General features: G+C 65.2%; 40 protein-coding genes and 1 other RNA gene (2 of these 41 cut by a window edge). 18 read left to right on the top strand and 23 right to left on the bottom strand.

The window, feature by feature from the left end:
* The 3 genes in view from AC56LN_RS02725 to AC56LN_RS02715 are tightly spaced (each overlapping or abutting the next) and all read left to right on the top strand, a layout consistent with a single transcriptional unit that may run on beyond the window.
* A protein-coding gene (locus AC56LN_RS02725) for a c-type cytochrome (RefSeq protein ID WP_499569827.1) crosses the window boundary here: on the top strand, window positions 1-95 show its end. It extends 1,204 nt beyond the left edge of the window; only the last 95 of its 1,299 coding nucleotides appear in the window; its start codon lies off the left edge, out of view; it ends in the stop codon at window positions 93-95.
* On the top strand, window positions 92-571 hold the full coding sequence (locus AC56LN_RS02720) for a (2Fe-2S)-binding protein (RefSeq protein ID WP_499569826.1): 480 nt from the start codon (window positions 92-94) through the stop codon (window positions 569-571). The genes AC56LN_RS02725 and AC56LN_RS02720 overlap by 4 nt, the downstream gene beginning before the upstream one ends.
* Window positions 568-2,754, top strand: coding sequence for a xanthine dehydrogenase family protein molybdopterin-binding subunit (locus AC56LN_RS02715; RefSeq protein WP_499569825.1), 2,187 nt, complete (start codon window positions 568-570; stop codon window positions 2,752-2,754). Before AC56LN_RS02720 ends, AC56LN_RS02715 begins: the two co-directional genes overlap by 4 nt.
* Here the strand turns inward: AC56LN_RS02715 and AC56LN_RS02710 are convergent.
* The 5 genes from AC56LN_RS02710 to AC56LN_RS02690 form a co-directional block, all read right to left on the bottom strand.
* Window positions 2,751-3,566, bottom strand: a complete 816-nt coding sequence (locus AC56LN_RS02710) for a sulfite exporter TauE/SafE family protein (protein ID WP_499570771.1) — start codon at window positions 3,564-3,566, stop codon at window positions 2,751-2,753. The two genes, AC56LN_RS02715 and AC56LN_RS02710, sit on opposite strands and share 4 nt — an antisense overlap.
* On the bottom strand, window positions 3,566-4,039 hold the full coding sequence (locus AC56LN_RS02705; protein ID WP_499569824.1) for an EVE domain-containing protein: 474 nt from the start codon (window positions 4,037-4,039) through the stop codon (window positions 3,566-3,568). Before AC56LN_RS02705 ends, AC56LN_RS02710 begins: the two co-directional genes overlap by 1 nt.
* An 88-nt stretch (window positions 4,040-4,127) precedes the next feature.
* Window positions 4,128-4,309, bottom strand: a non-coding RNA gene (gene ssrS, locus AC56LN_RS02700) — 6S RNA.
* Window positions 4,310-4,355: 46 nt separating this feature from the next.
* Window positions 4,356-4,667: a cell division protein ZapA gene (locus AC56LN_RS02695; protein WP_482899960.1), complete on the bottom strand. Its 312-nt coding sequence runs from the start codon at window positions 4,665-4,667 to the stop codon at window positions 4,356-4,358.
* Window positions 4,664-4,963 (bottom strand): hypothetical protein, encoded by a 300-nt coding sequence (locus AC56LN_RS02690; protein WP_499569823.1) that lies wholly within the window; start codon window positions 4,961-4,963, stop codon window positions 4,664-4,666. The genes AC56LN_RS02695 and AC56LN_RS02690 overlap by 4 nt, the downstream gene beginning before the upstream one ends.
* Before the next feature lie 364 nt (window positions 4,964-5,327).
* On the opposite strand from AC56LN_RS02690, the gene groES reads away from it, so the two are divergent.
* Entirely contained in the window at window positions 5,328-5,618 is a 291-nt protein-coding gene (groES, locus tag AC56LN_RS02685; protein WP_183555885.1) for a co-chaperone GroES, read from the top strand.
* A gap of 39 nt (window positions 5,619-5,657) precedes the next feature.
* The gene (gene groL, locus AC56LN_RS02680; RefSeq protein WP_183555886.1) at window positions 5,658-7,304 is read left to right on the top strand and encodes a chaperonin GroEL; all 1,647 of its coding nucleotides are present in this window, start codon (window positions 5,658-5,660) and stop codon (window positions 7,302-7,304) included.
* A 122-nt stretch (window positions 7,305-7,426) separates the two neighbouring features.
* On the opposite strand, the gene AC56LN_RS02675 is transcribed toward groL, so the two are convergent.
* Window positions 7,427-8,683 carry a PEP-CTERM sorting domain-containing protein gene (locus tag AC56LN_RS02675; RefSeq protein WP_499569821.1) on the bottom strand — a complete coding sequence of 419 codons (1,257 nt, stop codon included), beginning with the start codon at window positions 8,681-8,683 and terminating at the stop codon, window positions 7,427-7,429.
* 214 nt (window positions 8,684-8,897) lie between these two features.
* On the opposite strand from AC56LN_RS02675, the gene AC56LN_RS02670 reads away from it, so the two are divergent.
* The gene (locus tag AC56LN_RS02670; RefSeq protein WP_499569820.1) at window positions 8,898-9,371 is read left to right on the top strand and encodes a hypothetical protein; all 474 of its coding nucleotides are present in this window, start codon (window positions 8,898-8,900) and stop codon (window positions 9,369-9,371) included.
* A 3-nt stretch (window positions 9,372-9,374) separates the two neighbouring features.
* Here AC56LN_RS02670 and AC56LN_RS02665 read toward each other — a convergent pair whose 3' ends face one another.
* Together AC56LN_RS02665 and AC56LN_RS02660 are read right to left on the bottom strand one after the other, a co-directional pair.
* Window positions 9,375-11,222 (bottom strand): glucokinase, encoded by a 1,848-nt coding sequence (locus tag AC56LN_RS02665; protein WP_499569819.1) that lies wholly within the window; start codon window positions 11,220-11,222, stop codon window positions 9,375-9,377.
* Window positions 11,222-12,862, bottom strand: a complete 1,641-nt coding sequence (locus AC56LN_RS02660) for an alpha-glucosidase (protein WP_499569818.1) — start codon at window positions 12,860-12,862, stop codon at window positions 11,222-11,224. The genes AC56LN_RS02665 and AC56LN_RS02660 overlap by 1 nt, the downstream gene beginning before the upstream one ends.
* A gap of 280 nt (window positions 12,863-13,142) precedes the next feature.
* On the opposite strand from AC56LN_RS02660, the gene AC56LN_RS02655 reads away from it, so the two are divergent.
* The gene (locus AC56LN_RS02655; RefSeq protein WP_499569817.1) at window positions 13,143-14,726 is read left to right on the top strand and encodes a POT-type proton-dependent oligopeptide transporter; all 1,584 of its coding nucleotides are present in this window, start codon (window positions 13,143-13,145) and stop codon (window positions 14,724-14,726) included.
* Between the two features lie 7 nt (window positions 14,727-14,733).
* Entirely contained in the window at window positions 14,734-17,451 is a 2,718-nt protein-coding gene (locus tag AC56LN_RS02650) for an alpha-1,6-glucosidase domain-containing protein (RefSeq protein ID WP_499569815.1), read from the top strand.
* Between the two features lie 143 nt (window positions 17,452-17,594).
* On the opposite strand, the gene AC56LN_RS02645 is transcribed toward AC56LN_RS02650, so the two are convergent.
* The 9 genes from AC56LN_RS02645 to AC56LN_RS02605 all read right to left on the bottom strand — a co-directional run bounded on the left by AC56LN_RS02645 (window position 17,595) and on the right by AC56LN_RS02605 (window position 36,367).
* Window positions 17,595-19,907 (bottom strand): sensor domain-containing diguanylate cyclase, encoded by a 2,313-nt coding sequence (locus tag AC56LN_RS02645; protein WP_499569814.1) that lies wholly within the window; start codon window positions 19,905-19,907, stop codon window positions 17,595-17,597.
* A 279-nt stretch (window positions 19,908-20,186) separates the two neighbouring features.
* The gene (locus AC56LN_RS02640) at window positions 20,187-22,052 is read right to left on the bottom strand and encodes a glucokinase (protein WP_499569813.1); all 1,866 of its coding nucleotides are present in this window, start codon (window positions 22,050-22,052) and stop codon (window positions 20,187-20,189) included.
* Between the two features lie 45 nt (window positions 22,053-22,097).
* Window positions 22,098-23,117, bottom strand: a complete 1,020-nt coding sequence (locus tag AC56LN_RS02635) for an alpha/beta fold hydrolase (protein WP_499569812.1) — start codon at window positions 23,115-23,117, stop codon at window positions 22,098-22,100.
* A gap of 59 nt (window positions 23,118-23,176) precedes the next feature.
* Window positions 23,177-24,856 carry an alpha-amylase family glycosyl hydrolase gene (locus AC56LN_RS02630; RefSeq protein WP_499569811.1) on the bottom strand — a complete coding sequence of 560 codons (1,680 nt, stop codon included), beginning with the start codon at window positions 24,854-24,856 and terminating at the stop codon, window positions 23,177-23,179.
* Between the two features lie 25 nt (window positions 24,857-24,881).
* Window positions 24,882-26,513, bottom strand: a complete 1,632-nt coding sequence (locus AC56LN_RS02625; protein ID WP_499569810.1) for an alpha-D-glucose phosphate-specific phosphoglucomutase — start codon at window positions 26,511-26,513, stop codon at window positions 24,882-24,884.
* Window positions 26,514-26,639: 126 nt separating this feature from the next.
* Window positions 26,640-27,977, bottom strand: a complete 1,338-nt coding sequence (locus AC56LN_RS02620) for an MFS transporter (protein WP_499569809.1) — start codon at window positions 27,975-27,977, stop codon at window positions 26,640-26,642.
* Window positions 27,978-28,295: 318 nt separating this feature from the next.
* Window positions 28,296-30,140, bottom strand: a complete 1,845-nt coding sequence (locus tag AC56LN_RS02615) for a DEAD/DEAH box helicase (protein WP_499569808.1) — start codon at window positions 30,138-30,140, stop codon at window positions 28,296-28,298.
* Window positions 30,141-30,340: 200 nt separating this feature from the next.
* Entirely contained in the window at window positions 30,341-33,004 is a 2,664-nt protein-coding gene (locus AC56LN_RS02610; protein WP_499569807.1) for a TonB-dependent receptor, read from the bottom strand.
* 450 nt (window positions 33,005-33,454) lie between these two features.
* The gene (locus AC56LN_RS02605) at window positions 33,455-36,367 is read right to left on the bottom strand and encodes a TonB-dependent receptor (RefSeq protein WP_499569806.1); all 2,913 of its coding nucleotides are present in this window, start codon (window positions 36,365-36,367) and stop codon (window positions 33,455-33,457) included.
* 387 nt (window positions 36,368-36,754) lie between these two features.
* Here AC56LN_RS02605 and AC56LN_RS02600 point away from each other — a divergent pair, with 387 nt between their 5' ends.
* Entirely contained in the window at window positions 36,755-38,623 is a 1,869-nt protein-coding gene (locus AC56LN_RS02600) for a glycoside hydrolase family 13 protein (RefSeq protein ID WP_499569805.1), read from the top strand.
* On the top strand, window positions 38,620-41,532 hold the full coding sequence (locus AC56LN_RS02595) for an alpha-L-rhamnosidase-related protein (RefSeq protein ID WP_499569804.1): 2,913 nt from the start codon (window positions 38,620-38,622) through the stop codon (window positions 41,530-41,532). The genes AC56LN_RS02600 and AC56LN_RS02595 overlap by 4 nt, the downstream gene beginning before the upstream one ends.
* 6 nt (window positions 41,533-41,538) lie before the next feature.
* On the opposite strand, the gene AC56LN_RS02590 is transcribed toward AC56LN_RS02595, so the two are convergent.
* The 4 genes from AC56LN_RS02590 to AC56LN_RS02575 form a co-directional block, all read right to left on the bottom strand.
* Window positions 41,539-42,513 (bottom strand): diacylglycerol/lipid kinase family protein, encoded by a 975-nt coding sequence (locus AC56LN_RS02590; RefSeq protein ID WP_499569803.1) that lies wholly within the window; start codon window positions 42,511-42,513, stop codon window positions 41,539-41,541.
* 81 nt (window positions 42,514-42,594) lie between these two features.
* Window positions 42,595-43,131, bottom strand: coding sequence for a GNAT family N-acetyltransferase (locus AC56LN_RS02585; protein ID WP_499569802.1), 537 nt, complete (start codon window positions 43,129-43,131; stop codon window positions 42,595-42,597).
* Window positions 43,131-43,670: a GNAT family N-acetyltransferase gene (locus AC56LN_RS02580; RefSeq protein WP_499569801.1), complete on the bottom strand. Its 540-nt coding sequence runs from the start codon at window positions 43,668-43,670 to the stop codon at window positions 43,131-43,133. Before AC56LN_RS02580 ends, AC56LN_RS02585 begins: the two co-directional genes overlap by 1 nt.
* A gap of 82 nt (window positions 43,671-43,752) precedes the next feature.
* Entirely contained in the window at window positions 43,753-45,030 is a 1,278-nt protein-coding gene (locus AC56LN_RS02575) for an amidohydrolase family protein (protein ID WP_499569800.1), read from the bottom strand.
* 174 nt (window positions 45,031-45,204) lie between these two features.
* On the opposite strand from AC56LN_RS02575, the gene AC56LN_RS02570 reads away from it, so the two are divergent.
* The 4 genes from AC56LN_RS02570 (at window position 45,205) to AC56LN_RS02555 (ending at window position 51,933) form a co-directional block, all read left to right on the top strand.
* Window positions 45,205-45,969 (top strand): phasin family protein, encoded by a 765-nt coding sequence (locus tag AC56LN_RS02570; RefSeq protein ID WP_499569799.1) that lies wholly within the window; start codon window positions 45,205-45,207, stop codon window positions 45,967-45,969.
* 138 nt (window positions 45,970-46,107) lie between these two features.
* The gene (locus tag AC56LN_RS02565; protein WP_499569798.1) at window positions 46,108-47,898 is read left to right on the top strand and encodes an ABC transporter ATP-binding protein; all 1,791 of its coding nucleotides are present in this window, start codon (window positions 46,108-46,110) and stop codon (window positions 47,896-47,898) included.
* A gap of 76 nt (window positions 47,899-47,974) precedes the next feature.
* Window positions 47,975-49,732, top strand: a complete 1,758-nt coding sequence (locus AC56LN_RS02560; RefSeq protein ID WP_499570770.1) for an ABC transporter ATP-binding protein — start codon at window positions 47,975-47,977, stop codon at window positions 49,730-49,732.
* Between the two features lie 137 nt (window positions 49,733-49,869).
* Window positions 49,870-51,933 carry a GGDEF domain-containing protein gene (locus tag AC56LN_RS02555; protein ID WP_499569797.1) on the top strand — a complete coding sequence of 688 codons (2,064 nt, stop codon included), beginning with the start codon at window positions 49,870-49,872 and terminating at the stop codon, window positions 51,931-51,933.
* On the opposite strand, the gene AC56LN_RS02550 is transcribed toward AC56LN_RS02555, so the two are convergent.
* The gene (locus AC56LN_RS02550; RefSeq protein ID WP_499569796.1) at window positions 51,930-52,250 is read right to left on the bottom strand and encodes a hypothetical protein; all 321 of its coding nucleotides are present in this window, start codon (window positions 52,248-52,250) and stop codon (window positions 51,930-51,932) included. The two genes, AC56LN_RS02555 and AC56LN_RS02550, sit on opposite strands and share 4 nt — an antisense overlap.
* Before the next feature lie 69 nt (window positions 52,251-52,319).
* Window positions 52,320-53,054 carry a hypothetical protein gene (locus tag AC56LN_RS02545; protein ID WP_499569795.1) on the bottom strand — a complete coding sequence of 245 codons (735 nt, stop codon included), beginning with the start codon at window positions 53,052-53,054 and terminating at the stop codon, window positions 52,320-52,322.
* 205 nt (window positions 53,055-53,259) lie between these two features.
* Between AC56LN_RS02545 and AC56LN_RS02540 the strand changes: the two genes are divergently transcribed.
* From AC56LN_RS02540 to AC56LN_RS02525, 4 genes are all read left to right on the top strand, one after another.
* Window positions 53,260-54,309, top strand: a complete 1,050-nt coding sequence (locus tag AC56LN_RS02540) for a hypothetical protein (RefSeq protein ID WP_499569794.1) — start codon at window positions 53,260-53,262, stop codon at window positions 54,307-54,309.
* A gap of 56 nt (window positions 54,310-54,365) precedes the next feature.
* On the top strand, window positions 54,366-55,544 hold the full coding sequence (locus AC56LN_RS02535) for a sensor histidine kinase (protein ID WP_499569793.1): 1,179 nt from the start codon (window positions 54,366-54,368) through the stop codon (window positions 55,542-55,544).
* A gap of 78 nt (window positions 55,545-55,622) precedes the next feature.
* Entirely contained in the window at window positions 55,623-57,068 is a 1,446-nt protein-coding gene (locus AC56LN_RS02530; RefSeq protein ID WP_499569792.1) for a serine hydrolase domain-containing protein, read from the top strand.
* Between the two features lie 139 nt (window positions 57,069-57,207).
* A protein-coding gene (locus AC56LN_RS02525; protein WP_499569791.1) for a M1 family metallopeptidase crosses the window boundary here: on the top strand, window positions 57,208-57,671 show its start. 1,912 nt of this gene lie beyond the right edge of the window; 464 of the gene's 2,376 nt are visible here — the first part of the coding sequence; its start codon is at window positions 57,208-57,210; the stop codon falls past the right edge of the window.

The raw sequence follows: 57,671 nt of genomic DNA, 5'->3' as shown, positions 1-57,671 counted from the left end.
CCGGCGCCCTGTCGGCCTACCTGCGCAAATATGGCGCGAACCAACCCGTGTGGCCCGATCTGGACAAGGCCGTGCGCAAAGCGAGCAAAGAATGACGACCTACCGCCTGCAGGTAAACGGCAAGGTGCATGCCGTCGACCAGGATGCCGACACCCCGCTGTTGTACGTGCTGCGCAACGACCTGGAACTCAATGGCGCGAAGTTCGGCTGCGGCCTTGGCCAGTGCGGTTCGTGCACCGTGCTGCTGGACGGGAAGCCGGCGATGTCGTGTATGGTGCCGGTGTCCGTCGTCGGCCAGCGGCCGGTGCGCACCGTCGAAGGGCTGGGCAATGCCACCACGCCGGGCGTGCTGCAGCAAGCGTTCATCGACGAGCAGGCCGCCCAGTGCGGCTACTGCATCGCCGGCATGCTGATGCAGGCCACGGCGCTGCTCGAACGCACGCCCGCGCCGACCGACGCCCAGATCCGCGCCCACATGTCGCCGAGCCTGTGCCGCTGCGGCACGCACATGCGCATCCTGCGCGCGGTGCGGCGCGCCGCCAATGCGCTGGCAGCGAAGGGCAAGCAATGACGATCGATACCGGCCGCCGTGCCTTTCTCGCTGGCGGCGGCGCCCTGACGCTGTCGTTCGCACTGCCGGCAACCGCCTTTGCCGCCCCCGGCGAGCTGCCCAAGAGCCTGGACAAGTCGCCCTGGCTCGACGCCTGGATCCGGATCGAAGCCAATGAACGCATCACGGTATTTACCGGCAAGGCCGAACTGGGTCAGGGCATCAAGACCGCGCTCTTGCAGGTAGTGGCCGACGAACTGCGCCTGGCGCCTGGCCGGCTGCAGCTCGTGACCGCCGACACGGCGCGCACGCCGGACGAAGGCATCACCGCCGGCAGCAACTCGATGAAGGACAGCGGCACGGCGCTGCGCCATGCGGCCGGCCAGGTGCGCATGCGCCTGGGTGAACTGGCCGCAACGCGGCTTGGCGCGCCTGTGGGCAGCCTGATACTGAAGGATGGCGCGTTCAGCGCGGGCGGCCGGCGCGTCACGTTCGGCCAGCTGGTGACGGGCCAGGAACTGCACCTGCGCGCCACGCCGACGCCGGCGCCACCTCCGCCAGGCCCGCGCACGGCCATCGGCAAGTCGGTGCCACGCGTCGACATCCCGGCCAAGGTCACGGGCGGCGCGGCCTACGTGCAAGACCTGCGGCTGCCGCAGATGGTGCATGCGCGCATCGTGCGACCACCGTCGCAGGCCGCGCGGCTGATCGCCGTCGATGTCGCCGCGATCGAACGCCTGCCGGGGGTGCTCAAGGTGGTGCGGGACGGACGCTTTCTCGCCGTGATCGCCGAGGGCGAGTACCGCGCCGTGAAGGCGGCAACGGCGCTGGCGCGGGCCACGCGCTGGGAGACACCGGCGTCGCTGCCGGTGCATCCCGACATGAATGCCTTCATCCGCGCCCAGCCCGCCGAGGCGCTGCCGATCCTGGCGCGCGGCACCGCCGGATCGGCCGGCCACAAGTTCGCCGCGCGCTATACGCGCCCGTTCCAGCTGCACGCGTCAATTGGCCCCTCGTGCGCCGTGGCGCAGCTGGTCGATGGCCGCTACACGGTCTGGACCCATGCGCAGGGTGTTTATCCGCTGCGCACGGCCCTGGCCGAACTGATCGCCGTCAACGAAGACACGATCCGCTGCATCCACGTCGAGGGGTCCGGCTGCTATGGTCACAACGGCGCCGACGACGTCGCGGCCGACGCCATCCTGCTCGCACGCGCCCTGCCCGGCCGGCCCGTGCGCGTGCAGTGGATGCGCGAAGAAGAACATGCGTGGGAGCCGTTCGGCGCGGCGATGGTGGTGCAGGTGGCCGCCACGCTCGACAGCACCGGCCGCATCACCGACTGGCAGCACGACGTCTTCACGCCGCCGCACAACACGCGCCCCGGCAAGGCCGGCAACCTGCTGGCGGCCACGCACCTGGCGCGCCCGTTTGCGCCACCGGTCGCCAAGCCGGCACCGCAACCCGAAGGCAGCGGCGACCGCAATGCGATTCCGTATTACGTGCTGCCCAATGCGCGCGTGGTGCACCACTTCCAGCCAAAGCCGGTCCTGCGCTCATCGGCACTGCGCGGCCTGGGCGCCTACTGCAATGTGTTTGCCATCGAAAGCTTCATGGACGAACTGGCGCGCGCCGCGAACAGCGACCCGGTGGCGTTCCGGCTGCGGCACCTGGACGATCCACGCGCGCTCGACGTGGTCAAGCTGGCGGCAGCAAAGTTTGGCTGGGATGGCTACCGGCGCCCGGCCCGGCGCGGACGTGGCTTCGCATTTGCGCGCTATAAAAACCTGGCGTCGTACTGCGCCATTGCGGTGGAAGTCGAGGTGGCGCGTGAGACGGGCCTGGTGCGCATCACGCGCGCGGTGAGCGCCGTCGATTGCGGCGAGATCGTCAGCCCGGACGGCGTGCGCAACCAGATCGAGGGCGGCATCATCCAGTCGGCCAGCTGGACCTTGCTGGAACAGGTGCGCTTCGACGAATCGCGCGTGCTGACGGTGGACTGGGCGTCGTATCCGATCCTGCGCTTTGCCCAGGCGCCGGAACAGATCGACGTGCACCTGATCGACCGCCCTGGCCAGCCGTTCCTGGGCACCGGCGAAGCGGCGCAGGGTCCGGCCGCGGCAGCCATCGCGAATGCGGTGTTCGACGCCTGCGGCCTGCGCATGCGCGACCTGCCGCTGGACCGCGCGCGGGTGCGCAAGGCCTAGTTGAAGGCTTTCCAGAACATGTAGGCGGCCAGCGCACACAGGATGACGCTGAAGCTGCGCTGCAGCTGCCGTACCGGCAGCTTGTGCGCGGTGCGCGCGCCCAGCGGCGCCATCGACACGCTGGCCAGCACGATGATTGCCAGCGCCGGCAGGTAGATGAAGCCGAGCGACCAGGGCGGCAAACCGGGTTCGCCCCAGCCGAAATAGATGTTCGACAGGGTGCCCATCAGCGCCACCGGAAAGCCGATCGCCGCACTGGTGGCCACGGCATTATGGATGCGCACATTACAGCGCGTCATGAACGGCACCGAGACGAAGGCGCCGCCCGCGCCCACGAGCCCGGCCAGGATGCCGATCACGCTGCCCGCTGCGAACATGCCCGGTTTGCCGGGCAGTTCGCGCGCCGCCGCCGGTTTTTTCCCGATCAGCATCTGGATCGCCGAGAACGCCACGAAGCAGCCGAAAAAGAAGGCCAGCACCGAGGTGTTCATCTGCTTGCCGATCCAGGGCCCGACCCAGGCGCCGATCAGGATGCCGGGCGTGAACAGGCGCACGACCGGCCACAGCACGGCGCCGTGCTTGTGATGCGCGCGCACCGACGACAACGAAGTAAAGAAGATGGTGCCCAGTGAGGTGGCGATCGCCATGTGCACGACGAGTTCTTCGGGAAAGCCGCGCGCCGTGAAGATCATCGTGATGAACGGCACCAGGATCATGCCGCCGCCGACGACAAGCATGCCGGCCACGAAGCCGCCAAACGCACCCATTCCCAGCAGGGCCAGGATCAGCAGCGGATCGAATGCGGGCGCCATCATGGCGCGCCCTTGCCGCGCACGAGCGCGACGATGGCCGTGTACTGGGCTTTCGTGACCGGCGAAATCGATAGCCGGCTGCCCTTCTGCAGCAGCACCATGTCGTCCAGCGCGGCGACCGTGCGCAGTTCGGCCAGCGGCACGAAGCGGCCCGCTTCAACCGCCTTGACATCGACCGAGACCCAGCGCGGCGTTTCCGGCGTGGCCTTCGGGTCGTGGTAATGGCTGGTGGTGTCGAACTGCGATGCGTCCGGGTATGGGCCGCTGACGATGTCGGCGATGCCGGCCACGCCGGGCAGCTTGCCGCCCGAGTGGTAGAACAGCACGCCGTCGCCGACGGCCATCGCATCGCGCATGAAGTTGCGCGCCTGGTAGTTGCGCACGCCAAGCCAGGCCACGGTGGCGCCGGGGGCGGCCAGGACGTCGTCGAAACTGACTTCGTCGGGCTCGGATTTCATCAACCAGTAGCGCATCGCGCTGTTCTCCCTGCCAGCACACGATGCACCGGACGCACACGTAAAAAAAAGCGGCTGCGTACCGAGTGCGCAACCGCTTGTATGTCTAGCCCCCGCCTGTGCCGTTTTTGCCGGCATCCTGAACCACAACGGTTCAAGGCGGTCACGGTCAGATCAATTTCGGGTTCGTCGGACTAGCGACGCTCACACCCATCGAACTTGTTCCACGACCTATGCGTAAGAATGGTTCAAGGAATATATGGCAAATCTCGAACACCGCAGGGTAGGAAGGAGTTTACTCCTTTGACCAGTCCTGTCAAACGGATTCGGCCTTTCAGGCCAGATTTTCCTGGTCAGCCAGAACGCGGTCGAGCACCGTGTGCATCGACTCGAGTTTTTGCTTGACCTCGAGGATCGACATGTCCGACAGCGGCCCTTGCGGCGATTTCACCGACAGGAATTCGGCGGCCACGCTCAGTGCTGCCATGACAGCGATGCGGTCGGTACCCTTGACCTTGCCCGAATCGCGCAACTGGCACATCTTGCTGTCGAGGTAGCTCACGGCTTCGCGCAGCGTGCGCTGTTCGCCGTCGCGGCAGGACAGGCGGTACGACTGGCCCATGATATGTACGTCGAGATAAATCATGCTGTCCCCTCACGGCGGGCGTGGGCAAGATGCGGCGGCACCGGCGCATTGGCATCGAGTGGCGCGTCTGCGGCAGGTTCGTCCGCGGCGTCCGATTCGTCTGGTGGCTTGGGCAGCTCGTCCAGCAGCGCTTCGACGCGGCGCTGCGCTTCGATCAGGCGCTCCTTGAACGCCACGTTCTCGGCGCTGAGCAGCGTATTGGCCTGGCGCAGCAGGTAGTTCTCGGCACGCAACGACTGGGTCAGTTGCGCAAGCCGGTCGATTTTGTCTGAGAGGTCTTGGAATTCGGAAATCATCCGACACTATAGGATCGAGTTGCTTTTTCCGTCAACCGGTGCGTATTGCCGTGCGGCAGTAGTAGCGCGCTGGCGTGCGGCACCGTTATGGCTGGCGGTGTACGCTGCCGGCCTCCCGTCCTGCCGCGCGCTGCGGACAAGGCGCAGCAAACATGGTGCAAATGCCAATGTCATCATTGCGCTATATCACCTGTTTACAATGATTTCGCCATCATGCGCCTTGAAATGACAGGGTATCGTCCCTATAATTAGCACTCGTTAGCTGAGAGTGCTAACAACTCTTTGCAGACCGGCGCAGCATCGACAAGTTGCTGCGACGGCGTCAAAAACGCCAGTTAAACCATTGAATATTAAGGAGTTTTGCATGAACCTTCGCCCTCTGCACGATCGCGTAATCGTGAAGCGTCTCGACCAGGAAACCAAAACTGCGTCCGGCCTGATCATCCCTGATGCCGCGGCAGAGAAGCCGGACCAAGGCGAAGTTCTCGCCGTTGGTAACGGTAAAGTGCAAGATAACGGCCAGCTCCGCCCTCTGGAAGTGAAAGTCGGCGATCGCGTGCTGTTCTCCAAGTATGGCGCTCAGACCGTCAAGATCGATGGCCAGGAACTGCTGGTGCTGCGCGAAGAAGAAATCCTCGCGATCGTCGCACTGTAATTTCTGATCCCACTCACGAACATTTCGGAGAAATAACAAATGGCAGCTAAAGAAGTAGTATTCGGCGACGCAGCGCGCGCCAAGATGGTCGAAGGCGTCAACATCCTCGCCAATGCAGTCAAAGTCACCCTGGGCCCGAAAGGCCGTAACGTCGTGCTCGAGCGCTCGTTCGGCGCGCCGACCGTCACCAAGGATGGTGTCTCGGTCGCCAAAGAAATCGAACTGAAAGACAAGCTGCAGAACATGGGCGCGCAGATGGTCAAGGAAGTTGCTTCCAAGACCAGCGACAACGCCGGTGACGGTACCACCACCGCAACCGTGCTGGCCCAGGCCATCGTCCGCGAAGGCATGAAGTTCGTTGCCGCCGGCATGAACCCGATGGACCTGAAGCGCGGCATCGACAAGGCAGTTGCTGCCACCGTCGAAGAACTGCGCAAGATCGCCAAGCCAACCACCACCACCAAAGAGATCGCACAAGTCGGCGCCATTTCGGCCAACTCGGAAACCTCGATCGGTGAGCGCATCGCTGAAGCGATGGAAAAAGTGGGCAAGGAAGGCGTCATCACCGTGGAAGACGGCAAGTCGCTGAACGACGAGCTGGACATCGTGGAAGGCATGCAGTTCGACCGCGGTTACCTGTCGCCGTACTTCATCAACAACCCGGACAAGCAAGTCGCTGTGCACGAAAATCCATTCGTCCTGCTGTGCGACAAGAAAATCTCGAACATCCGTGACCTGCTGCCGGTACTGGAACAAGTCGCAAAAGCTGGCCGTCCACTGGTCATCGTCGCTGAAGACATCGACGGCGAAGCGCTGGCGACCCTGGTCGTCAACAACATCCGCGGCATCCTGAAGACCGTCGCTGTCAAGGCCCCGGGCTTTGGCGACCGTCGCAAGGCCATGCTGGAAGACATCGCTGTCCTGACCGGCGGCCAGGTCATCGCTGAAGAAGTCGGCCTGACGCTGGAAAAAGTCACGCTGGAAGAGCTGGGCCAGGCCAAGCGTATCGAAGTCGGCAAGGAAAACACCATCATCATCGACGGCGCTGGCCAGGCTGAATCGATCGAAGGCCGCGTCAAGATGATCCGCGCCCAGATCGAAGAAGCGACCTCGGACTACGACCGCGAAAAACTGCAAGAGCGCGTGGCCAAGCTGGCCGGCGGCGTTGCCGTGATCCGCGTCGGTGCAGCCACCGAAGTCGAGATGAAAGAAAAGAAAGCACGCGTTGAAGATGCACTGCACGCTACCCGCGCTGCCGTGGAAGAAGGCATCGTTGCCGGCGGCGGCGTGGCCCTGCTGCGCGCCCGTGCCAACATCACGGTCAAGGGCGACAACCCTGACCAGGACGCTGGTATCAAGATCGTCCTGCGCGCAATGGAAGAGCCACTGCGCATGATCGTCCAGAACGCCGGCGAAGAGCCATCGGTCGTCGTTGCAGCAGTGTTGGCCGGCACCGGCAACTACGGCTACAACGCAGCCAACGGCACCTACGGCGACATGGTCGAAATGGGCGTGCTGGATCCAGCCAAGGTCACCCGTTCGGCACTGCAGAACGCAGCGTCGATCGCCGGCCTGATGCTGACCACCGATTGCATGGTCTCGGAACTGTCGGAAGACAAGCCAGCCGGCGGCATGGGTGGTATGGGCGGCATGGGCGGTATGGGTGGTATGGACGGCATGATGTAATTGCCGGGGCGGTCCGGGCGAAGCGCGCTGCATGCTTCGCCCAGGTTACCCACGATAAAAAACCCGCGAGGCTCACACCTCGCGGGTTTTTTGTTGTCTGCACATCGTGCGTTGAGCGCAACTCAGCGGGCGCGCGGGCCCTTGCGGCGCAGCCACAGCAGCGCAGCCAGTGCGACACCGCCCAGCCACAGCGTGCCCGGTTCGGGCACTTCGGTCGGCGGGACCGGCTCGACGACGGTATTGCCCGGCGGCGTCGGCGCGGTTGGCGTGCCCGGCGTGCCCGGCGTGGTTGGCGTGCCAGGCGTGGTTGGCGTGCCCGGTGTCGTTGGCGTGCCCGGCGTGACAGGCGTATCACCCGGCGTATCGATCACCGCAACCGGTGTTGGCAGGGATGGCGGCATAGCGACCGGGATCGGTCCCGTGTCACTGCCAGGACGACCAACGCCACCCGTATCGCCAGCGACCACGCTACCCGGCGCTGGCGTCGGCACCGGCACCGGCGACAACACGTCAATGGTGGTGTCCTCGTTGCCAGCGACCGGGCTGGCAAAGTCTGGCACGCCGCCACGATAGATCGGTGTGTCATACCAGTCCGGCAGGCTCGGTGCCTGACCCGGGCGGGACGGCATCGGCGTCGGCGTGGCATTTGCCAGCGTCAGCAGGCCAGCGCCATTCGGGAAGCTGGTGGCATAGTAGCGCTGCCCCACTGCCTCGCTGGTGTTCACGTCGTCCATGCCCACGGGCAGCAAGCCGCCCTCTTCACCGGGCACACCCACCAGATCGGATGGGGCGCCGGCATCGAGCACGGTATCGAGTTCGGCCTCGCTTGGGCCATGGCGTTCGACCGGATACTGCGGCACGTCCGAGATGCGGTTGGCGCAGCGGGCGCGGATGTCATGCTCGCCATCGGTCAGCAGCGTTTCGCCCTTCTCGAGCATGACCTTCTTCGACGTCCAGTAGATCTGGTCGTTCTTCCGGTACGAGACATATACGGCGCGCGGGCTTGTCACGGTGACGGCGCGCGCGTTCTCGACATTGAAGGTTGCATAGTGCGCCGCCACGACCCGGTCGGTCCGCAGGATCTGCGCCAGTTCGACCTTGTCCGCCACGCCGCCCGGCACGACCGAGTGGCGGTAGATGCGCCGCGCCGAGGCGGTCTGCTGCGCCGTTGGCGCCGTCGGACTCAAGACACGTGCCGGCGCTGCGGCAACCGGGGCCGCATTCGACGCCTCGCCGAACGTCGGCCAGCTGATCGATGGCGATGGCAGCACGACACCGGCCACGCCGACGGCAACGCCCAGTACGGCCAGCGTCATCAGGCGTTTTTCGCGGTGCGAGCTTCGTTCGAGACGACGTTGATAGGTAGCGCGGGTGTCCATGCGGTGTATTGACTGGTAGGAGTGATCCTACAGAATATCATTAGTTGCACAAACTAAATCAGATGCCATCGCGAAACAACTGAAGATCGTGGCGAAAACCACGAAAGCATTTCCATGTGGAAATAATAACACCCGTACGGCGCTTGCGGGTGACGTATGTTGCCGCTAAAACAAGCATGGTTTAGTATGGCCGTCTCGTCTTCCGGAACCTGCCATGTCCAATCGCGCCACCGCCTCGTACACCCTGCGCACGACCCTTGCCGCAATCGCCCTGTGCTGTGCAGTTGCCGGCTGCAAGCGCGCCGAGCGGCCCGTGGCGCCGCCCGCAGCGGCGCCGGCCGCACCCGTCGTTCAGGCACCGGCTTACAGCAAGGAACAGGCGATGGCCACGCTGCTGGCGTTGCCGGAACTGACTGCCTGGTCGGCGCAGATCGAGCGACGCACGGGCGGCAAGGCGCGCGGCGCCGTGGTCGAGGACGACCCGGTGCCGCGCGAGGTGAACGGCAAGACCTATTACCAGCTGAGTTTTGTCGAGAACCGCGCGCAGGACGCGCGGCGGCAGGAAAGCTTTCTGGTTGCGCAGGATGGCAGCGAGATCCTGGTCGACGATACCGAGTCGGACACCCTCCTGAGCCTGCAGGAATGGCGCCGCAAGATCGAGCGCGTCAACCTGAAAAGCGCTGACTGAACACTAGCTGTCGAGGTGCGAGATCAGCAGCCGGCGCGGATCCTGGCCCGGGGCCGGTCCATGCTGGCCATCCACCGAGATCCCGACGGCCATGATGTCGATCAGCAGCAACTGCAGGATGCGCGAAATCATCGACAGAAAACTCGTGCTGTCTTCGGCATGATCGACCGCCAGGCAGACGCTGGCCTTGCGTGCCAGCGGCGACTGGCTGTTGCTGATCGCGATGACGTCGGCGCCGGCCGCGCGCGCGATGTCCACCGCCTGCAGCAATTCGGGCAGGCCGCCTGAATTCGACACCGCAATCACCACATCGCCCGGCCCCAGCAATTCGGCGGCCAGCGTGAACAGGTGCGCGTCGCCATACAGCGCGGTCGGGATGCGGAAGCGGAAGAACTTGTGCTGCCCATCGAGCGCCACCGCGCGCGAATTGCCCATCGCGTAAAACTCGACGCGTTTGGCGCGGCTGACCATCTCGATCGCGCGGTCAAGGGACCGCACATCGAGCTGGTCGCGAAAACGCAGGATCGCCGACACCGTGTTGTCGATGACCTTGGCCGACAGATCGTGCGTGCTGTCGCTCAGGCGCACCTGGCTGTGGCGCACGGGGATCGAGCCGGTCAGGCTGCTGGCGAACTTGAGCTTGAAGTCGGCCAGGCCCTGAAACCCCAGCGAGCGGCAAAACCGGATCACGGTCGGCTGGCTCACGTCGGCCAGGCGCGCGATCTCGGCGATCGGTTCATTGAGCACCATGCGCGGCTGGTCGATCACGAGGCTGGCCACGCGCCCTTCCGCTGGCGAGAGCTCGTGGCGCAGCTGCGTGATGCGCTCCATCAGCGTGTTGGCGCCGCTGCGTCCGCGCAGGTGCTCGGCCAGGATGGTGGCCACACCATGGAAGGCAGGGTTCGGCGTCGTGATCACCCAGGTCGGAATGTCGGCCAGGTAGTCCGAGAAGCGCCCCTTGGCTTCGAAGCGCGCGCGAAACGGCGAGCTGGCAAACCACTCGCCCAGGCGCGGCACGATGCCCCCGCCGATGTACACGCCGCCAAACGCGCCGAGCGTGACGGCCAGATTGGCCGCCGCGCCGCCCAGCATGCCGCAGAAGCACTCGAGTGTTTCGAGGCACAGCGCATCGTTCTGTTCGAGCGCGCCGGCCACGATCGTTGCGGCCGTGCGCGGCACGGCCTCGACGCCATTGCGATCGGCCAGCGCGCGGTAGATGACTTCCATCCCGGGCCCGGAAATCAGGCGTTCGTTGGAGACGTGCGGCCACTCGCGCCACGCATATTGCAGGATCGCGAATTCACGCTCGTCGAACGGCGCGAAGTTCACGTGCCCGCCTTCGCTGCCCAGCGTGACGAAACCGTCGGCGGTCGGAATCCCGCCCGAGACGCCCAGGCCCGTGCCCGGGCCCAGCACGCCGATGACGGCGCCCGGCACGGCCTTGCCCGGGCCGACCTGCATCAGGTCGTCGCGCGCAAAATTGGGCAAGGCCGTGGCCAGCGCCGTGAAGTCATTCACGATCAACAGCGTGGCCAGGCCCAGTTCGCGCCGCACCGCATCGGTGGAAAACTCCCATGCGCGGTTGGTCATGCGCACATAGTCGCCGCTGATCGGATTGGCCACCGCAAACGCGCCGTGGTGCAGCGTGACGTCCTGGTGGTCGAGCAGGTAATGGCGCAGCAGCGGCACGATGCCGGCGAAGTCGTCGCAGCGCAGCACCGCCACGTCGCGAAACACGCCGGGCGCACATTGCAGCGCGAAGCGCGCATGCGTTGCGCCGATGTCCGCGAGCAGGCGCGGGCCATCGGCAAACGCCGTGCGCGCGAATTTCTCGGGCTGCGCGCCGGCCATCAGCGTTTCGCCGCCACGGTGCCAAACCAGGCGCCGTAAGGCGCCAGCGTGACGCGGCCCTGCTGCGCACTGCCCTGCAAGCCGTCGACCGGCATCTGCGCCACGCCGTCGGTTGCCGGCCAGTCGAAGCTGACCTCTTCGCCCGACAGATTGAACGCGGCCAGCACGCTGTCGTGCCCCGCCAGGTCGCGGCGCAGGGCCAGGACCGGCTCGGGTGCATCGAAGAACGCGATCTCGCCGCGCGTGAGTTGCGGCAGGCTGCGACGCAGCGCGATGAAGCGGCGCTGGAAATTCAGCATCGAATCGTGGTCGCGGTCCTGCAGGTCAACCGCGGCCTTGACGTGCGCGGCGTCCACCGGCAGCCATGGCTGGCCGTCGGTAAAGCCCGCGTGCGGCGCATCGGCCACCCATGGCATCGGCGTGCGGCAGCCGTCGCGGCCCTTGAACTCGGGCCAGAAGGTCTTGCCGTACGGGTCCTGCAGCAGTTCGTACGGGACATCGGCCTCGGTCAGGCCGAGTTCATCGCCCTGGTACAGGCATGGCGTGCCCTTGAGCGAGAGCTGCATCGCCAGTACCAGCTTGGTGAAACCAGCGCTCGGCGCGGCCCCGCCCCAGCGCGTGGCCACGCGGATCGCATCGTGGTTACCGACCGACCAGGAGGCCCAGCCATCCTTGACGCGTTCGTTGAATTCCTCGACCTGGCGGCGCACATGCGCGGCGTTGAAGACCGGCGTGAGCAGGTTGAAGCTGTAGGCCATGTGCAGCTTGTTGCCGCCTTCGGTGTACTCGCTCATCTGGGCCAGTGCATCGTCCGAGCTGATTTCGCCGATCGACACGGCGCCGAATTCATTCAGCTGTGCGCGCACGCGCTCGAGGAACGCGATGTTCTCGGGCTGCGTCTTGTCGTACAGGTGCGCCTGCATGCCGTACGGGTTCACGTCCGTCACCGTCGACGTGTCGCGCACCAGCGCCGGCGGGTTGCTGCGCAGCTGGCGGTCGTGGAAGTGGAACACGCACGCATCCATGCGCACGCCGTCGACGCCGCGCTCGAGCCAGAAACGCTGCGCGTCCAGGTGGGCCTGCTGCACCAGCGGATTGTGGAAGTTCAGCTGCGGCTGGCTCACGAGGAAGTTGTGCAGGTAGTACTGCTTGCGGCGGGTGTCCCACTGCCACGACGAGCCGCCAAACACCGACAGCCAGTTGTTGGGCGGGTTGCCGTCCGGGAGCGGGTCGGCCCACACATACCAGTCCGACTTCGGATTGTCGCGGCTGGCGCGGCTTTCGACGAACCACTTGTGGGTGTCGGCCGTGTGCGACATCACCTGGTCGATCATGATCTTCAGGCCCAGGCTGTGCGCCTTGGCGACCATGCGATCGAAGTCGGCCAGGTCGCCGAACAGCGGATCGACGTCGCAGTAGTCTTCGATGTCGTAGCCAAAATCGGCCATCGGCGACTTGAAGAACGGCGAGAGCCAGACGATGTCCACACCCAGGCTCGCGATATAGTCGAGCTTTGCGGTCACGCCGTTCAGATCGCCGACCCCATCGCCGTCGGTGTCAAGGAAGCTGCGCGGGTACACCTGATAGATGATGGCTTCGCGCCACCAGTTCGGGTTGTCGGTCGTCGAGATCTGGGTCATGGGCAAGTCCGGGCGGGTGCGTGATGTGGAATTCTAGGCAATATACATCAGGCGAACCTTCTTGACAATTCCGGCCAGTCAGCAATAAATCGCATTTAGTCGTTTGATTTCAAAGACTTGAAACGTTATATGCGATTTCGCCGATTCTTCGTCCGTACCTAAACTACGCAGCCATGTTGCCAGTTTGTTTCTAGTTTGTTTCACGACAATTTTTCTGTTGCAAAGAGAGGCGTCCCCGTCATAGCATCGCGTCTGTTTGCCAATTCAAGGAAGCGGTTCGATGACATCTCTCGCAAAACCAGGCACCGGGCGCATGCCCCGGCAGATTCCCTACATTATTGCCAATGAGGGGTGCGAACGCTTCAGTTTCTACGGGATGCGCAACATCCTGACGCCGTTCCTGATCACGACGCTGCTGATGTTCCTGCCGGAAGACATGCGCACCGGCGAAGCCAAGCACGTGTTCCACACCTTCGTCATCGGCGTCTACTTCTTCCCGCTGCTGGGCGGCTGGCTGGCCGACCGCTACTTCGGCAAGTACAACACGGTGTTCTGGCTCAGTCTCGTGTATTGCCTGGGTCACGCCTGCCTGGCCATTTTTGAAGACAACGTCAATGGCTTCTATTTCGGCCTGTTCCTGATCGCGCTCGGCTCGGGCGGCATCAAGCCGCTGGTGGCCAGCTTCGTCGGCGACCAGTTCGACCACACCAACAAGGACAAGGCGAAAGTCGTCTTCGACGCCTTCTACTGGATCATCAATTTCGGCTCGTTCTTCGCGTCGCTGCTGATGCCGCTGCTGCTGCGCGACTACGGTCCGGCCTGGGCCTTCGGTGTGCCCGGCATCCTGATGTTCATCGCGACGATGGTGTTCTGGAGCGGTAAGAAGAAGTACGTGCACGTGCCACCGGCACCGGCCAATCCGCACTCGTTCATGCGCGTGGCGAAAAGCGCGTTGCTGGCCAGGCAGCCGGGCCAGGGCCGTCCGGGCCTGAACCTGGCCTTGCTGGGCGCCGCCGGCGCACTGGCGTCGCTGGCCATGGCCGCGCAATGGGGCTTCGTGATCGCTGCCTGTACCGCACTGGTGCTGTTGATGGCCTTTGGCGGCATGGGCACGTCGATGCAGCTCGACCGCGCACGCGGCCTGCATCCGGACGACGCGGTGGATGGCGTGCGCGCCGTGCTGCGCATCCTGATCGTGTTCGCGCTCGTCACGCCGTTCTGGTCGCTGTTCGACCAGAAAGCCTCGACCTGGATCGTGCAGGCCAACACGATGACCACGCAGGTGAACCTCTTGGGCTGGACCTTCTACGTGATCCCGGCCCAGATGCAGGCCTTGAATCCCCTGCTCGTGATGCTGCTCATCCCGCTGAATAACATCGCGCTGTTCCCGCTGATGCGCAAGATGGGCGTCGAGCCGACGCCACTGCGCCGCATGACGGCCGGTATCGCACTGTCGGCCGCGGCCTGGATCGTCGTGGGCAATCTGCAGGTAGCGCTCGACGCCGGCGACGCCGTCTCGATCGCGTGGCAGATCGCGCCGTATGCGCTGCTCACGCTGGGTGAAGTGCTGGTCTCGGCGACGGGTCTCGAATTCGCCTACAGCCAGGCGCCAGCATCGATGAAGGGCGTGATCATGGCACTGTGGTACCTGGCCGTCACGGTCGGCAACCTGTGGGTGCTGATCGTCAATGCCAGCGTCAAGAACGAATCGGTGATCGCGTATATCGAAGGCTCGGGCGTCGGGGTGATGGCGTTCCAGATGTACTTCTTTGCCGCGTTCGCGCTGCTGTCGGCGGCGGCGTTCGGGTGGTATGCGACGCGCTACCGCATGGTCGACCACTATCGCACCAGCGTCGCGGGGTAAGCGGTCCATGAAACGTCACCTTGCCCTGCTGGCAGCATCGCTGTCCTCGAGCGCATATGCCGCCGTTCCTCTCGCCACCTGCGACAGCCCGGCCTTCCAGGAGGTGCTCAGCGCCTCCGCGACCAGGTTCGACGCGCGCGCCGTCTGGCTCGACCGCCGCTTCGTGCGCTGGCCCGGCGCATCTGGCGATGGCGTATACCGCCTGTACCACTCGCCTGTCGGTGGCATCCAGGCCACGGCGGGCAGCAAGGTCACCGGCAGCGCCGGCGCGATCACGCTGGCTGTCGCGCGCGTAGCGGTACCGCAAGCCGCGGCCGCGCGCTTCAAGTGGGTCGCCAGCGGTCCGACCCTGAGCGTGCAGGAAGCCGACCTGGCGCGCCTGCCTGCCCTGCACCGCGAACAGCTGGTGCTGGTCCACGAGAACCCGGACGGCACCGTGCGCGACGCAACCCGCGTGCAGGCGGCCGGCGCGCTCGACGATTTGTATTCAGCGGCCGAACGCATCCCGGACCTGGGCGCGACGCCCACCGGCGACAAGACTGCCTTCAAGCTGTGGGCGCCGACCGCGCGCGATGTCGCGGTGTGCACCTATGACAGCGCAACGGGCCGCGCGAACGCCGTGCTGCCGATGACGCTGGATGCACGCACCGGCGCCTGGGCCGCCAGCGTCCCGCGCGATTTGTCCGGCACCTATTACAAGTACGCGGTCGACGTCGTCGCCGATGGCGCCGGGCTGGTACGCAACCTGGTGACCGACCCGTATTCGGTCAGCCTGAATGCAGACTCCAAACGCAGCTACATCGCCGACCTGGACTCGCCGCACCTGAAGCCCGCCGGCTGGGATGGCACGCAGCCACCGGCCACGGTCAAGGCGCAGACCGACATGGTCATCTACGAGCTGCATGTGCGCGACTTTTCGCTGATCGACCAGACCGTGCCGCCGGCCAAACGCGGCAAGTACGGCGCGTTCGGCGAGACCAGTTCCAACGGCATGCGGCACCTGCGGGCGCTGGCGCAGGCAGGCCTGACCGACATCCACCTGCTGCCCGTGTACGACATCGGCAGCATCCCTGAAGTGGCATGCGCGCAGCCCGCCCCTGCCGGCGCGCCGGATGGCGAGAGCCAGCAGGCACTGGTGGTCAAGACCGCGCACACCGACTGCTTCAACTGGGGCTACGACCCGCAGCACTTCAACGCGGTCGAAGGCAGTTACGCGAGCGACCCACAGGACGGCGCGCGCCGCATCATCGAGTTCCGCCAGATGGTGATGGACCTGCACAAGGCCGGCCTGCGCGTGGGTACCGACGTCGTCTACAACCACACCTTCATCGCCGGCCAGGAAGAAAAGTCGATCCTCGACCGCGTGGTGCCGGGCTACTACCATCGCCTGAACGCCGTGGGCGGCATCGAAGCGTCGACCTGCTGCTTCAACACGGCAACCGAAAACACGATGATGGCCAAGCTGATGATCGATTCGTCGGTGCTGTGGACGCGCCAGTACAAGATCGATTCGTTCCGCTTCGACCTGATGGGCCACCAGCCGCGCGAAGCGATGGTGCGCCTGCAGCAGGCCGTCGACGCGGCGGCGGGCCGCCACGTGCAGCTGATCGGCGAAGGCTGGAACTTCGGCGAAGTGGCCGATGGCGCGCGCTTCGTGCAGGCGTCGCAGCTGTCGCTGAACGGCACCGGCATCGGCACCTTCAGCGACCGCGCGCGCGACGCCGTGCGCGGCGGCTCGCCCGGCGACTCCGGCGAACCTGTGATCAGGCAGCAGGGCTATATCAATGGCCTCGTGTACGATGCGAACGCCCTTGGCGGCGACGCACAGAAGGCTGACCTGCTGCGCGCAGCAGACCTGATCCGCGTCGGCCTGGCCGGCTCGGTGCGCACGTATCCGATGCAAGGGTTCGATGGCCAGGTGCGCCAGTTGCAGGCGATGGTCTATGGCGGCAACCAGCCGGCCGGCTACGCGAGCGAGCCGGGCGAAGCGGTCAACTACGTCGAGAACCACGATAACCAGACGCTGTACGACATCAACGTGCTCAAGCTGCCCGTGGCAACGAACAGCGCGGAGCGCGCGCGGGTGCAGGTGCTGGGGATGGCGATCAATGCGTTCAGCCAGGGCGTGGCGTACTACCACGCCGGCATCGACACGCTGCGCTCGAAATCACTGGACCGCAACAGCTTCAATTCGGGCGACTGGTTCAACCGCATCGACTGGACGTACCAGGACAACTTCTTCGGCACCGGCCTGCCGCCGGCGCCGGACAATGCAAAGGACTGGCCGCTGTTCAAGCCGTTGCTGGCCAATGCCGCGATGAAGCCGGCGCCCGCCGACATCGCGTTCGCGCGCGACGCGTTCCGCGACCTGCTGCGCATCCGCGCCAGCAGTACGCTGCTGCGCCTGCGCACGGCCGACGACATCAACACGCGCCTGCGCTTCTTCAACACGGGGCCGCAGCAGGAACCGACCGTGCTGGCCGCCTGGATCGATGGCAAGGGCTATCCGGGCGCAGGCTTTGCCGGCATGGGTTACCTCGTGAACGTCGACAAACGGGCGCACACGATCAAGGACGCCACGCTGCGCGGCAAGCGCCTGAAACTGCATCCGGTGCACAGCGCACCTGGCGCGGCCGACAAGCGCGCGCTCAAGGCGCGCTTCGACGGCGCCAGCGGCACATTCACGGTACCGCCGCGCACCGCCGTCGTATTCGTCGACATGTGAAAAGGCGATTCTCGCGACGGGGCGCCGCTGACCTGAAGACCGTCATTCCAGCGAAGGCTGGAATCCAGGTCTGTTGCGGGCCGCTGTCGATGTTGCGGCAAAGGTGCTGAACTTGGGTTCCAGCCTTCGCTGGAACGACGTTGTCAGGCCAGCACGGACGCTTGCTCCACCGCCGGCAGCATCGCCAGCCGCGCAATCGCAAACGTGTTGCGCCCCTTGTCCTTGGCTTCATACAAGGCGCTGTCGGCCAGCTCGCTGATCGTCAGCGCCGTCACGCCAGGCGCATCGGCCAGTGCGATGCCAATGGTCGCGCTGACGGAAATCGGCTGGGAGCCGACCATGAACGGTGCTTCCATGACCTGCATGATCTTCTTGGCGACCAGCTCGACGTCGCGCGGCGAATTGACTTCGTCGAGCAGCACCGTGAATTCGTCGCCGGCCAGGCGCGCCACCATGTCGGAGCTGCGCACCACCTTGCGCACGCGCCGTGCAAATTCGACCAGCACCATGTCGCCCACTGCGTGGCCGTAGGTATCGTTGATGCGCTTGAAAAAATCGATGTCGAGATAGAACAGGGCAAACGCGCGCTCGCGCTGCGGCGCGCGCTCCACGGCTGCCTGCAGCGCCAGCTCGAACTGGCGCCGGTTCGGAATGCCGGTCAGCGCATCGGTGTGGGCCAGCGCGTGCAGGTTCCGTTCGTGCATGCGCGCAGCGGTGGCGTCCGTCGTCAGGATGTACACGCCCACCACTTCGCCGTCGCGCAGATGCGGCAGGAAGGTCGAGTGGACGATGCGGATGTGCTTCTTGCGCACGATGTCATGCTCGCACTGCGAGGCCTTGCCCAGCCAGGCATCGTCCAGCGCTTCCTTCTGCTGCAGGTAGAAGTCTTCGCCGAAGGCTTCGACCATGGTCTGGCCGACGACCTGCTCGGACGCCTTGCCGAGCCATGACTGGTGCACCGCATTGGCAAACATGTAGCGGTGATCCTGATCGAGGTGCGCGATCAGCACCGGCAGGTTGTCGGTAATCGTGCGCAGGCGTTCTTCGCTGTCGGCCAGGCGGTCGCGTGATGCCTTCAGTTCGGTGATGTCCTTCATCGCCACCACTGCGCCCAGGGTCTTGCCCTGCGCGCTGCGCAGCGGGCGGCCACTGGCCAGCAGCGTGTACGGCGGGCGGCCGGCCGGCGCAATGACCATCGCGCCGTCACGCACCACTTCGCCCTTGAGCGCGCGCACCAGCGGCACGTCGTCCATCGCCATCACGGTCTGGCCGTCGCCGTGGTACAGCGAGTAGAACTGCGGCCATTCCGATGGCGCGATCGCCTTCAGGTCGTGACCATGGAAGGCGCGCGCCGTGCGGTTGAACAGCGTCAGGTTGCCGACGGCGTCGCAGGCGACCACGCCGACATCGATCGATTCGAGCACCGCGTCGAGCAGTTCCTGTTTTTCTTCCAGCTGCTGCTGCGTGCGGATGCGGTCCGAGATGTCATTGACGAAGGCGCCGATGTAACGCGCGCCGTTCCATTCGTGCGCTGCCACCGTCATCTGGATCGTGATCTGGCGTCCGCTCTGCGTCAGCGCCGGCAGTTCGACGTTCTGGTTCAGGTAGGGGCCGGCGCCGGTATCGAGCAGTCGGCGGATGTTCGCGTCATGCGCCTCGCGCTGCTGCGCCGGCATCACCAGCTCGGACAACTTGCGGCCACGCGCGTACTCGCCCGACCAGCCGAAGATGCGCTCGGCCGACGTGTTCCATGCCACCACCACGCCATTGCTGTCGGCGCCGATGAAGCCACTGAACGACGAATCGATGATCGTGCGGTTCCAGGCTTCGCTCTCGCGCAGCAGCGCTTCGGCCGCTTCGCGCTGCGTCACTTCGTGCGACAGTTGCGCGACCTTGTCTTCCAGTTCGGCGGTGCGGGCGACGATGCGCGCTTCCAGGTCGGTGTTGAGCGACTTGAGCGCCTGCTCGGCGAGCATGCGCGCGGTGACCGCCTTCAGGTGATTGATTTCAATTTCGACCAGCCCGGCCAGGTCGGCCAGCACCTGGCGCTGCTCCTGGTTCAGGCGGCGCGGCGCGCGATCGATGATGCACAGCGTGCCCACGGCTTCGCCATCGCTGTAGACCGGATGCCCGGCATAGAAGCGGATATGCGGCTCGCCGGTCACCAGCGCATTGTCGGCAAAGCGGGGATCCTGCGCCGCGTCCTCGATCACGAGCAGCGCGCGCGCCTGCACCGCGTGGCTGCAGAACGACAGCGAGCGCGGGGTTTCCGAGGCTTCCAGGCCGTGATGCGATTTGAACCACTGGCGCTCCGCATCGATCAGCGATACCAGCGCGATCGGCACGTCGAACGTCATGGCGGCCAGGCGGGTAAAGCGGTCGAAGCGGGTCTCGGCTGGGGTGTCGAGAATCTGCAGTTCGGCCAGCGCGGCAAGGCGGGCCTGTTCAATTAACATTTGGCTGACGATGATAAAACCTCTTCCATGGTCCGGAACGGAGACGGCGGGGCAGGACGGCCCAGTCGACACGGCGCCGGGGATTGGGGGAGCCACATGAAATGGTAGCACGCAGTGCCGTGCGGAAACTACAGGTTCCGTCCCGTGCGTCGCGTGGCGTTGACGTTTTTTTGACAACTTTTAGCGCGACATCGGTACAAAAGGACGTGCGCGGGCCAGGCATGACCCGCATTGCATGCCATGTTGACGCGCGGTCGTGTGTCAGCGCTGCCCGGTTTCCTAGATATCGAGGTGTGAAATCAGCAGCCGCCGCGCATCGAGGTCGCCCGGCTCATGCCCGCCGCCCTCCCCTTGCGCGCCCAGCGAAATCCCGACCGACATGATGTCGATGAGGAGCAGTTGCAGGATGCGCGAGATCATCGACAGGAAGCTCGTGCTGTCCTCGCTGTGATCCACCGCCAGGCACACGGTGGCCTTTTTTGCCAGCGGCGAGCGGCTGGCCGTGATGGCGATGATGTCGGCGCCCCGCGCGCGCGCCGTGTCGATCGCCTCGAGCAGCTCGGGCAGCTCCCCGCCGGTGGAGATCGCGATCACGACGTCGCCCGGCGCCAGCAAGTCCGCAGCGAGGTTCAGCAGGTGCGAATCGCCGTAGGATGCGGCCGGGATGCGAAAGCGGAAGAACTTGTGCTGGCCATCGAGCGCCACCGCGCGCGCATTGCCCAGCGCGTAGAACTCGACGCGGCGCGCACGCCGCAGCAGTTCGATGGCGCGGTCGATCGCGTGCACGTCGAGCGCATCGCGAAACTTCAGGATCGCCGAGACCGTGTTGTCGATCACCTTGGCCGACAGGTCATGCGTGCTGTCGGTGACGCGCACCTGGCTGTGGCGCACCGGGATCGTGCCGGTCAGGCTGCCGGCGAACTTGAGCTTGAATTCGGCCAGGCCCTGGAAACCCAGCGAACGGCAGAAGCGGATCACGGTCGGCTGGCTCACGTCGGCCAGACGCGCGATCTCGGCGATCGGCTCGGACAGCACCTTGCGCGGATGCTCGATCACGAGCGCCGCCACGCGCTGCTCGGCCGGCGAGAGCTCGTGCAGCAGTTGCTGCACGCGGTCGGTGAGCGTGTTGGCGCCGCTGCGTCCGCGCAGGTGCTCGGACAGGATCGCCGAGACGCCGTACAGCGCCGGGTTGGGCGTCATGATGATGTAGGTCGGAATCTGGGCGATGTAGTCGCGGAAGCGCCCCTTGGCCTCGAAGCGCGCGCGGAATGGCGACTGCGCGAACCAGGCGCCGATGCGCGGCACGATGCCACCACCGATGAACATGCCGCCAAACGCGCCCAGCGTCACCGCCAGGTTCGCCGCCGCGCTGCCCAGCATGCCGGCGAAGGTCTCCAGCACTTCCAGGCACAGCGGATCGTGGGCGTCGAGCGCGGCGCTGACGATGTCGGCGGTGCTGCGCGCCGGTGCATCCACGCCGTTGCGCCCGGCCAGCGCGCGGTAGATCAATTCGATGCCGGGGCCGGAGATCAGGCGCTCGTTCGATACGTGCTTCCACTCGCGCCATGCGTACTGCAGGATCGCGAATTCGCGCTCGTCGCTCGGTGCGAAGTTGACGTGACCGCCCTCGCTTCCCAGCGTGACGAAACCGTCGATGGTCGGAATCACGCCCGAGACGCCAAGGCCGGTGCCCGGGCCCAGCACGCCCGAGACGGCATGCGTCTGCGGCGCGCCGCCGCCGATCTGCAGCAGGTCCTTCGGCTGAAAGCCCGGCAGCGCCATCGCCAGCGCGGTGAAATCGTTGACGATCAACAGCGTCGACAGGCCCAGCGCGCGGCGCACGGCATCGAGCGAAAATTGCCAGTCGCGGTTGGTCATGCGAATGAAGTCGCCGCTGATCGGATTGGCCAGCGCAAAGGCCGCGTGGTGAATGCGCCCGCCCGGATGCTGCTCGAGGTAGGCGTGCAGCAGCGGGATGATGCCGTCGAAATCGTCGCACAGCAGGACGGCGACCTGGCCCAGTACGCCGGGCGCAGTCTCGAGGCCCAGGCGCGCATGGGTGGCGCCGATGTCGGCCAGCAGGCGCGGGCCGTCGGCAAAGGCGGCGCGCGGGGGTTTGCTTTTTGGATCAGGGTCTTCCGTCATCGCGCAAGGATAGCATTAACCGAATGACAAAAGAATGGCCTCTGATCAGCGCACGAGCCCCTTGAGCAGCGCCTTGTGGAACTGTACCGGGTCCTGCATCTGCGGCGCGTGCCCCATCTCGGGGAACGTCACCAGCACCGCGTCCGGAATCGCCTTGCGCGTGGCCTCGGCCAGCACCTTGTAGTTGCCCAGTTTTGGCCGAACGTCAGCCGGCGCCGCATCCTTGCCGATCGCGGTCGTGTCCTTCAATCCCATCAGCAGGAAGGTCGGCGTTTTGATCAGCGGGAATTCATGCACGACCGGCTGCGTGTAGATCATGTCGTAGATGAGCGCCGAATTCCAGGCCACCACTTCCTTGCCCTTGCCGCGGTACATCCCGGCCAGCATCTGCACCCACACTTCGTACTCCGGCTTCCACTGACCGTTGTAGTAGGTCGTGCGCTCGTACTCGCGCACGCGCTCGGCCGACAGTTTGAGCTCGCGCGCATACCACTGATCGACGCCCAGCGACGGCACGCCCAGGTTCTTCCAGTCTTCCAGCCCGATCGGGTTGATCATCACCAGCTGGTCCGTCAGTTCGGGATACATCAGCGCGTAGCGCGTGGCCAGCATGCCGCCGGTCGAGTGGCCGATGATGATGGCTTTCTTCACACCGACCGACTCGAGCAGCTTGCGCGTGTTGTCGGCCAGTTGCTGGAACGTGTACTGGTAATGCTGCGGCTTGGTGGATTTGCAAAAGCCGATCTGGTCGGGCACCACGACGCGGTAACCGGCCTCGCTCAGTGCCTTGGTGGTGCCGGCCCAGGTCGCGCCGCAGAAGTTCTTGCCGTGCATGAGGACGACAGTGCGGCCGTTTGGCGTGGCCGGTTTGACGTCCATATAGGTCATCTGCAGGTCGACGCCCTGCGACCTGAAACGGTATTGCTGCGTCGGTGCGGGGTAGGCGAATTCTTCGAGTTCGGCGCCGTAGACTGGCGCGGCGGCCGGTTGCGCCTGCGCCGGGGCCAGCGCGAGGGCGAAACCGAGGCCCGCGACAGCGCGGGCAATGTGCGTAAACATGGTCATGAAGGCGGGCAGACTGGCAGCCGAAAGTGGACGGAACGGCCAGTCTACCCGGAACCCGGTCAGTCCTGCGCGATCAGCGCCACCGGTGCGGCCGTTTCGAACCGCACCTTGCCGTCCTTGACCACGGCGGTCTTGCCGGTGTACCAGTCGCGCACCGTGGCGCCGTCGCTGAAGACGCCGCCCACCGAAATGGCCACCGACTGCTGCGTCGACAGGCCCAGCGCGACGACCACGCGGTCGCTCACGCCATTCTGTTCCCAGGTGCGCTTGAACGTGTACGGGCTCGAGCCGATCATCTGGTGCTTGCCCGCGCCGACGGCCGGGTGCGCGGCGCGGAAGCGCCCCAGGCGCGCCCAGTGCGCGCGGATGTCGGCCACGCGGTGCATGCCGCGCTCGGCGTTCGACGCCAGCTCGTCCCAGTTCATGAAGGTGCGCAGGTTGGCGTCGCCCTCGGCGCCGTCGAACTTCAGGATGCGCGCCGTTTCGTCGCCGTAGTAGATCTGCGCCGCGCCGGGCGCCAGCAGCAGCTTGTTGGCCGACTCGAACGGCTGCTGGCGCAGCGGATCGAACGGGCTGCTGTCGTCGTGCGAACTGATGTAGTTCAGCACCGAGAAGCCTTTCATCTCGCCGTGCAGGATGGTCGAGTATTCCGAGAACACCTGTTCGTACGGGCGCTTGGCGTCGCTGCGCAGGCTGAAACTGATCATGCTGTCGAAGCCCTGGTCCAGGTAGTCGACGAATTCGCCGCCGCCCAGGTCGAACTTGCGCGCGTGCTTGATCTCGTAGTTGTAGACCTCGGACACCATCCAGAACGGCTTCTGGTCGATGCTCTTGGCCGGGTTGGCGCGCTTCCAGTCCGCCAGCGCCAGGCTTGCTTCTTTTTTCAGTTCCTTCCACAGGCCTGGCTCGGTGTGCTTGACGGTGTCGGCGCGGAAGCCGTCGATGCCAAACTTGCGCACCCAGTCGGCATGCCATTTCATCAGGTAGTAGCGCGGCGCGCGCGGGTAGCCGGTGCGCTTGAAGAACGCGTCGAGCTCCTTCACCTCACGCTCGTAGCGCCCTTCCTTCTTCCACTTGGCCACCAGGTGCGGCGGCAGGTCGACCGGCTTGTCGCTGCCGGTCAAAAAGTCCGGCAGGTTCGCCACCAGCGTGCAATCGACCGTCGTGCGCGCATCCTTGTAGGTGCAGGTCGGACCAGTGCGCACCCACGACGCCGGCCAGACTTTATCCTGCGGCGTGACGGGACCCGTGTGGTTCATCACCACATCGAACACGATGCGGATGCCCTTCGCGTGCGCCGTGTCGACCAGCGTGCGCAGTTCGTCCTCGGTGCCAAACGCGGCGTCGAGCGCCGTGAAGTCTTTCGCCCAGTAGCCGTGGAAGGCATAGCTCTTGCCGGTGCCTTCATCGGTCGCGCCGTGGATCTGTTCGATCACGGGTGTCAGCCAGATTGCGTTCACGCCCAGGTCGGTGAAATACCCTTCCTTGATCTTGGCCGTGATGCCGGCGATGTCACCACCCATGAAACCGCGCAGTGGCGCCGCGTCGTCCTTGCGTCCATAAGCCTTGTCGTTGGCCGGGTTGCCGTTGTTGAAGCGGTCCGTCAGCAGGAAGTAGACGGTCGCATTCTCCCAGACGAACGGCTTGGCGACGGGCGCCGGGCCGGGCAACTGGGCGCTGGCAGGGGCCATCGCACCGAAGGCGAGCAGCATGGCGGAAGCAAGGACGGGTAGTTTCATGCGGGGTTCCTGTGTGGTGAAGGGGTCAGGTGACGACCGTGGGTTCGCTGCGGCCGGTGCGCTGGCGCAGATCGGACAGGCTTTCGGCCAGATCGATCAGGCCTTGCAGCGCGGCCTGCGTGTCGAGGTTGTGGTGCGCCGGATCGGCTTCGTAGCGTTCGAGATAGACACGCACGGTGGCGCCTTCGGTGCCGGTGCCGGACAGGCGGAACACGATGCGCGAGCCGTCCGCCATGATGATGCGGATGCCCTGCTTGGTGGACACCGAACCGTCAACCGGATCGGTATAGGCAAAGTCGTCGGCCAGTGCAATCTGGTGGCCGGCCAGCGTCTGCCCTGCCAGCTCGGGCAGGCGCGCGCGCAGCGCGTCCATCATGGCGCCGGCGGCGCCGGCATCGACGGCTTCGTAATCATGGCGCGAATAGTAATTGCGGCCGAAGCGGGCCCAGTGCGCCGCCAGCAGCTGCTCGACCGTCTGGCCGCGCACGGCCAGCAGATTAAGCCAGAACAGCACGGCCCACACGCCATCCTTTTCGCGGATGTGGAACGAGCCCGTGCCGTAGCTTTCTTCGCCGCACAGCGTGACGAGACCGGCGTCCATCAGGTTGCCGAAGTACTTCCAGCCGGTGGGTGTCTCGAAGCAGGCAATGCCCAGCGCTTCGGCCACGCGGTCGGCCGCCATCGACGTGGGCATCGAGCGGGCGATGCCCTTGATGCCGCCTGCGTAACCCGGCGCCACGGTGGCGTTGGCGGCGATGATGGCCAGGCTGTCCGATGGCGTAACGGCGATGCCGCGTCCGACGATCATGTTGCGGTCGCCGTCGCCGTCCGAGGCGGCGCCGAAGTCCGGTGCGTCGGGCGCGGCCATCGCGGCAATCAGCTCGGCAGCGTTGACAGGGTTCGGATCCGGGTGCCCGCCGCCGAAATCTTCGCTCGGCACGCCATTGACGACGGTGCCGGCGGGTGCGCCGAGGATGTCTTCGAGGATCGTGCTGGCATACGGGCCGGCCACGGCGTGCATCGCGTCAAAGCGCATCCGGAAACCGCTCGCGAACAGGCCGCGGATCGCGTCGAAATCGAACAGGCCTTTCATCAGCTCGGCGTAGTCGGCCACCGGGTCGATCACCTCGATCAGCATGTTTTCGAGTTGCGTGGTACCCAGCACGTCGAGGTCGACGGCCGCTGCGTCGCTGATGCGGTACTGCGTGACCGTCTGCGTGTGCGCGAAGATGGCGTCGGTGATTTTCTCGGGCGCCGGGCCGCCATTCTCGATGTTGTACTTGATGCCGAAGTCGCCATCCGGACCGCCCGGATTGTGGCTGGCCGACAGCACGATGCCGCCCTGCGCGCCGTGCTTGCGGATCACGCAGCTGACGGCCGGCGTGGACAGGATGCCGCCCTGCCCCACCAGCACGCGCTCGACGCCGTGCGCGGCCGCCATGTGCAGGATGGTCTGGATCGCATCGCGGTTGAAGTAGCGGCCATCGCCGCCGACGACCAGGTGACGGCACGCGCCTTCGCCCAGCGTCAGGAAGATCGACTCGACAAAGTTTTCAAGGTAGCCGGGTTGCTGGAACTCGGTCACTTTCTTGCGCAGGCCCGAGGTGCCGGGCCGCTGGCCGGCGAACGGGGTGGTCGCGACGGTCTGGATGGTCATGCTTTACTCCTGTCAATGTAAGCGTTCACAACACCGCCGGGCGGGGCCGGACAATGTTGATAAAACGTTACGATACGACAGACGCCGGATTCACGGCGCGCACACGCGTACCGTGCGCGCCGGACATCAGACGCCAGCCTTGACCGGCGCCGCCTTGTCCGTCACCAGGAGGGTCAGCAGCGCGGCGACGAGCATGCAGACGCCGCCCAGTACGAGCGTCAGCACGGCGTGGCCGCCGAACAGGTGCTTGGTCACAAAACCCAGCAGCAGGCCGCTGACGATCTGCGGAATCACGACGAAGAAGTTGAACAGGCCCATGAAGTAACCCATGCGCTTGGCGGGCAGCGAGCCGGCCAGGATCGCGTAGGGCATCGTCAGGATCGACGCCCACGCGATGCCGATACCGATCATCGGCACGACCAGCATGTTCTTGTCGGTGATGAGGAATACGCTGGCCAGGCTCAGGCCACCGATGGTCAGGCACGTCGCATGGACGATCTTGCGGCTGGTCATGCGGGCAAACACGGGCAGGATGAACGCAGCCAGTGCCGACACGCCGCTGTACACGGCGAACATGATGCCGACCCAGCTGCCGGCGTCCTGGTAGGCGCTCGACTGCGCGTCGGTGGTGCCGTAGACGCTGTCGGCAATGGCGGTGCCGGTATAGATCCACATCGCGAACAGCGCGATCCAGGTGAAGAACTGCACGAAGGCCAGTTGCACCATCGTGCGCGGCATCTTGGCAAAGCCGCCGAAGATCTCGGCGATGGCCACGCCCACGCTGCGGGAAGCAGCGCGTTCTTTCTTGAACGCTTCCATGTCGGGCGGCGGCAGTTCGTCGGCGAACACCACGGTCCAGGTCACGGCCAGGAAGAACACAAGGCCGCCTGCGTAGAACGAGTAGCGCACGGTGTCGGGGATCACGCCGCCGATGACGGCGTTCGACACGCCCAGGCTTTCAAAGAAGGTCGGCAGGAGCGAGGCGATGACCGCGCCGCAACCGATGAAGAAGGTCTGCATCGCATAGCCGGCCGTCTGCTGCGACGGATCGAGCTTGTCGCCGACAAAGGCGCGGAACGGCTCCATCGACACGTTGATCGCGGCGTCCATCATCCACAGCACAGCCACGGCCATCCACAGCGCGGTGGAATTGGGCATCAGGAACAGCGCGATGGCGGCCAGCACGGCGCCGATGAAGAAGAACGGCCGGCGGCGGCCCCACTTCGGGTGCCAGGTGTTGTCGCTCAGGTAGCCGACGATCGGCTGGATCAGGAGGCCGGTAACGGGCGCAGCCAGCCAGTAGAGGGAAAAGTTTTCGGGGTCGGCGCCGAGGGTGGCGAAGATGCGGCTGGTATTCGCGTTCTGCAGTGCGAAGCCGAACTGGATGCCGAAGAAACCGAAGCTCATGTTCCACAGCTGCCAGAACGACAGGCGTGGTTTGAGCACGGTCGATTGCATATCCATGTGTGTCCCTAATCTGGCCCGCCGGAGGTACGGGTTATGTTATCTAATCTGTAGCAAAATAACATGGGGGTATCCGAGTGTCAATCGTGTCAATCCCATAGTGGGATCGATATGACAGCTTCGCAGCCAGAAGCAGGTTTGTAGTCAAACAACAGCAGAAAAACACGACCGCAGCCTCAAACCGTCAGCCCAAAAACGTTGTTCCCGCGAAGGCGGGAACCCAAGTCCGGCGCGCTGCAGGTAGCAGTGCCGAACTGAGGTTCCCGCCTGCGCGGGAACGACGTGGTAACGCTCGTGGTAAAACTGATGGTGAAACGATCAGTCCTTGCTGCCCTCGCCCTTACGATGCGGCTTCTTGCCCGGCATCGGCTTGTCGGTCACGCGGCGGTCGGCGCCGCTTTTCGTGAACGGCTTCTTGGCGCCGGCGGCTGGCACGGCTGGCGTTTCGCCGTCACGCGTGATCGACAGCTGGCGGCCGGCGACCCAGATCGACTTGAGCTGCGTGAACAGTTCAGCCGGCATGTCCGATGGCAGGTCGAGCGTCGAGTAATCGTCATAGATCTCGATGCGGCCGATCTGCTTGGAGGGGATGTTCGCTTCGTTGGCGATCGCGCCGACGATATTGCCGGGCTTGGCGCCGTGGGCAAAGCCCACTTCGATGCGGAACGTGGCCATGCCTGGCTCAGGGTCGCGCATGACGCGCTCTTTCTTGAAGCCCGGCTCGCGTGCAGGCCGCGCCGGACGGTCTTCCCAGTCACCGCGCGGCTCGCGTGGTGCGCGCTCGTGGCTGCCGCCAAATTCGCGCTGCGATGGCATGCTTTCCGGACGCACGTCGCGGTCAGGCTTGGTCAGCAGCAGCGGCTCGTCGCCACGCGCCATCTTGGCCAGGGCCGCGGCGATGTCGATCGCCGGCACATTGTCGTCGCGCTCGACGTCTTCGATCAGGGCGCGGAAGACGTCGAGGTTGCCTTCGGCCAGCGTGGCGCGGATCTGATCCTTGAAGCGCGTCATGCGCACTTCGTTGACGGCCTTGACGGTCGGCAGTTCGAGTGGCGACACCGGCTGGCGGGTCGTGCGCTCGATCAGCTTGAGCAGGCTGCGCTCGCGCGGCGTGATGAACAGGATCGCTTCGCCGCTGCGGCCAGCACGGCCGGTACGGCCGATGCGGTGGGTGTAGCTCTCCGGGTCCGACGGCACGTCGTAGTTGATGACGTGGCTGATTCGCTCGACGTCCAGGCCGCGCGCGGCGACGTCGGTCGCGACCAGGATGTCGATCTTGCCCTTCTTGAGGTTATCAATCGTGCGCTCGCGCTGCTGCTGGGCGATGTCGCCGTTGATGGCAGCGGCCGAGAAGCCACGCGCCTGCAGCTTGGTCGCCAGTTCTTCGGTGCCGAGCTTGGTGCGCGCGAAGATGATCATGCCGTCGAACGCTTCGGCTTCGAGGATGCGCGTGAGCGCGTCGAGCTTGTGCATGCCGGCCACCAGCCAGTAGCGCTGGCGGATATTGTCGGCGGTGCCGGTCTTGGCAGCGACCGTGATCTCTTGCGGCTCGCGCAGGTAAGTCTTGGCGATGCGCTTGATTGCTGGCGGCATGGTGGCCGAGAACAGCGTGGTCTGGCGCGTGGCCGGGGTCTTTTGCAGGATCTGCTCGACGTCGTCGATAAAGCCCATGCGCAGCATTTCATCGGCCTCGTCCAGCACGAGCGTGGTCAGCTTCGACAGGTCGAGCGAGCCCTTCTGGATGTGATCGATGACGCGGCCTGGCGTGCCGACGACGACGTGCACGCCGCGGCGCAGCGACGACAGTTGCGGGCCGTAGCTCTGGCCGCCGTAGATCGGCAGCACGTGGAAGCCCTTGATGTGGGCCGCGTAGCTCTGGAATGCTTCGGCGACCTGGATCGCCAGTTCGCGCGTCGGCGCCAGCACCAGCGCTTGCGGCGCGGTCTGCTTGACGTCGATATTCGACAGGATTGGCAGTGCGAAGGCGGCGGTTTTACCGGTACCGGTCTGCGCTTGTCCCAGCACGTCGCGCCCTTCCAGCAACAGGGGAATGGTGGCTGCCTGGATCGGCGACGGCGTTTCGTATCCGACGTCTTTCAATGCTTTCAGGACAGGCGCCGAAAGATTGAGGTCGGAAAACGATGGGATTGGGGTGTCTGACATAGAGGAAGTTGCTCTTATTAAGTAAGTACGAATGCGACAGTTTACACCGTTGCTTCGTGGGGGGCGCTAAATACAATGGACCGGGCGGCCGAAACCACAGAATCCGAACAATGAAAAATGCCCTTGCAGGCACACCTGCAAGGGCATTGGCGATCGCGGCAGCGCCCCATTGGGTGGCGCCACCTTCGCTTGATACCGGATTACAGCTTGTAGTTCAGGCCGAACAGCATCTGGCGGCCGTACTTGGCGTAGCCGCGCGGACGGTCTTCGGTACCAGCGTAGCTGCGGAAGGCGGTGTCGGTCAGGTTGTTGACCTGGAACAGCACGGACAGACCTTCGACTTGCTTGAAGTCATAACCCAATTGCAGGTCGACTACTTTATCAGCTTTTACGTAAGTCAGCTCGGTTGCACCACCAATTCCGCCGATTTCACCCACATAATCGCTGCGATAACGCTGGCTGATACGTGCCGAGAAGCCATCTTTCTCGTAATACGCCGTCACGTTGAACACGCGCTTCGACAGGCCTGGCAGCGGAATCGCGACGTTGCCGAAACGCTGGTCGAGAATCGAGATCTCGCTGTTGGTGAACGACGCGTTGGCGGTGATGCCGAAACCGTCGAGCATCGGGTGGATCATGTCCAGCGGGGTCGATGCCGCAAACTCCAGACCGCGCAGGCTACCGCCCTCGCCGTTACGCGGCTGGGTGATGGTACCGATGTTGGTCAGGGCGCCCTGCAGGTTGAACTCCGAGAAGTCACGCGGCACGGTCACGCTGTAGATGTACGAGGACAGATCCTTGTAGAAACCAGCGGCCGAGATATAGCCCTTGTTGCCGAAGTACTTTTCGTACGACAGGTCGACCTGCTTGGCGCGCCATGGATCGAGCTGCGCATTGCCGCCGTTACCGTACGGGGTGCCGGTGGTCTGGGCGGTCAGGCCCACTTCCAGCGCCGCGTTCAGCTGGTTCAGCTTGGCGCGGGCCAGCGTCTTGCCGGCGCCGAAGCGCAGGAATTGCTGGTCAGGCAGGCTCCATGCCAGGTTGATGCTTGGCAGGTAGTCGGTGTACTTCTTGCCGTCGGTCAGTGGCACCAGGTCGGCGAATGGCCAGGCGCGCAGCGTGTTCGCGGTCGAGCTCTGGTCGGTTTCGATGACCTGCATGCCGATATTGCCGCGCAGTGGCATCGACATCAGTTCGGTGTCGATGTTCAGCTTAGCGTAGCCGGTCTTGACCTTCTCTTCGATGGTCCAGTTCTTGGTCGCGCCCCATGGCACCAGGACGGCTGGCGTGAATGGGCCGAAGTTGTTGGCCAGCACACCGTCGATGTCCCAGCTCAGGCTGTTCTGCAGGCCGTACAGCGCTTGCGAGCTGTTGAGAACGTTGGCGCCGAAGGTGCCGTTGCCGATCTTCGAGAAGCCCGTTTCCAGGTGTGCTTTTTCTTTCTCGCGCTTCGAGTAGTTAAAGCCCAGCTCCATGCTGCTGAAGTGCGCGTTGTCGAACTTGCGCTCGATGCTCGTGCGGAACGAGGTCATCTTGTCGGTCATGTTCGGGGCGTTGACATAGCCTTCGCCGAACTGGCCGCCGATGGCGATCTGCGACGGATCGTCGTAGGTGCCCGACAGGCCCAGCACTGGAATCGTGCCGCCGTTGTAGCTGTAGTTCAGCGTTTGGCGTGCAGCGCGGCCGGCGTTGATCTCGACCAGCTGTTCCTTGTGATCAGCCTTCGAACGGCTGATGTCGACGATGCCGACCCAGTCGCCCGTCGTGTAGCGGTTGTTCCAGCCGAAGGCGGTCAGCTTGTCGTCGCGCGTCAGGCGGTTGTTACGCACGACCGGATTGACGTTGTTGGCAGTGCCGCTGATCATCGTGCCATTCACGACGGTCGGGTTCGAGAAACGCACTTCGCCGTCGTCCTTGAGTGGCATTTCGATGCCGCGGCGGATTTCTTCCTGGTCGAAACGCGAGTGGTAGACGTCGAAGGTCGAGCTGAAGTTGCGGTTAGGACGCCATTCGAGCACACCCATCAGGCCATCGCGCACCTGGTTGCCGGTGGTGGCGATCGACTTCATGCCCTTCGGCACTTTGACGGTCGAGCCTGGCACGACATTGGTGTCGTCCACCCAGTCCCAGGTTTCGAACTGTTCGCCGACGTTCGGCTTGTCCTGGCGTGCGTAACCGATGGCCACACCGAGCGTGCGGTTGGCGAACTGGTCGATGTACGACGCGCTGACGCGGCTGCCGGTGTCCGGCGAGCCGGCGCTGATTTCGCCTTTCGAGTTCTTTTCGCCACGCACGTTGACGGTGACGACGCGTTCGCGCAGCGACAGCGGCTTGATGGTCTGCAGGTCGACCGTGCCCGACAGGCCCTGGCCGATCACGGCGGCGTCGCCGGTTTTATACACGGTGACTGCGCTGATCAGTTCGGATGGGTACTGGTCGTATTCGACGGTACGGTCCGAGCTGGTGGTGACTTGTTCGCGGCCGTTGAGCAGCGCGGTCGACAGGTCGCCCGAGGTGCCGCGGATGCTGATCGACTGGGCCTGGCCGTTGACGCGCTGCGCCGACAGACCTGGCAGGCGGGCCAGCGATTCGGCGATTGACACGTCCGGCAGCTTGCCGATGTCTTCCGACGAAATGGCTTCGACGATGCCCGTCGATTCGCGCTTTACGGCAATCGCGTCCTCGATGGCGCGGCGAATGCCGGTGACGGTCACGGTGGCGACCGGCGCATCGCTGGCGGCGGTGTCAGTCGTCGTAGCGGTTTGCGCCTGCGCGCTGCCAGCCATGATGGTGACGAAGATGGCGCACCCGGCGGCCACTGGGCTCAGCTGGAACGCGGAACGCTTGTTGGCGAAAGTTTTCATGATCTCCTCAGAACGACGTAATTTCCCTAGAGCAGCTTTCGACCGCCATGTTCGGGACTTTGTTATGACACGCCTTAACAGCAACGCTCGGCGGGATTCTGTATTAAAACTAGATGCACTGTCAACGGGAGTGACTTTCAAACGAACTCACCCGGCATGAAACGGATATCTCGAATCAAAACAATGACTTAGTAACTGATGAGCAGCTCAGGTGTGGTTTTTAAAGCCTGTAGTTGGGCTACAAATGCTCTAAAAAGCAACAGTTTATGCTCGATTGCACCGAATCGGTGCGGCGAATGTAGTAAAACATTCAGGCCTTGTAAGAGGCCTTGTAACTTCACTACACGAATTTTGTATTTTTACAACAGACGAAAAAAATCCCCGGCAGCCTTTCGGCTGGCGGGGATCGCTTGCTGCGGCCTGGAAGCTGCTAGGCAGCTTCGCCGGTCATCAGAACTTGTAGTTGGCGCCGAACTGGTAGGTGCGGCCGTAATCGACGCGACGGGTGATCGAATCGCTGCTGTTCGTGTACTCCTGGTACGGCGCATTGTTCCAGTTGTTGGCTTGGGCAAACACCGACAGGCCCTTGGCAAAGCCCGACTGGATTTCATACGACAGCTGGAAGTCGACGATGGTCTCGCCCTTCACGAACGTGTACTGCAGCGTGTCCGAAAAGTCCGGCGACTGGCCCAGGAAGTCCGAACGCTTGCGCGCTGCGGCAGCGATCTGGAAGCCGTTCTTTTCGTAGTACAGGCGCAGGTTGCTGACCTTGCGCGACAGGCCCGGCAGCGGGATCGACTGCGCCGAGGTCTGCACGTTGCCAAAGCCCAGGGCCGGGATGTCGATCGCCGAGCTGGTGAACGAGTGGTTGGCCATGATGCCGAAGCCGTCCAGCCAGTCGCTCGCCATGTTCAGCGGAATGTTCACCGCCAGCTCGTAACCCTTGATGCTGCCGCCTTCGCCGTTTTCAGGACGGTTCAGCACGCCAACGGTCGAGCCGGCGAAGTCGCCGGTGGTCGGCAGCGGCGTGGTCGAGGTCGCCCATGGCGCAAAGTCGTATTCCGACGGCGTGCGCAGGATGAACGTGTCGAGCTTCTTGTAGAACACGGCTGCGCTGACGTAGCCCTTCTTCGCAAAGTATTTCTCGTACGACAGGTCGAACGCCTTGGCCTTGAATGGCTTGAGCGTTGGGTTGCCGCCGCCGCCGCTCAGGAACGGATTGGCCACGCCGGTGTTGACGCCAAAACCGATGCCGCCGCGCAGGTCGTCCAGGTTCGGACGCGACAGCACTTGCGCCAGACCCATGCGCAGCACCTGGTCGTTCTTCAGGTCGAACGACACGTTCAGGCTTGGCAGCACATCCCAGTAGCTGACGCTGTCAACGACGCGCACGGCCGGGCAGGCATCGGCCGTTTCGCCGGTGCAGCTGCCGCTGTTGTAGCCGCCGCCCGATTGCTTCGTGTGCACGAACTGGGAGCCGACGTTACCGCGGTATTCGAAGCCAAACAGTTCGCCGTTCAGGTCGCCCATCAGGTAAGCGGTCTGGACCGTTTCCTTGACATCCCAGAACTTGGTCAGGATGTCGGCATTGATTTTCGTGGCCAGCTGGTACACGGTGCCGAGCGATCCGGACGGATTCCACGAGGCGATCGGAATGCCGGTGGTGCCGGCAACGCTGGTGCCCGTGCCCGGCATCGTCTGCGCGCCGAACTGGGCGCCGCCCAGGATCTCGAGACGGCCTTCTTCGCCGCTGCGCGCTTTTTCGCGGTCGGTGAAGTTGTAGCCGAACTGCATGGCCGATACCGGGCCCCACTCCACCGGACGCTTGGCATTCAGGCGGATTGCCTTGAGCGTGTCTTCCACGTACGGCTGGGCCAGGTAACCGGCCTGCGGCAGGATGTTGGTGGCGGTGCCCGACCAGCCATTCACGTCGGTCAGTTGCGCGACCGCGCGGTCCGAATAGTTCAGGCCAGTGCGCCAGGCGACATCGGTGAAGTTGCCGCCGTTGAAGCCCGTCCACGAAATCGTGTCCAGCGGGTTCGCATTGCCCGGCAGGCCGGCAGTGGTTTCGTAGCGCGCGCTCAGCTTGGTCGCTTTCGACCACGTGATGTCGGCGCTGGTGCTCCACTCGCCCAGCTTGAGCTCGTTCTTCCAGCCGACCGTTTTCAGGTCGTCTTCCGACGTCTCGACGTGATTGCGCACCACGCCCTTGTAGTTGGTCAGCGTGCCGCTGGTGGCGACGCCATTCTGCACGACGACGTTCTGCAGCACGCCGGCCGGGTCATACAGGCCCGACACGTTCGAGCCGACTGCGCCTTCGAAACCGCTGCGCTTCAGGCCCGTCTCGCCGGCCGAATAGAACAGGTCGAGGGTCGAGCGGAAATCGCGGTTCGGACGGAACTGCAGCGACATGAAGGCGCCGTCACGCTTGTGCGACGTCGATTCGGTGTCAGCGGTAAAGCCCAGTGGCACCAGCACGTTCTGGCCATTGAATGGCAAGGCTGCCGTGTTGCCGCCCCAGGCGTCGAACTTGCGCTGCTCGCCGCCGGTTTCGTCGTACGACGTGATGCCCAGCGCGATGCCGAACTTGCGGTCGGCGAACTGGTCGATGTACGAGAACGAGACGCGGTCGCCGCTGCCTTCTTCGGCAGTGCGTACGCCCAGGCGGCTGCGCTTGTAGTTGGCGGCGATGACGCGCTTGCCGAAGTCCAGCGGCTGCACGGTTTTCAGGTCGATCGTCGCGGCCAGACCCTGGCCGATGACGCTGGCGTCCGGCGTCTTGTAGATCACGACGCCGCCCATCAGCTCGGACGGGAACAGGTCGAATTCAGGATTGCGGGCATTGCCGGTCGAGGCCATTTCGCGGCCATTGAGCAGCGTGCCGTTGAAGCTTGGCGACAGGCCGCGCACCGAGATTTCCGATGCACGTCCCGAACCGCGGCTGCGCTGGGCGGTCACGCCCGGCAGGCGCGCGATCGATTCGGCAACCGACGTGTCCGGCAATTTGCCGATGTCTTCGGCCGAGATCGCTTCAACGATCGAATTCGAATTGCGCTTGATCGAGATCGCCGCTTCGATGCCGGTACGGATGCCGGTCACCGTAACGGTCGAGACCGCTGCGTTAGGGAACGCGGTGGGTGCGGCAGCGGGCGCTTCTTCAGGCGTCTGTACCGTGGCGCTGGCCACGGGCGTGTTCGGTGCGACGGGAGTGGCTTCTTCGCTGCCCGAGGCTTGCGCATACGCGTTGCCGGCCAGGACCGACAGCAGCACGGCGCAACCGGCGGCGAACGGGTTCAACGGGAATGCAAACGTGGCTGCAGTACGGCGGCGGGCGCTGGTGGCCCGGGTGGCGATGGCGTTCATGTGTCTCCTCGGTTTTTCTTAACTGCCGGTCACGACTCTGTACTAAAACTAGAGCCAGGACAGGGCAGCAATGTGTGGCGAGGATCATGGCATGCTTTGCACGGCAACAACATTGTGCACGTTGTACTTGGGCTACACATTTGACCGCTTTTGCGACCATTGATGGGACTTTCGCACCCAATCTGAAGGCAATCTGAAGGTTCACCCGTCGCGCGACTATGTAGTCGGGGTGAAATCGAATCCGGCTCGCATGATTGTTGGCGGGCAGGGTTTATAGTAACCTTCCATCAACACAACAATCACCGGCCCCGCGTTCCACCGTCGACCTGCTGACCCTGTAGTCCAACTACGTCAGCAGTAGTACGACTGGCACCAGCCCCAGAACCCATGAGACAACTCCTCGCCACTATCGTGCTCGGCAGCGCTTCGCTTGCCGCTTTCGCCCAGGCCCCGGCCATCGACCGCATGGAGCCGCCGTTCTGGTGGGCCGGCATGCACGACAACAAGGTCCAGCTGATGGTCCACGGCGAGGCGATTGGCGACCTGACGCCCACGCTGAACTACCCTGGCGCGCGCATCGCATCGGTCACGCGCACGCCGAACCGCAACTATCTGTTCATCGACCTCGTGCTCGATCCGAAGGTTGCGCCCGGCACGTTCGACATCACGTTCAGCGGCGCCGGCCGCACGACCACGCATGCCTACCGCCTGCTGGCGCGCGACCCGGGTTCGGCCACGCGCCAGGGCTTTTCCAGCAAGGACGCGATCTACCAGATCATGCCGGACCGCTTCGCCAATGGTGACCCGTCCAACGACAATGTCGCCGGCATGCTCGACAAGGCTGACCGCAAGGGTGGCCTGGGCCGCCACGGCGGCGACATCCAGGGCGCGATCAACCACCTCGACTACATCGCGGACATGGGCTTCACGCAGCTGTGGCCGACGCCGCTCATCGAGAACAATATGCCGGGCTACTCGTACCACGGCTATGCGGCCACGGACCTGTACAAGATCGACCCGCGCTACGGCAGCAACGAAGACTTCGTGCGCCTGTCGACCGAAGCGAAGAAGCGCGGCATCGGCATCATCCAGGACGTCGTGCTGTCGCACATCGGTTCGCACCACTGGTGGATGAAGGACGTGCCGGCCCCGGACTGGATCAACTACAGCGACAAGTTCGTCCCGACCCAGCACTACCACACGGCGGTGCAGGACCCGTACGGCGCGAAGGAAGACGCCGACAACTTCACGCGCGGCTGGTTCGTCAAGAGCATGCCCGACCTGAACCAGTCCAATCCGCTGCTGGCCAACTACATCATCCAGAACAACATCTGGTGGATCGAATACGCAAAGCTCTCGGGCCTGCGCATCGACACCTTCGGCTACTCGGACGGTGCGTTCCTGTCGGAGTACACGCGCCGCATCATGGCCGAATACCCGAACCTGAACCTGGTCGGCGAAGAGTGGAGCACGAAGGTGCCGGTCGTGGCGCGCTGGCAGCGCGGCAAGGACAACTTCGACGGTTACCGCGCCTACACGCCAAGCCTGATGGACTTCCCGGTGGCCGAGGCGATGCGCACCGCGCTGGCCGACAAGAAAGGCGGCAACGTGTTTTCGGACGTGTACGAGACGCTGTCGCTCGACTACCTGTATCCGGAGCCGGGCAACCTGGTGCTGTTCGCCGACAACCACGACATGTCGCGCATCTACAGCGTCGCCGGCGAAGACTTCGACAAGTACAAGATGGCGATGGTGTTCATGATGACTGCGCCGCGCATCCCGCAGTTCTACGTGGGTGACGAGCTGCTGTTTACCAGCCCGACGAAGGACCGCGACGACGCCAGCTACCGCATCCCGTTCCCGGGCGGCTGGGCCGGCGACAAGGTCAATGCCTTCACTGGCGTTGGCCTGAAAGACAAGCCGCGCGCGGCGCAAGCGTTCGTGCGCAAGCTGACCAACTGGCGCAAGGGCCAGCCGGTGATCCACAGCGGCCGCATGATGCATTACGGGCCGCAGAACAATACCTATGTCTACTTCCGCTACAACGCGGACAAGAAGGTGCTGGTTGCGTTCAACAACAATGCAAAGGAAATGGCGCTTGATGTCGACCGCTTCCGCGAAATGCTCACGGGCGTGACCAGTGGCGTCGATGTCCTGACCGGCAAGACGTTCGACCTGCGCTCGACGCTGACCCTGCCAGCGGGTGCTTCGGTGATTCTAGAGCTTGATGCGCTGAAGCTGGAGGCAGCACGATGATGCGCAGCGCCATCGCACTGGCCGCCCTCCTCGCCTGCGGCGCCGCCCACGCGCAGATCGATACCGCACTATTCGTGCGCGGCGCGTTCAATGGCTGGGGAACGGCCGATGCGCTGGCGCCCAAGGGCAAGGGCATCTACCAGGCCGACATCGCTGTCGCGCCGGGCAACCACGCCTTCAAACTGGGCAGCAGCGACTGGGCTGCCGAGTGGGTCATTGATCCGGACAAGAGCGTCAATGTGGCGCCCGATACCGAATACAAACTGGAACGCCTGTCAGGGCCCGAAACCTTCCTGTTCGTGCGCACGTCCGGCACCTACCGCTTCACGCTGGACGCGAGCGATCCGGCCAAACCGGCGCTGAAGGTCACGCGCCTGGCCGATGCCGACCGTGCCAACGCGCCCGATCCGCACGCGGGCCACGCTGCGGTTGTCACGCAGGCCTGGCCAACGTGGGACGGCAAGACCGAGACGGTGCGCTACTCGACGCCGGATGCACAGGCGCCCCTGCGCCAGTATGTCCAGTCGAGCACCATGAGCCTGCGCGATCCCGGTCCGCAGCATGTCGCGTATGCCGAGCAGGAAGGCTTGCCGCGTGCCCGCACCGGCAACCTCGCCTTCGACGCGCTGTTCGCTCTGGCCGGCGCCGAGATGCGCCTGAATTCGGTCAGCCAGATCAAGGACGGCAACTACAACGGCGGCAACGCCATCGATTGCGACTGCTTCTCCACCGGCGAAAAGTGGGCGTATGTCTGGACGCGCGACCTGTCGTATGCGGCCGACCTGGGCCTGGCCCTGCTCGACCCGCAGCGCGTGCGCAATTCGCTCGACTTCAAGCTCTCTGGCTGGCGCGCCGGCGTCACGCCGGTGGCGCAGATCCCTGGCACGGCAGACGGCTTGCAGATCGTGCAGGACACCGGCAGCGGCGGCAGCTGGCCGGTCAGCACCGACCGCCTGACGTGGGCCTTCGCGGCCGAAGAAACGCTGCGCACGCTGCCCGCTGCCGCGCGTGCGGCATTCGCCGGCAAGGCCCTGACGGCACTATCGAACACGCTCGAGATCGACCGCGTGGCGGCGTTTGATGCGGCCACGGGCCTGTACACGGGCGAAGAATCGTTCCTCGACTGGCGCGACCAGACCTACGCTGCATGGATCCCGGGCGACCTGGCATCGATGGCAAGTTCAAAGGCCCTGTCGACCAACGTCGTGATCTTCCAGGCGCTCAAGCTGGCGGCGCAACTGGCGCGCGAACAGCGCGATGCGACGAAAGCCACGCGCTACTCACGCTGGGCATCGGAGCTGAAACGCGCGATCAACAAGGAGCTCTGGCTGGCCGACGAAGGCATGTACAGCAGCCTCACCGCCGGTCACCTGGACGGCGCGCCGCTGCACAAGTTCGACTGGCTCGGCCAGGCGCTGGCCATCGTCAGCGGCGTGGCCGACGACAAACAGACGGCGTCGATCCTGGCGCGCTATCCGCATGGTCCGATGGGCGCGCCGGTGATCTGGCCGCAGCAGATCGGCGCGCCGGTGTACCACAACCGCGCCATCTGGCCGTTCGTCACCGCGTACGGCCTGCGCGCCGCGGTGCAGGGCAAGAATGCAGCGGTGGCCGACGCCGGCTACGCGACGCTGATGCGCGGCGCGGCGGTGAATCTGTCGAACATGGAAAACCTCGAGTGGTTGTCGGGCCAGCCATTGCTGCTCGACGAGACCACGCCATCATTGAGCGGCCCCGTGATCAATTCGCGGCGCCAGTTATGGTCGGTCGGCGGGTATCTGGGCATGGTGATCGACAATGTGTTCGGCGTGACGGTGCAGGACGACGGCATCGCGCTGCGTCCGTTCGTGACCGCCAGGCTGAGGCGCGAGACCTTTGGCGCATCGAACGAAATTGCGCTGCACGACCTGCGCCTGCACGGCAAACGCATCGACGTGGTGCTGCGCCTGCCGCCAGCGGCCCAAGGCGACGGCTATCACCGGGTCGAGCGCATCCTGTTGAACGGCAAGCAGGTGGGGGACACGCTGCGCACGGGTGATTTGCAGGCCGAAAATCGCATCGAGATCGTGCTGGGCAAACTCGTCGCCGGGGCGCAGGGCATCCGCCGCGTGCAGGCCAATCCGTATGAAGAATCGTCCGTCACGTTCGGGCCGCGCGAACCGGTACTCGAGGCGCTGACGCGTGCATCGTCCGGTGCCGTGGGGTTGACGATCGGCGCGAATGGCAATGCGGCGAACGTGACCTACCGCGTCTACCGCGACGGCAAACTGGTGGCCGACAAGCTGCCGGCCGGCGCCTGGACCGACGACAAGGCCGGGGTGGCGTCGTGCTATGCGGTGGAGGCGCGCTTTGCCGACAGCGGCAATGTCAGCCACCACAGCCAGCCGCGCTGCATCGACGCAGTCGCTGGTGCTGGTAATGGCATCGACATCGGCGTGACCGACCCGCGCGTGACGTCAAACCTCAAGAGCACGGCGCCGGATGCGCGCTTCGCCCTGCCCGCGATTCGCGACTGGGGCCGGCCGCAAGACCGCTTTGCCGTGGATGGGATGCGCGTCGACCAGGCAGGCGACTACCGGGTCCAGGTGCGTTATCACAACGGCGCAAACCAGGTGAACCTGGGGATCAGCGGTGGCGTGAAGTGGCTGGCATTGAAGAACGGCGCTGGCAAGGTCGTGGCGCAGGGCGTGATCCAGTTGCCGCATGCGCCGCTGTTCAAGGGTGCGACGCCGACCGTGTATTCGACGCCGCTGGCCGCGCGCCTGCAGGCCGGCAGCTACCGCCTGGAGATGACGGACTTCTACAATATGAGCTATCTGGAGAGCAACCGCACCTTCACCGGCGCCGGTGGCGCCGAACCGGCCAACCGGTTCGACATCCACGGCGTGCGCCTGCTGCGCGTCAGGTAAGTTGGCTCAGGCAGCGTCGCCCGGCGTGGCGGCGGCTGCCTGTGGCGGCGCCAGCAGCAGCTTGAGCCGGCCTTCCAGCACGCGGAACTCGAACGGCGTCGCCATCTTGCTGACCTCGCCATCGACAGCCACTTTCAGGCGCTTGCGCCCGTACAGCGACGGCGTACGCACGGTCATGCGCTTGAACGAGAACGCCACGACATCGTCGGCGTCGCCCAGTTTGCCAAGCGCACCACGCACCAGCAAGCCCAGCAGCCCGAGTTTACCCATCGGCTTGGGCGCCAGCGCCGCCAGCTCGCCGTCCTCGACTGCATCGGTCAATTGCTGCATGCCGACCTGCTCCATCTGCAACCGGTTATTGCCAACGAACAGCGTCGTCGTGCGCAGGCGTTGCTCCTTGCCGTCGAGCTCGAGCCGGATCTGCAGGTGGCGGTGCGCGCGCAGCGCCATCTTGATGGCCGACAGAAACGCGACCACGCGGCTGCGGCCGAACTCGCGCTTGTCGTGTTCGCGCTCTTCGAGCAGCGCCGGGTACAGGCCCACGCTCGCATTGACCAGGAATATCTTGTCGTTAAGCATGCCCACCTGCACCGGCTGGATCGTGCCGCGCAGCAGCGCGTGTACAGCCTCGGCCAGGTCTTCCGGAATCCCGTGGGTGCGCCCAAAATAGTTGAAGGTGCCCTGCGGCAGCACGCCGAACGCACACCCGGCCAGCACCGCCTGGTGCGCAACCGTGTTGATGGTGCCGTCGCCGCCGGCGGCGACCAGCACGCCGCCACTGGCAACGGCCTTGGCCGCCATGTCCTTCGCGATCTGTTCGATGCGCTCGGGCTCGTCCACCACTTCCAGATGGCACACGCGGCCACCGGCGTCCATGACCTCGTTGATCGTGGAGATGCGCATCTCGGTTTCGGAATGACCCGACCCCGCGTTCAGAACAATGAAGAAAGGAGCGTCAGGTAGCAACTCGGTGGCTGGCATCGCAGGGTCGACTCGGTGAATGATGGTTGATCGAAATTGCAGCCATCGTATCACCGGCGTTGCCGGCGCTAGGTGCGTTATTCAACCGTCGCGTGCAGGCGCCAGGTCGGCCAGGTAGACGTTGACGGCCGGCTGGTCGGGCACCAGGACGGCCAGGCGCTCAAACCGCATGCCCAGACGCAGCAGCAGCGCGATCGAGGCCCCATTCGCGGGTGCCGTGAATGCAGCCAGGCGCGTGATGCCAAGGGCGCGCGCATGCGCCATGACGCCGCGGGCTGCCTCGAGCGCATAACCCTGCCCGCGCGCCTCGGGCAGGAACGCGTAGCCGATGTCGACATGTTCGAGAAAATCGCGTTTGACGAGGCCGGACAGGCCGAGCGGTGCGCCGCCATCCAGCGCCTCGACGACGTAGAGAGAGTGCCCGTGCCTGGCCTGCATCGCAATCGGGCCGTCGCGCAGCGCAGCCCGCGCGGCTGGCACGTCATGCAGATTGCGCTGGCCGATATGTTCGATGAAGGCAGGGTCGTTGACCAGCCGCAGGAAGAATGGCGCGTCGGCCTCGGTGACAAGGCGCAGCCGCAGGCGTTCGGTCTGCAAGACAGCGAGCCCGGCGTCCATCACCCACCCGGCACGTCGTCGACTGTCGGCCAGTGATCGGGATCCTGCAGCAGCTGGTACATCACGTAGGCATCGATATAGCCCAGGCGCTTGTGGCGAAACGCCTTGGGCAGTGTGCCGACAATCGAAAATCCGAGCTTCTTCCAGAGCCCGATGGCCGGCCCGTTGGTGCTGACCACATGGTTGAATTGCATCGCCAGATAGCCGCGATCGCGCGCTTCGGCCAGGCTGTGCTGGCCCATCGCGCGGCCCACACCCGCGCCCTGCGCCGCCGGGCTGACCATGTACGAGGCATTGGCCACGTGATGGCCACGCCCGACCTGATTCGGCACCATGCGGTACATGCCCAGCACGCGGCCACCCGCGCTCACCGCGACAAAGCTGGACACGCCCTCGCCCAGCCAGTATTGGTATCCGGCTTCGCGCGACGTCGCCGTGCTGAAGACATAGCTTTCACCCGCCTCGATATGGGCGCAAAAAATGGTCCAGATCGCCTCGAAATCGGTGTCGAGCGCAGGACGGATAACAAGATCTTTCACAACAATCTACAGGAGTGCCAGGACAGGGCGGTCCGCTATTTTGCCTGAAAATACACAGATTATCACGCACTATATTGACATTTTAGCTACGGCCGAGGCGGAAGTCGGCGCTGTCCGGGCGCCCCGGCAGCTGCAGTTGGCTGGCCGCAGCGGGCGCTTCGGCCACGATCTGGCCGCGTCGCAACACGAAGCGGCGCGGGGCGCGCAGGCGGATCGCTTCTACCGTCGAGCCGGCGTCAAGAATTACCAGATCGGCGTGGCAGCCCGGCGCCAGGCCGTAGCCTTCCAGGCCAAGGATGCGCGCAGGCGTTTCGGTGATGGCGGTAAAGCACGACTGCATCGCTTCCAGTCCGGTCATCTGCGCCACGTGCAGGCCCATATGCGCTACCTCGAGCATGTCGCCCGAGCCCATGCCGTACCATGGATCGAGCACGCAATCGTGGCCGAAGGCGACGTCGACGCCGGCCGCCATCAGTTCGGGCACACGCGTCATGCCGCGCCGTTTCGGGTAGGTGTCGTTGCGACCCTGCAGCGTGATGTTGATGAGCGGATTGGCGATCGCCGCCACGCCGCTCTCGGCGATCAGCGGGATCAGCTTGCTCACGTAATAATTGTCCATCGAGTGCATCGACGTCAGGTGCGAGCCGGCCACCCTCCCCTGCAGCCCCAGGCGCTGGGTTTCATACGCCAGCGTTTCGATATGGCGCGACATCGGGTCGTCGCTCTCGTCGCAGTGCATGTCCACGCGCAGGCCACGTTCGGCCGCGAATTCGCACAGCAGGCGGACGGATTCAGCGCCCTGCGCCATCGTGCGCTCGAAGTGCGGGATGCCGCCCACGACATCGACGCCCATGCCGATCGAGCGCTTGAGGTTCTCGAATGCGTTGGCGCTGCGCAGCAGGCCGTCCTGCGGGAACGCGACCAGTTGCAGGTCGAGATACGGCGCGACGCGGCGCTTGACTTCCAGCAGCGCCTCGACCGCCAGCAGCCGGTCGTCGCACACATCGACGTGGGTGCGGATCGCCAGCAGGCCGCGCGCCACCGCCCAGTCGCAATAACGCAACGCGCGCTCGATCAGCGCATCCTGGCTCAGCTGCGGTTTCAGTTCGCCCCACAGCGCGATCCCTTCCAGCAAGGTGCCGCTGCGGTTCACGCGCGGCAGGCCGTAGCTCAGCGTGGCGTCCATATGGAAGTGCGCATCGACGAACGGCGGGCTGACCAGGTCGCCGGCGGCGTCGATTTCGCGCACGCCCCGTGTTGTCAGTTGCGGCGCCAGCGCCGCGATGCGGCCGTCCTGAATGCCGATGTCGATGCCGGTGCGGCCATCGGGCAGCGTGGTATTGCGGATCACGAGGTCCATGGTGACTCCATTGAGTGGTTATCCGATTGTAGCAACTGTGGCGCAGCTGTATGGCAATGCTGCAACGCAATATGACCCGCGCCGAATAAGCGACCGACGTTCATTGCACGGGCCGGGAATCGTGGGTACACTGACTTTATTGCAGCGCGCCATACTTGATAGATAGGAAACTTCATGACCTCACTCTCCGAGCAGTTGTCCGCAGCACCTAACCATTACCTGACTGCACCGATGAATGCCCAGCTCACGGTGCTCAATGCACTGACCACCCAGGCGCTCGACAGCGCCAGCCGCATCACGGCGCTGAACCTGTCCACGTCCCAGGAAGTCCTCGAGCGCTCGGCGCAGACTGCCCGCCAGCTGATCGGCGCGCGCGATGCACGCGACCTCGCCGTGCTGCGCAGCCATGCCGAAGAACAGGTGCGCAGCCTGTTTGCCTATAGCCGCGAATTGCTCGGCATCGCTGCCGGCGTCCAGCCGTTGCTGGTGCGCAGCATGACGCCGGCACCGCTGGCGGCGCCGGTGACCGAGATGGCGCAGGCCGTCGTCGATACGGTGCAGGCAACGACCGAGCGCACGATCGATGCGGTTGCAGCGACGCCGGCGCCAGAACCCGTCGCCGTCGCCCCGGCGCCGGTTGCCGAAGCGCCCGAACCAGCGATTGCTGAACCGGCACCGGCAGCACCGGCAGCACCGGCAGCCGAAGCAGCTCCGGCCATCGACGCAGTGGCCAGCGTGCTGCCGGAACCGGCATCCGATGACGCGGCGCCACAGGTACTGCCCGGCCCGGCAGCCGTCAAGGCCACGCCGATCGCCCAGGCGGCCGGCAACGGCGCCGTTCTGGCGGCAACGCCACCGGCGCCAGCGGCCGCGCCGATCGAGCGGCGCGACCCGGACGCCCCTGCCACCGCGGCCACGCCACGCCGGCGCCGCAAGTAACACAGCAACCCGCGCGACGGCCAGGCCGCATCAGACCAGCGTATCGGGAATGGTGCCGCGCAGCGCCAACTAGGCAAAACGACTACACTAGCGGGCTCAGGCCCGCTTTTTTTTCGGGCGCAACAGCAAGGAATTCGAATGAGTTTGTCCAGGCTGATCGGCGGCTTCGTGCGCCGGCATTGGCAATCCTATGCCTCATCGGCCGTGATGCTCGTCGGTGTGGCGATCTGCACGGTCCTCATCCCCCGCAAGGTCGGCGCACTGGTCGACGCGCTCGCCAACAACCGCCTCGCCGAACAGGACCTCCTGCTCGGTATCGCCCAGGTCCTCGGCCTGGGCGTGGCCATCTACGTACTGCGCGTGTGCTGGCGTATCCGCCTGTATTCGGCCGCCTACCAGCTCGGCGTCGAGCTGCGCACGCGCCTGTATGCGCGTCTGGCTGCGCAAGGCCCCGCCTTCTACCAGCGCCAGCGCACCGGCGACCTGATGGCGCTGGCCACCAACGACATCGACGCCATCGAGATGGCCGCCGGCGAAGCCCTGCTGGCCGCGTTCGATGGCACGCTGACGCTGGTCATGGTCCTCGGGATCATGACGCTGGGCGTGGACTGGCGCCTGGCGCTGGTCGCGCTGCTGCCATTCCCGCTGATGGGACTCGCGTTCTGGTACATCTCGACCCACATCCAGAAGGCCGAGGGGGATGCGCTTAAAGGTTTCTCGAAGCTGAACGACCATGTGCAGGAATCGCTGTCGGGCGTGCGCACGCTGCGCGCCCTGGGCCTCGAAGCGCGCAGCAGCACCCAGTTCGGCGTGCTGACCGCCAATGCAGCCGAGGCCAGCCTCACCGCCCAGAAATGGGAAGCGGCCTACGAACCGGCCGTCGGCCTGGCGCTGACTGCCGCCACCGGCCTGACGCTGGGCCTGGGCGGCTATCTGGTCTGGCAGAACGAACTGACGGTCGGCGCACTGACCAGCTTCACGATGTACCTGGGCCAGCTGATCTGGCCCATGTTCGCCGCCGGCTGGGTGGTCACGCTGATCGAACGGGGCCGCGCCGGCATGGCGCGCCTGCAGCCGCTGCTCGAGGCGCCGCTGTCGGTCGAAGACGCCGGCACGATCGACCGGGTGGGCCAGGGCCCGCTGGTGCTCGAAGGCGTCACGTTCACGTATGGCGTGAACGGCGCCGGTAAAGACGGCGCGGCTGCTGACGACACGGCGCAGGCGCCCGCCCTCTCCGATGTGTCCGTCACGCTCGAACCGGGCCAGACGCTGGGTCTCGTCGGCCCGACCGGCTCGGGCAAATCGACGCTGCTGCGCGTGCTGCTGCGCCAGGCGACGCCGCAACAGGGCCACGTACGCTGGGCCGGGCAGCCGCTCGACGCCTATCGCCTGAGCGCCCTGCGCAGCGCCACCAGCTGGGTGCCGCAAGAGTCATTCCTGTTCTCGTCCACGATTGCCGAGAACATCGCGCTGGCCCGGCCCGATGCCTCGCGCGCCGAGATCGAAGGCGCGGCGCGCATGGCCGCGATCCACGACGACATCCTGCGCTTCCCGTATGGCTACGACACGCCGGTCGGTGAAAAAGGCATCACGCTCTCGGGCGGCCAGCGCCAGCGCGTGGCGATTGCCCGTGCGCTGCTGGCCGACAATCCGCTGCTGCTGCTGGACGACGCATTGTCGGCGGTGGACACCGGCACCGAAACGCGCATCCTCGAACACCTGGCCGAACTGCGCCGGGCGCGGCCCGAGCGCGCCGCCATCATCGCCAGCCACCGCCTGTCGGCCGTGGTCGGGGCCGACCACATCGTGGTGCTGCGCGCCGGACGCGTGATCGAAGCCGGCACGCACGACGAACTCTTGCTGCTGGATGGCTGGTACGCCAGCCAGTGGCGCTATCAACAACTGGAGGCCAGCCTTGACGCAACCTGAAGCAACGCTGGACACAGCCGACGCATCCACCACCACGCCGCCGCTCAAGACCGATAACAGCCTGGAACGCGGCGTGATGCGTGACCAGGCCAGGCTGGCCATGCGCCTGCTGCGCCGCGCCGCTGCGCCCGAACAGCGCCACCTGATCATTGCCACGCTGTGGCTGATTCTGGCGGCCGCCTTCGAAGTGGTCGGCCCGCTGCTGGGCAAGGCGCTGATCGACGACCACCTGCTGCCGCGCCATCTCGACTGGCCGCAGATGGCCCTGCTGCTGGGCGGCCTGGTCGTCACCGGCTGGGTGTCGAGCTGGGTGCGTTACCTGCAACTGATCCGCCTGTCCGGCGTGGCGATGCGCTCGGTGCAGCGCCTGCGCGAGTGGGTCTATGACCACGTGCTGCGCCTGCCGATGGCGTTCTTCGACCGCGCCATCACCGGCCAGCTGGTCAGCCGCGTGACGAACGACACCGAGGCCGTCAAGACGCTCTACATCCAGGTCCTGTACGTCTTGCTCGACAACTCGATCGTCCTGATCGGCACGATGGTCGCGATGGCCTGGCTCGACTGGCGCCTGATGCTGATCGTGCTGTTGCTGGTGCCGGCGGTGGTCGGCATCGTCTGGCTGTATCAGCGCCTGTCGGCACCGGCCGTCACGCGTGCGCGCGCCCTGCGCAGCGACATCAATGCGCAGATGGCCGAGTCGATCGGCGGCATGACCGTGCTGCAGGCCAGCAATGCCGAGCTGCGCTTCGGCGAACGCTTCCTGGTGACCAACCGCACCCACTACACGGCGCGCCTGGCCGAGCTGCGCGCCAACGCCTTCCTGCTGCGCCCTGCGCTCGACCTGCTCAACGTGGCCCTGCTGGCGCTGGTGATTTTCGCTTTCGGCCAGCGCGAGATCGGCGCCGTCGAAGTGGGCGTGCTGTACGCGTTCGTCAGCTACATCGCGCGCGTGGTCGAGCCGCTCATCCAGATCACGATGCAGTTCAGCGGCCTGCAGCAGGCGGTGGTCGCAGCCGCACGCGTCAACACGCTGCTCGATGAAGCCGGCGCGCCGGAACACGACGTGGGCCGCATGGATGGCGAGAACGCGTTTTCGCCCGACGCACCGGCCGTCAGCGTGCGCCACGTCAACTTTGCCTATGTTCCCGGCCAGCCGGTGCTGCACGACCTGTCGCTCGACGTTCCGCAGGGCGCGTTCTTCGGCATCGTCGGCCACACGGGCAGCGGCAAGTCGACGCTGCTGTCACTGCTGCTGCGCTACTACGTCGTCGAACAGGGCAGCATCGAGATCGGTGGCGTGCCGCTGGCGAAGATCGGCAATGAACGCTTCCGCAACGAAGTGGGCCTGGTGCCGCAGGACCCGTTCATCCTGGCCGCCAGCGCGCGCGAAAACATCGACATGGGCCGCGGCCTGCCGCTCGAACGTTTGATGGATGCCGCGCGCGCGGCGCATGCACATGATTTCATCAGCGCGCTCGAACAGGGTTACGACACGCAGCTGGGCGAAGGCGGCTCACGGCTGTCGTCGGGCCAGAAGCAGCTGATCGCCATCGCCCGCGCGCTGGCGGGCGAGCCGCGTGTCCTGCTGCTCGACGAAGCGACGTCGCGCATCGACAGCGCCACCGAACAGGTGGTGCAACAGGCACTGGAAGAATTGCGCGGCAAGGTGACCATCATCGCCATCGCGCACCGCCTGTCGACGATCCGCGACGCCGACCGCATCATCGTGCTCAACCACGGCAAGATCACCGAGGCCGGGCCGCACGAAGACCTGATGCGCATCGAGGGCGGCCTGTACCAGCGCCTGTACCTGTTGCAACAGATCGCGCTGTAGGGCGGCGCTCTGGCTGCGCCCGTGACGCTGTGTCATTTTTGTGACATTTGACGACAAACTGAATTTCTTGTTTGCAACAGCCTATAATATTCCAAACCAACTTCTACCGGTTTTTACCGGTGCGACGAAACCACGGCATGTTCGCTATCCTGCATCGCGCCCTGTCGCGCTCCCGATTCAACGCCGTGGCCTTGGCCCTGTGCGTTGCGTCGGCCTGTGCATTTGCCAGTAACGGCCCGGCGCTCGATGCGCGCCTGGCCGAAATCCGCGAAGTCAACCGCATCGTTCCCGAACGCGCGCTGCCGATGCTCGAAGCCATCGAGGACCAGGCGCGCGTGGCATCGCTGCCGCAGCGGATCGAATTTCTGAATCAGATGGCCGCCGCCCGCCATGGCATGGGCCAGCATGCGCAGACCATCGCGCTGGCCAACGAGCTCATTGCACTGGGACGCCAGCACGATCACACGGGCGCACTGGCCAAGGGCCTCCTGATGCAGGGGTATGCCGCGTTCGCGCAGCACCGGCCGGCAGAATCCCACCGCCTGATCTGGGAAGCCGAGAAACTGGCCAACACCACCAACGACATCGACCTGCGCGTGCGCGCCGCGATCTCCTCGGGCGAATCGTATGCCGAAGAGGGCAACCTGCCGCGCGCCCTCCAGGGCCTGCAGGGCGCTGCTGCACTGGCGCGTTCGAGCGGCGATCCGATTCATGTCGTGATGGCGCTGTATTCGCTGGCGCGCCTGTATTCGCAGATGCGCGAGCCCGAAAAAGGCTTTGACGTATTGGACGAGGCCTATGCCGCCGCGGCCAGCGCCAACTCGCCCGGCCGCACGATGCTGCTCAAGCGGATGGAATACGGCCTGGCGATCGACAGCGGCCAGAACGAGCGCGCGCTGCGCGTGCTGCAGGAAGGCCTGGCGCTCGAACGCAAGCTCGGTGCCTCCAACCGCATCGCCGGCACGCTGGTCAACCTGTCCGACTGGTATCTCAAGACGGGCGACTACCGCAACGCCGTCAGCTACGCCCAGCAGGCCATCGACGCGGCGCGCCCGCTGAACGACCGCCGGCTCGACGCGATCGCGCACCTGAACCTGGGCCAGGCCTTCCTCGCCACCGGACGGCTCGTCGAGGGCAAGCGCCATATCGAGGCCGGTATCGCCGGCTTCGAGGAAATGGGCGACAAGCCCGAACTGCAGACGGCGCTGGTGGAATACGGCGTGGCGCTCGAGCGCGCGGGTGACCTGCCGGGCGCGCTGAAGGCCTATCATCGCGAGCGCGGCCTGTCGAACGAACTGTTCGAAAAGCGCCGCCAGAAAGCCATGCTCGAGCTGCAGGAGAAATACGAGGCCGAGCGCAAGCAGCGCCAGATCGAACTGCTGCGCAGCGAGAACACGATCAAGTCAGCCGAAATCGACAACCGCCGCCTGCAGCAGCGCGTCTGGTGGCTGGTGCTCGTGGTGATCGCGCTGGCGGCAGTCGTGGTGGGCCTCCTGTACCGCAAGGTGCGCCACGCCAATGCGCAGCTGCACGCCAAGAACACTGAACTGAAGCAGCAGAGCGTGCGCGATCCGCTGACCGGCCTGTACAACCGCCGCCACTTCCTCGAGTACATGCGCGCGCTGCCGGCGTCTGTCCCGGCAGCGGTTGGCGACGAAGGCGTCGGCGCACTGTTCCTGCTCGACGTCGACCACTTCAAGCATATCAACGATACCCACGGCCACGCGGCCGGCGACACGGTGCTGACCACGATCTCGGCCAGCCTGGCCGAGATCCTGCGCGAGACCGACATGATCGTGCGCTGGGGTGGCGAGGAGTTCCTGGCCTTCCTGCCCTCGGTGCCGCGCCATCGCATGGACGAAGTGGCCGCGCGCATCCTGGCCGGCATTAACGCCACCGTCATCGACCATGGCGGCGTGCAGATTGCCGTGAACGTGTCGATCGGCTTTGCGCCGTTCCCGCTGGCTGTCGGCAAGCAGATGATGGCGTGGGAACGCGTGGTCAACCTGGTGGACATGGCGCTGTACATGGCCAAGTCGCATGGCCGCAACCGCGCTTACGGCGTGCGCGGCTTCGCCGATGGCGATCGTGTGAACCTGGATGTGATCGAGCAGAACCTGGAGCACGCCTGGCGCTCGGGCCAGGTCGACATGACCATCGTGTACGGCGACCCGGACATGCCGCGCGCCGCCAACGCTTAGTCGTCCTTGTCCTTGCCAGCGTTCTCCTGGATCGCCTGGCCTGCCCGCTCGACCGACTTGCCCATTTTTTCGGTGGCGCGCTCCAGGCCCCGGCTGGCTTCCTGTGTCGCGTTCCCGACCTTGTTGCGCGCCTCATCGACGGCGTCGTCGGCGCGGGCGATTTCATCCTTCACCGACCTGGTAACCCCGGCAGTGGCCTGATCGAGCGCCTTGCCGACGCGCTCGGCGGGGCCCTTGCCTTCGTCATCGCGCGCGCAGCCGGCCAGCGCCAGCAGCATGGCCGACGCCAGCAGCGTGTTCGTGATGGTGGCTTTCATGCTTCGCTCCATTTTTTTCAACGCGTTCGATGATACACAAGACGCGGCGGCGTGGCTGTCCTTACGGGTTCAGCGCGAAGGATCGGCCAGCGGATGATCGCGCCGGCCGGCGTCGATGCGCGCCTTGACTTCGCGCGTGCGCGCATCCTCGCCCCAGCGTCTGGTAAACGTGGCCAGGCGGGCGCGGGCCTGTTCGAAGCTGCCCGTATTCAGCAGGCGTTCGATGGCGTTGTTGGCGGTGGTCCACGCAGCGCGGCGCTGCTCGGCGCGCGTGCAGGCCGCTGCCGCCGTATTGAGCGCGCTTTGCACCTGGCGCAGCTGCTCGGGCGTCGCGCGGGTCTTGCGCAGGGCGATCAGGTCATCCTGCGCTTCCTTCGGTTTGCATTCCTTGGCCAGGGCAATGGCCGACGCCATGCGGCGCTCGATGCGGGCTGCCGTTGGCTTGGTCAGCATCCAGGCCAGCCACAGGAGGCCCAGGCCGATCAGCCACCAGCGCAGGCGGATCGGTTTGCGCGTCGGGACGGCCGGGGGTGGTGCCGGCCGGGCGCGCAGGGGCGGCGAAGGTGGCACTGGTGGCGCTGGCGCCGGGATGGGTTTCGGCGGCGCTGGTGGCGGGATGACTGGCGCAGTGATGACCGGTGCCGGTGGCACGGGCGGCGGCGGTGGCGCAGGTGGCGTCACGACCGGCGGCATCGGCATGGCGGTGACCGGTGCCTGCGCCGTACCGCACCACGGACAAAAGTCGACCGGATGGGGAAACGCGCGGCCGCAGCCGGTATTGATGCAGGAATCGTCGTGTGCCATGGTGCCCCGTATTTCGCTGTTGCCCTGAATGCCGAAAAACGGCCTGCCAACCGCTGTCGTGATGGTTGATGTGATGGTGTTCGAAGGCCGCATGATAGCGCCCCGCACGCTCACGCGTCGCGCTGTTTGCCCGGTAGCGCCTTCTGATCCCTCACGGTGCAGCGGAACGTATAATGGCCGCTTCCCTCTTCCCTCCTGTGCGCCGATGACCGCTGCCGCCCCCATTCTTTCCGACGACGACCTGCCCGCCACCGTGGTCAATGCCGCAACCGCGCATCTGGCGGCCATGCTGTCGATCGCCCTCGAGCACGGCCCGGCGCACAAGGCGCTGGTCGTGTACGACACGCGCACGCCGCTGGCGCGCGCCCTGCTCGCGGGCTACCGCCAGAATCTGCCCGACGCCGTGTTCGTCGACTTCGACAGCGTCACGCCCGATGCGGTGCTGGCGGCATTCCGTTCGATGGCCGCGCACGACCTGGTGGTGCTGGTCCAGTCGACCAATTTCCGGCTCGACGGTTTTCGCATCCGCGTCGAGCTGTTCAAGCTCGATCTGAAGGTGATCGAGCACGTGCACCTGTCGCGCATGCCCGGCATCCAGGGCGAACACTATGTCAATGCGCTGGCCTATGACCCTGCCTACTTCCGTGGCACCGGGCGCGCGCTCAAGGCGCTGATCGATCGCGCGCCGCATGGCCGCGTGGTGGGCGGCGGCGAGACGCTCACGTTTGCTTCGCCGTTCGAAGCGGCCAAGCTCAATATCGGCGACTACAGCGAGATGAACAACGTCGGCGGCCAGTTCCCGATCGGCGAAGTGTTCACCGAAGCGCAAGATCTCGAAGCCGTGCATGGCCGGGTCCAGATCCACGTATTCGGCGATACCAGTTACCGCTCGAACCATCCCGACGTACCTGTCACCTTGATCATCGAAGCGGGTCGCGTGACCGGCACCGAACACGCCACACCCGCGTTCGAGCAGGTGCTCGATAACATCCGTCTCGAGGAAGGCGAAGTCTGGGTGCGCGAGCTGGGCTTCGGGCTGAACCGCGCCTTCACGCGCGACCTGCGGGTGGACGACATCGGGACGTATGAGCGCATGTGCGGCATCCACCTGTCGCTGGGCGCCAAGCATGGCGTGTACACGAAGCCGGGCTTCAAGCGCAAGGATGCGCGCTTTCACATCGACGTGTTTGCAGTCACCGATGCCGTGTTCCTGGGCGACGTGCAGGTGTATGCCGACGGGCGCTGGCTGGCCTGAGCCGGACCACGCGCGGCGGCCAGTGGTATGATTTCGACCTCATTGACCCAGCTATCATGATGCCAGACACCGTCCCCCAGCATGTCAGGGAAATCCAGGCCATCGCCGCCGTGCCGCGCGTGCTGCAAACCGTGGCGACCATGACCGGACTGGGGTTCGTCTGCATCGCGCACGTCACCGCCACCACCTGGACCACCTGCGCTGTCCACGACGAACTCGGGTTCGGCCTGCAGGCAGGCGATCCGCTCGACGTCACCACCACGCTGTGCGAAGAAGTGCGCGCGACGCGCGAGCCGATCGTCATCGACAGCGTGCGTGACAGCGATTCGTACCGCGACCACAACACGCCGCGCCTGTACGGGTTCCAGAGCTATTTTTCGATCCCGATCTTCCGTCCCGACGGCGACTACTTCGGCACGCTGTGCGGCCTGGATCCCGAGCCGGCGGCATTGAGCGATGGCGCCACGATGTCGGCGCTGACGCTGTTCGCCGAACTCATTTCGCGCCAGCTCGAAACCGACCGTTCGCTGCGCGCCACCCGCTCGGACCTGCTGTCCGAACGCGAGACGGCCGAACTGCGCGAACAGTTCATCGCCGTGCTGGGCCACGACCTGCGCACGCCACTGAGCGCCATCCTGACCGGCGCCGAACTGCTCAAGCACCGCAGCACCGATCCGGCCACCGGGAAGATCGTCGAACGCATGCGCAGCAGCGCCATGCGCATGGCCGGCCTGGTCGACAACGTGGTCGATTTCACGCGCGGGCGCATGGGCTCGGGCCTGGCGCTCGAACTGTGCCAGAGCGCCGACGTGCACCTGATGCTCGACCAGGTGGTCGACGAGCTGCGCGGCGTGTACCCCCACCGCGTGATCCGCTCCGACATCGCGCGCGACATCGCGCTGCGCAGCGATCCGCAGCGGCTGGCCCAACTGCTCTCGAACCTGCTCAAGAATGCGCTGCTGCACGGCGACAGCGGGGAGCCGATCCACGTGGACGCGCATATCGACGGCGCCAGCTTCGTGCTCGCCGTGAGCAATGCCGGCCCCGACCTGAGCCAGGCCGTCATCGACCAGCTGTTCAAGCCCTACTGGCGCGCCACCTCGCGCGCCGGCGACGAAGGCCTGGGACTGGGCCTGTACATCGTCGACCAGATCGCGCGCGGCCATGACGGCGCGATCGGCGTCACGTCAACGGACGGGCGCATCACGTTCACCTTCAGCATGCCGGCAGCATAACCTCCCTTTGGCGCTTGCCGGTCTGGCTGCGCGTGCCCATACTGTTTGCCATTTGTGCAACCATGTCTGGAGAAGAAGATGCGTTCCGCCCTGCCTCGCCGCCATTCCCATGTTGTCTACCTCGCCGCCTGCATCGCAACGCTGGCTGCTGCCGGCGCACACGCCGACGACAGCGCCGCCATCGCGCGCATTGAGTCCGGCCTGCGCCCGGAGGTCGCCCTGGCCGATGTGCCGGTAGCGCCACTGACCCTGCTCGACGAGATGAAGCGGTTGAACGTGCCGGGCGTGAGCGTGGCCGTGATCAAGGACGGCAAGGTGGCGTGGACGCGCGGCTATGGCGTGGCCTGGGCCGGCGGGCCCGCCGTCACGCCGCAGACGCTGTTCCAGGCAGCCTCGCTCAGCAAACCCGTATCGTCCATGGCAGCGCTGCGGATGGTCGAACAGGGTAGGCTCGATCTGGATGCCGGCATCGACCAGGCGCTCACCAGCTGGACGCTGCCGAAGGGTGACGGCATGCCGAGCCTGCGCCAGCTGCTGTCGCACACCGGCGGCATGAGCGTCTCGGGCTTTCCCGGCTACGCTGCGGACAAGAGCGTGCCGACGCTGCAGCAGGTGCTCGATGGCGCCGGTCCCGCCAACACGAAGGCGATCAGGGTCATTGCGGCGCCGGGGTCGGCCTTCCGCTACTCGGGCGGCGGCTACACCGTGGTGCAGCAGGCGATGATCGACCGCGCCGGCCAGCCATTTGACGCGATCCTGCACGAACTGGTGCTGGCGCCGCTGGGCATGACCTCCAGCACCTATGCGCAGCCGCTCCCGCCGGATCTGGCGCCCAATGCAGCGCGGCCGCATGACGAGGACGGCAAGCCGTTCCCCGGCGGCGCCTATACCTATCCCGAGCAGGCTGCCGCTGGCCTGTGGACCACGCCGAACGACCTGGCGCGCTTCGCGATCGCGATCCAGCAGGGCGCGGCGGGTGCAACGGGCGGCGTGCTCACGCCCGCCATGACGCGCACGATGCTCCAGCCAGTCAAGAACAACTATGCGCTGGGCTTGAGCATCCAGGACGGCGGCAAGGGCTTCAGCCACGGTGGCAGCAACCAGGGCTTCAAGGCGGTGTTCTACGCCGCCGTCGCTGACGGCAGCGGCGCGGTCATCCTGACCAACGGCGACAATGGCATCGACGTGGCAGCAGGTCTGATGCGCGCCATCGCCTACGAATACAAATGGGACACCAACCAGACCAAGCTGCGCAAGGCCGTCGCGCTCGCGCCGGAAACGCGGCGCACGCTGGTGGGCCGCTACCAGCTCGACGCCGTGACGGACTTCGAGATCGCCGAGCGCAAGGGTGAGCTGGTGCTCAGGCAGCGCGGCGGCCAGTGGGAACCGTTGTACGCCGAATCGGACAAGGTTTTGTTCGTGTTGTCGCGCAACCTCGAACTGCATCGCCATGACGCCGACTTTGGCCAGATCGTGCAGGGCACGTGGGCGCGGGGGTACGCGCGCGTGACCAACATGTACTGAACCATGGAATAAGCATGCAGGCGCCGCCATTGGTGTGGCGCGCGCCACATGTATCCGGATTTTTACAAATACGTTAAGCATTTGAAGAATATCAACGATAGAATTCCTGTCATATTCCAACAACAAATCCAGGGGAATCATGTTTCGTTTGCCAATCGGCGTAGCAGCGCTATGCCTTGCAGCTTCATCGTTTGCCGCAGCACCGTTCGACGACAAGTTCCGCCAGCTCGATGAGCTGCTGCCGACGCCAGGCACGATCCGCACCGCCTCCGGCGCCCCGGGCCACGCCTACTGGCAGCAACGCGCCGATTACACGATCCGCACCACACTCGATGAAGCCAGACGCGCCCTCTCCGGCGCCGGCACCGTCACCTACCACAACAATTCCCCGGATACCCTCAAATACCTGTGGGTGCAGCTCGACCAGAACATCTATAAGACCGATTCGGATGCGCGCCAGAGCGCCATCCTGCCTTCGCGCGAGGCGTGGGCCAACGGCACCCAGACCACCGGCCTGAAATACGACGGCCTGCGCACGGTGCTCGAGGGTCGCACCTTCCCCGGCGGCTTCGACATCCTGGCTGTCAAGGATGCGGGCGGGCG

It is taken from the genome of Telluria sp. ZT3P26 (assembly GCF_059686035.1).
The sequence above is the reverse complement of the archived record's forward strand: the minus strand, read 5'-3'. Positions and strand labels throughout refer to the sequence as shown.

Coding starts and splice junctions, on each gene's coding strand:
- AC56LN_RS02720 (WP_499569826.1), top strand. CDS start 92: ATGACGACCTACCGCCTGCAGGTAAACGGCAAGGTGCATGCCGTCGAC.
- AC56LN_RS02715 (WP_499569825.1), top strand. CDS start 568: ATGACGATCGATACCGGCCGCCGTGCCTTTCTCGCTGGCGGCGGCGCC.
- AC56LN_RS02710 (WP_499570771.1), bottom strand. CDS start 3,566: ATGGCGCCCGCATTCGATCCGCTGCTGATCCTGGCCCTGCTGGGAATG.
- AC56LN_RS02705 (WP_499569824.1), bottom strand. CDS start 4,039: ATGCGCTACTGGTTGATGAAATCCGAGCCCGACGAAGTCAGTTTCGAC.
- AC56LN_RS02695 (WP_482899960.1), bottom strand. CDS start 4,667: ATGATTTATCTCGACGTACATATCATGGGCCAGTCGTACCGCCTGTCC.
- AC56LN_RS02690 (WP_499569823.1), bottom strand. CDS start 4,963: ATGATTTCCGAATTCCAAGACCTCTCAGACAAAATCGACCGGCTTGCG.
- groES (WP_183555885.1), top strand. CDS start 5,328: ATGAACCTTCGCCCTCTGCACGATCGCGTAATCGTGAAGCGTCTCGAC.
- groL (WP_183555886.1), top strand. CDS start 5,658: ATGGCAGCTAAAGAAGTAGTATTCGGCGACGCAGCGCGCGCCAAGATG.
- AC56LN_RS02675 (WP_499569821.1), bottom strand. CDS start 8,683: ATGGACACCCGCGCTACCTATCAACGTCGTCTCGAACGAAGCTCGCAC.
- AC56LN_RS02670 (WP_499569820.1), top strand. CDS start 8,898: ATGTCCAATCGCGCCACCGCCTCGTACACCCTGCGCACGACCCTTGCC.
- AC56LN_RS02665 (WP_499569819.1), bottom strand. CDS start 11,222: ATGGCCGGCGCGCAGCCCGAGAAATTCGCGCGCACGGCGTTTGCCGAT.
- AC56LN_RS02660 (WP_499569818.1), bottom strand. CDS start 12,862: ATGACCCAGATCTCGACGACCGACAACCCGAACTGGTGGCGCGAAGCC.
- AC56LN_RS02655 (WP_499569817.1), top strand. CDS start 13,143: ATGACATCTCTCGCAAAACCAGGCACCGGGCGCATGCCCCGGCAGATT.
- AC56LN_RS02650 (WP_499569815.1), top strand. CDS start 14,734: ATGAAACGTCACCTTGCCCTGCTGGCAGCATCGCTGTCCTCGAGCGCA.
- AC56LN_RS02645 (WP_499569814.1), bottom strand. CDS start 19,907: ATGTTAATTGAACAGGCCCGCCTTGCCGCGCTGGCCGAACTGCAGATT.
- AC56LN_RS02640 (WP_499569813.1), bottom strand. CDS start 22,052: ATGACGGAAGACCCTGATCCAAAAAGCAAACCCCCGCGCGCCGCCTTT.
- AC56LN_RS02635 (WP_499569812.1), bottom strand. CDS start 23,117: ATGACCATGTTTACGCACATTGCCCGCGCTGTCGCGGGCCTCGGTTTC.
- AC56LN_RS02630 (WP_499569811.1), bottom strand. CDS start 24,856: ATGAAACTACCCGTCCTTGCTTCCGCCATGCTGCTCGCCTTCGGTGCG.
- AC56LN_RS02625 (WP_499569810.1), bottom strand. CDS start 26,513: ATGACCATCCAGACCGTCGCGACCACCCCGTTCGCCGGCCAGCGGCCC.
- AC56LN_RS02620 (WP_499569809.1), bottom strand. CDS start 27,977: ATGGATATGCAATCGACCGTGCTCAAACCACGCCTGTCGTTCTGGCAG.
- AC56LN_RS02615 (WP_499569808.1), bottom strand. CDS start 30,140: ATGTCAGACACCCCAATCCCATCGTTTTCCGACCTCAATCTTTCGGCG.
- AC56LN_RS02610 (WP_499569807.1), bottom strand. CDS start 33,004: ATGAAAACTTTCGCCAACAAGCGTTCCGCGTTCCAGCTGAGCCCAGTG.
- AC56LN_RS02605 (WP_499569806.1), bottom strand. CDS start 36,367: ATGAACGCCATCGCCACCCGGGCCACCAGCGCCCGCCGCCGTACTGCA.
- AC56LN_RS02600 (WP_499569805.1), top strand. CDS start 36,755: ATGAGACAACTCCTCGCCACTATCGTGCTCGGCAGCGCTTCGCTTGCC.
- AC56LN_RS02595 (WP_499569804.1), top strand. CDS start 38,620: ATGATGCGCAGCGCCATCGCACTGGCCGCCCTCCTCGCCTGCGGCGCC.
- AC56LN_RS02590 (WP_499569803.1), bottom strand. CDS start 42,513: ATGCCAGCCACCGAGTTGCTACCTGACGCTCCTTTCTTCATTGTTCTG.
- AC56LN_RS02585 (WP_499569802.1), bottom strand. CDS start 43,131: ATGGACGCCGGGCTCGCTGTCTTGCAGACCGAACGCCTGCGGCTGCGC.
- AC56LN_RS02575 (WP_499569800.1), bottom strand. CDS start 45,030: ATGGACCTCGTGATCCGCAATACCACGCTGCCCGATGGCCGCACCGGC.
- AC56LN_RS02570 (WP_499569799.1), top strand. CDS start 45,205: ATGACCTCACTCTCCGAGCAGTTGTCCGCAGCACCTAACCATTACCTG.
- AC56LN_RS02565 (WP_499569798.1), top strand. CDS start 46,108: ATGAGTTTGTCCAGGCTGATCGGCGGCTTCGTGCGCCGGCATTGGCAA.
- AC56LN_RS02560 (WP_499570770.1), top strand. CDS start 47,975: ATGCGTGACCAGGCCAGGCTGGCCATGCGCCTGCTGCGCCGCGCCGCT.
- AC56LN_RS02555 (WP_499569797.1), top strand. CDS start 49,870: ATGTTCGCTATCCTGCATCGCGCCCTGTCGCGCTCCCGATTCAACGCC.
- AC56LN_RS02550 (WP_499569796.1), bottom strand. CDS start 52,250: ATGAAAGCCACCATCACGAACACGCTGCTGGCGTCGGCCATGCTGCTG.
- AC56LN_RS02545 (WP_499569795.1), bottom strand. CDS start 53,054: ATGGCACACGACGATTCCTGCATCAATACCGGCTGCGGCCGCGCGTTT.
- AC56LN_RS02540 (WP_499569794.1), top strand. CDS start 53,260: ATGACCGCTGCCGCCCCCATTCTTTCCGACGACGACCTGCCCGCCACC.
- AC56LN_RS02535 (WP_499569793.1), top strand. CDS start 54,366: ATGATGCCAGACACCGTCCCCCAGCATGTCAGGGAAATCCAGGCCATC.
- AC56LN_RS02530 (WP_499569792.1), top strand. CDS start 55,623: ATGCGTTCCGCCCTGCCTCGCCGCCATTCCCATGTTGTCTACCTCGCC.